Here is a 57671-nt window from a genome sequence, read left to right on the forward strand (position 1 = left end):
GAAATCATAGTTCAGCTCTACATCCAGCTCCCAGTCAGTAACCGGCGCGGGACCATCAACGGGTCGAGATGGCACGGCTTGAGCCGGAGCATCAACGGGTGATTGGCCCTCTGGCCCCAGAACAATGCCGTTCAGAGCGGGAATGAAATCCAAGGAAAGATCCGGCACTGCGATCGGCACACCCAGAGGGTCCGCGCCAACCGGTGAGGCATTGGTGGAGGGCAGCTCTTCCGGTTCTTCCGTGCGCCATGGCTTTACGTCCACCATTTGCTCAACGAGAACGTCTTCAAAGCCGGATATGGCGTGGTCGTAGCGGATGGATGTTGTTGCAAGGTCTTCCCTCAGCTTGAGATACCCGAGGAAGTGCCATGTAATTTCGTTGATGGATTGCGACAGCATCTGGGTTGCCTTGACTGTTGGTCTTCAAAGAAGACCTGCGCGGATAGTCTCCGCGCAGGCTTTGGTTCAAGGGGCAGATCAAGATGCCATGTCGTCTTCGCCAATGACGTTGACCGTGGAGGAACCGCCCACCACAGACACCTCGATGGAGTTGGCCTGAACATTGGCCCCCATGACGATTGTCTGATTGAAGGCAGAGGCCACACCCATGGCATCGGCCGTGGCGGAGGTTGCAGCGGCGATGGACATGTCGTCACCGGCAGAGAAGTCGAACAGATCTTCTGCATCCAGAATGCCGTCACCGGCCATCGCAACACCGCCATCAACAGAGACCATCTGGTCCATGTCCGTGCTGTTTGCCGAGATGACGCTTGGGTTCTCGATGTAGTCCTGATCGGCCAGGCTGTTGGTCTGCTCAGCTGTGAAGACGGTGTCAGTGCCGTCTTTGTAGCTGTTCAAACCCGGAAGCTGTCCGCCGGACGGGGTCACGGACAGATCCAGACTATCGTCGTCGCCCACAAACAACGCCGTGTCGTTGCCGCCAACAAAGTCAACGCTGGCCGCGTTGGCTTGAGTGTTGCCGCCGGAAAGCAGGGTCTGGTTGAAAGCAGAGACTTGAGCCGACGCATCCGCTGAGGCCAGAGCCTTTGCGGAGACACTGTAATCGTCGCCCACGGTGCCGCCCGCGTTGAACTGGCTGGCGCCATCGTCATGGATGCCGTGCTGCGCAGTGGCTTCGCCGCCATTGGCCGTGACTTTTTGAGCCACGTCGCTGCCGCTGGCGTTGGTCACCACCGCATCGACGATCTCATCACCATCATCGGCACCATTGGCCTGATCCAAGGTAATTAGCGTGTCCGCATTGCCTGCCATGAAGCCAGAGGCCAGCGCCGCTGCCCCACCGGTTGCATCTTCACCGATGCTCACGGAGTTTGCGTTGGAGGCCGTCACTTCAACAGCTGCATTGTTGATCTGAACGTTTGAGCCCGACCGGATCAGCTGATTGAAAGCTGAGGCCTGAGCAACGGCATCTGCACTTGCACTGGTTGACCCAGAGACAGAGGCGTCATCGCCCGTCGCATTCGGCCCACCCATGGACAACATCTGGCTGGAACCATCGCCAACGAGACCGGACCCAGCGCTGGCGCTGCCGCCTTCACTGGCAACGTTCTGGACCAGACTACCGTCATTGGTGACCCTTGCGCTTTCGACGTAGTCATAGTCGCTGTCCAGCAGGTTGGCCTGCTCGACTTCAACGGTGGTCTCCGCAGACAGCGCCACTCTCGGGCCAACAATCGGGCCAGCGACGGAAGAAGGCAGGCTGCCATCACTGTCCTCGCCCGTGGAAAGCGAAACTGCGTCGCCGCCCACGACACTGGTCGCTGCCGTGTTCTGCTGGCCATTGCTTGCCACATTGATGGACTGCCCGAAAGCCGCCGAGCCACCGCTGGCATCCGCTGACGCATCAGAGGCCCCTGCGATGGTGGAGTCATCGCCCACAGTATCGCCGCCAAGACGAGCCCCATCTGGTGCCGTGTAGTACTGGTCGATGCCGTCTCCGCTGGAAGCGGCGCCGCCGGTGCTGTCCACGTCCTGATAAACGGCACCGTCATTGGTAACCGTTGCCCAAGTCACCTCATCCGTGTCGGATTCAAGCAGGTTCTGTTGGGTAAGCGTTACTTCAGCATCCGAGTCAGCACCAATGAAACGCGGGGCCTGCGCCCATGTATCCTGAGAGGCACTGTTCTCCCCAGCAGTTGCCGCGCTGTCGTCACCGCCAACGATGTCAACTGAGGCCTGGTTCAACTGAACATTTGAGCCAGTGCTGATGGACTGGTTGAAGGCCGACGCAACTGCAGTTGCATCCGCGCTTGCCGAGGCACTGCCGGAGATCGCGCTGTCGCCGTTGACATCCTGTGCCCCCAAGCTGCCGCCATTGATCTGGCTGATGCCATCTTCACTTGTGGCCGAACCGCCCACAGAAGAGATGGTTTGGGACAAGGTGCCAGCATTCACAACCTGAGCATCGTTGATGTCGTCATTGTCCGTGCTGTCATTCATCTGCTCAATGCTGACAACCGGATCGATCTTTGGCGTGATGCCGCGCAAGGTTGGCATGTCAACACTCGCACCATCATTGCCTGCGGAGGCTGACACGCTATTGCCACCGGTGATAGTAGCGTCTGCCTGGTTGGCTTGTGTGTTGCCACCGGTTGCGATGACCTGATTGAACGCACTGGCCGCCGCAGATGCATCAGCACTTGCGGAGGTTTTACCGACAATGCTGGCATCATCCATCACCTCAGCGTCGCCGCCGATCTGGCTGCTTGCCTCAACCTGCTGAATGCCATTTCCGGCAGTTGCAGTGCCACCAGTGGAAGCAACGCTCTGTTCAACGATGCCGCCTTCCTGATTTTCAACCAGAGGCGACGCGATGAAATCATCGTCCTCGGCAATGTTGAGCTGCCCGATGTTCTGCTCGGCCTCAATTACGGTCAGACCATCTGGAGCACCGCCATTCACTGCACCCACGGATGCACCGCTTTCCCCTGCTTCAGCAGAAATCACATGCCCGCCAACGGTGGACGCGGAAGCCTCGTTGATCTGCCGATTGCCGCCTGTCGCCAAAGCCTGATTGAACGCCGTCGCCGTTCCGGATGCATCCGCACCCGCTTCTGAGCTTCCAACGATGGAGGCATCATCGCCAACGCTGCTGAAGTCGCCGATGGTGCCGGCTGATTGCGACACGCCATCCAGCGCTGTAGATGTTCCACCCGTGACCGTCACTGTCTGCTCAAGGTTGGTCACCGGCTCGTCGGTGGTGCCGTCGAACGGATTGTTTACAACCGTCGCATCCGTGATCTCATCTTCGTCTGCCAGGTAGTTTGCGCTTTCAATGGCCTGATCGGCCCCCACCGCAAATGAGTCCGAAGACCATGCCACATCGCCAACCTGCGCCGCATTCTCGCCTGCGGTTGCCTTGGCGGTGCTGCCGCCAACCATTTTAACGGCGGCGTCATTCAGCTGAAGATTGCCGCCAGTTGTGAGCGCCTGCGTGAATGCAGAAGCCCCGCCGATTGCATCTGCGGACGCGGATGTGTGGCCGCTGATGCTGGTGTCGCCTTCTGTTGTGCCATTGCCTACACCAGATCCGGAGGCAATGCCATTTCCAGCGTTGGCAATGCCGCCATTCACGGTCACACCTTGCGTGACAATGCCTTCACTCGGGATGCCGCCATCAAGGTTGTCACCATCATTGAGAACCGTCGCAGATGAGATCTCATCTGAGTCTTCCGCCATGTTTTCTTGGGCAATGCCCGCGGCCTGGGTGGAGCCAACAAATGGGGCCATCAACGCACCGCTGTCAGCAGCAATGGTGGCGCCATTTTCTTCCGCACTTGCGGCAGCGCGGCTTCCGGCAACCGAAGAAATCGCCGCAGAGTTCGCCTGCTGGTTTGCGCCACTGTCAATGTCCTGCGTGTAGGACATGGCAACGCCTTGGGCATCTGCAGAAGCCGATGCGGAGCCACCGATGCTGGCGTCGCCACCTACACCAGACGCCCCCACAAGGCCGCCAACATCAACCCCATCACCGGCAGAGGCGGTGCCACCATCAACGTCAACCGATTGGGTGAGCTGACTTGCGTTGGTCACGCTGGGTGTTTCCACCAGGTCTGCATCGTCGTTCAGCTCATTCAGCTGCTCAACGGCTGAGAACGAGGTTGCGAAAACATTTTCAGCGCTGCTGATGGAAGAAAGCTGCGCCGCCCCGTCAGTTCCCGCGCCTGCGCCGCCGCCTTGAGCAACGTTCACATCTGCGCCCGTGACGGAAAGATCAGCCGCGTTGATCTGGGTGTTTTCCCCGGTCGCAAGCGCCTGATTGGCTGATGTGGCAACGCCTTGTGCGTCCGCGCTGGCATCGGCGCTGCCTTCTATGGACAGATCGTCGCCAACACTGCCCGCTGCGCCAACTGCACCCCCGCCAACGCTGTTGATGCCATCACCTGCGGTGGCAACACCGCCGTCAACGGTCACCGTTTGAGTGGGATTGCGCGACACATTGCTTTCGCTCAGCACCGTCGCGTTAAGAATCTCATCCGCATCATCTGCGGTGTTTGCCTGCTCCAGGCTCACCGCACTCAGCGTTTCCAGCTGAGAATCTGACGCCTGACCGCTGTTGAAGGACGCGCCCTCACCGCCAGACGCAGATACATCGTAGTCACCGCCCGTGACCGCAGCCGAAAAGGCGTTCTGCTGAACGTTGTTGCCCATCTCGATGCTTTGGACAAACATGTCCGCCCGGCCCGCAGCATCTGCGGAGGCTCCGGCCTCACCCGAGATCGAAAGATCATCGCCGACGTCTCCGGCGTCATTTACGTCGGTAATCCCGTTTCCAGCTGCTGCCGAGCCGCCATTCACGCTGACGGTTTGCCATGGGTCTGCCGCGTTGGACAGCTCAGGGGCTTCAACCAGATCGAAATCGGAAAGCTCGTTGGTCTGATACGCGGCCAATCCGGCATCATTGCCCGGATTATCGGTAGGAATGGGCGTTTGCCCATCAACGTCGTTGATGGCGTCTTCAATCACGTTTTTCAGGTCATCAATATCAACTGACATGCCTTGGCTCCAATAGAGCGGTCTGGCGGGCGTTTCGAAGCGACGATCTTCTACGTCATCGGGTCGAACGGTCCAGCACCGCGTGTTTCCTGCAGCGTTTGTGCAGTCGCCCTTTTTCGGGAACAGACCAGAGACAGCCCAAGCGCCGTTCAGGCAAAGCAACAGCCTTCCTGAAACCGATGGTTTTCAGGTCAGCGACGCTTTACTGTCTCGATCCCTTGATCCTGTTGTTGTCCTGCCCCCACATCTTCTAATCGTAAAGATGACCTCGGCTAAAAGGACAAGAGAACGCCAAGGCGGGCACACTAAACAAAACGAACACCCGGTGCGGCAAACAGTGTAAAATCACCCGTTATTTTTTAACCTTGTGTTTTTACTGGATGAACTGCGCAGAATAGGCCTGTTTTGACCATGGATATCGAACAATCTATATATTCAATTTGAATATTTACATCATTTCTCGCAGTGCTCGTTGCGCAAAACATCCATTGCAAAATTGAAACATACATGACTACTCCAGAAAGCTGCTGTTATCTGGAGGCTAATCGTTGTTATGTGCCAATCGCATGTAAAATCAGCTTTACTGGTAAATTTTCACTCGATATCTACTAGGTTGACTGGGAAATAAAGCATTACAAGCACACATCAACATTGGTTCACCGCCCATTACTTAGGTGATTTGCAATGCACCTCACCCAAAAGACATGGAGGCAAGTTCTGCAAAATGCCCTAGACTCATAAAATGAGTGAGTGGGAGGATGCCAAAAATGCCCGAGGACGAGCCACTTCAGCCCGATTTTGACGCCCTGCAGCGCATAGCCCAAGAAAAGGCTGGAGAGCGAAACCTCATTTTCGCGCTTATTGGCAACATGAGTTATTGCTGGTCAAACAACGAAAGCATGTTCATTTACATGCTGCAGTATCTCATGCGCACCGATGAAATCACCGCGACCATCGTTTTCGGCACCTTGAACACGACCCGCGCCCGCTTGGATCTGGTTGAACGGCTGGCAGAGGCCAAGCTGACTGATCCGGAGGTGACGCGGCAGCTGCGCCGCATCATTCGGTTGTTTAATGAAAGCACCCGCCTGCGTAACGAGTTCAACCACTCGGTGTTCAAGACAGATGCTGAAGGGGCCATTACGCACACGCACTCCATGCGCATTCAGCGCAAGAACGGTCAGTTGCACTTGGGAGAGGTTAAACCTGTTGATCAACCAAGGATTGCATCCATGGGAGCCTCAATCAAGAAAATGGTCAAATTGAACAGAGAAATCTGGGCGTTCCTGCCAACGCTGAAGGCAGCTATGCAAGCTTGATGCACACCTATTACGTGTAGCCCATGATAAATCATGGGTTGCGTGGGCAGGGCATCATCGTGCTTACATATAGAGCCCTCAACACCTTGATTTATATAGATAGGCCATTGCGGGAGGTTGTCTTGATCAAGGCCCGCCTGGACGGGCAAAAGACGATCGCAGCAGCGTCGCATCCTTCAGGGTCCATGTGTAACACGTCTCTCCGACGTCCCTGAGATGCGGCGCTCTGCACTTTCAACTTGTCGCGCGTTAAAGGGCTTCCCAGCGTCCAGTCCCAAGGAAGGTCAGAACCTGCTCCTCATAGGGGCGGATGTGAATGTGGTGCTCTTCCAGCCAGGCATCGTTGTAATAGGTATTGGCGTAGCGCTCCCCGCCATCGCACATGAGCGAGACAATCGAGCCCTCGTCCCCACGGGCCAGCATTTCCGCCGCCAATTGACAAACGCCGTAGAAGTTTGTGCCAGTTGACCCGCCGGGGCGCCGCCCAAGTGTTTTTTCAAGCGCACGCATGGCCCCGATGGAAGCCGCGTCCGGGACTTGCCGCATTTCGTCAATCACCGTTGGCACAAAGGATTTTTCGCAGCGCGGACGGCCAATGCCCTCAATGCGAGAGCCGCAGGTCAGCGTCAGGTCATTTCGTTCCTTTGCGTAGCAGTCATAAAACACAGAGTTTTCAGGATCCACCACCAACAGTTTGGTGTCTTCACAGCGATAGCGAATGTAGCGGCCAATGGTGGCCGAGGTGCCGCCTGTGCCGGGGCACATCACCACCCATTTTGGCACCGGGAAACGCTCGCTGGACATCTGCTCAAAAATGCTCTCGGCAATATTGTTGCTGCCGCGCCAGTCGGTTGCCCGCTCCGCATAAGTGAACTGATCAACAAAATGCCCACCGGTGTCATCGGCGAGCTGCTGAGAGACCGCCCCAATGGTGGTCGGGTCTTCCACCAAATGGCAGGTCCCTCCGTAAAACTCGATGGCTGCAATCTTTTGTTGAGAGGTCGTGGCGGGCATCACCGCGATAAACTCTAAGCCCAGCAGTTTGGCGAAATAGGCCTCGGACACGGCTGTGGAGCCGGAAGAAGCCTCAATGACAGGCTTGCCTTCACGGATCCAGCCGTTACAAATCGCGTGAAGAAACAAGGACCGCGCCAAACGGTGCTTCAGGCTGCCGGTTGGGTGCGTCGACTCATCTTTCAGATAGAGATCAACGCGTGTCAGGGCCGGAGCATCGACCCGAAAGAGATGCGTATCCGCGGAGCGATTGTAATCCGCTTGAATGAGTTGAACAGCTTGCTTGCGCCAGGACGTCATTTTGGAAGGCTCTGTATGCAGGGCGGCAGACCGTTGGCTCCGCTCTTGTGGTTGTCATGAGGCAACTATAAGAGACCAAACCACCCGGGCGCCAGCCAGAACCTGCATATGGTTAGGGAGAACTCACTTCCATTCTCCCCTCCCCTCGCTTCTCGACATACCTTGAGATCAATGGCGCGGCGGCGGCGCGTCCACTTCTTCCAAGAGCACACCATACCCCCACAATGTGCGCAGCAACGCCAGCACCTTGTCCCGTTCCTTCTGATCCAGAGAAACACCGTTGCGCTTGTAGTGGCGAAGCTTCAACTGCCGGTCACCCAAAAGGTCAACATCAACAATCTGAATGTCCGGATCGATGACCGCCACATCGTAGTTTTGCGCCAGCTTTTCGCGCACTTCCCCATAGCCCCGCTCATTATGGATCGACGAGACTGTCACATGGGAATCCTTGGCATAATCAGAAATGGCAAACATGCGGAAGTCGCGGATCACCTTGGGGCTCAGATACTGCTGAATGAAAGACTCATCGCGGTAGTTGGCCCAAGCATCCTTGATGGCCCCCTTCCAGTCTTTCTTACCGGCAATCTCCGGCAACCATGCCCGGTCCTCCTCCGTCGGATCAAGGCAAATCCGCTTGATGTCCTCCATCATGGCGTACCCCAAAGCGTAGGGGTTGAACCCGGAATACCTTGGATCATCAAAGCTGGGCTGGAACAGCACGTTGGAGTGATTGTGCAAAATCTCCAACATGGCACCATCTGAGAGCAACCCGCGCTGTTGCAAGGTGTTGACGATGTGATAGTGCACGAAACAGGCGCAGCCCTCGTTCATCACTTTGGTCTGGCGCTGCGGGTAAAAGTATTGGGCAATGTTGCGGACGATACGCAGGATCTCTCGCTGCCAGATTTGCAGGATCGGGCTGTACTGCTCCAGAAAATAGAGGATATTCTCTTCCGGCAAACGCAAGGTGTGTTTGCGTTCTTCCGCTTCCTTTTGCGCCTCGGACTTTTGGCCCTCAGGTCCCGAATAAACGGTTTGCCAAAGGTAGTTCACGGTGCGCTCTTCGTAATCCCGGCGCTCCTTTTCCTTCTCTTGCTCGGCCTTCAGGGAAAGTTTCTGCGGCCGGCGATAGCGGAAGACGCCATTGTTCATCAACGCATGGGCCGCATCCAGAATGCGCTCCACCTCGTGAACGCCGTGGCGTTCTTCGCACTTGGCAATGTACCCCTTGGCAAAGTTCAGATAATCAAGAATGCCTTCAGCATCGGTCCATTGCCGGAACAGGTGATTGTTCTTGAAGAAATGATTGTGACCAAACGCAGCATGGGCCATGACCAGCGTTTGCTGGGCCATGGTGTTCTCTTCCATGTTGTAGCTGATGCAGGGGTCGGAGTTGATCACGATTTCATAGGCCAACCCGCGCAGGCCCTTTCGGTAACTCACCTCGTCGTTAACGAAGTGTTTACCAAACGACCAGTGCTGATACATCAGCGGCATGCCGATGGAAGAATACGCATCCAACATCTGCTCGGAGGAGATGATCTCCACCTGGTTGGCGTAAACATTCAGCTCAAGGTCCTTTACCGCCACTTCCTCGATGGCGTCATAGGTGCGTTGCAACACCTCGAAGTTCCAATCCGCCGTAGTGAAGAGCGGCTCGGCCTTGGTGGTCTTCACTGCTGTCATCAGGCCGCTCCACTCATTTTCTTGGCAAACAACTGACGGAACACCGGATAAATATCCGAGGGGCTGGCGATCCGCTTCATGGCGAAGTTCGCCCAATCTTCCTTCACGCGTCGATACCCGCGCCAAAGTTCCATGCCGTTCTCTTCGCCCTGGAACAACTTTAGCTCGGCCTCATCCAAAATTTCGATGTAAGCGAAATACTGACACCGCTTCATCACTTCTGCGTTCAACAGCTCCACACAGGTGTCCGTGTCGCCGGCAAAGTTCTCACCGTCCGACGCCTGCGCGGCATAAATGTTCCATTCCGACGGTGGGTAGCGCGCGTCAATGACCTCCAGCATTTCCTTTAAGGCCGTGCTGACCACGGTACCGCCGGTTTCGCGGGAATAGAAGAATGCTTCCTCATCCACCTCCTGCGCATTATGGGTGTGGCGAATGAAGACCACGTCGATCTTGTTGTAGCGCCGCTTCAAGAACAGATGCAGAAGCACGAAGAACCGCTTTGCCAGATCCTTTTCCCGCTCCCCCATGGAAGCAGAGGTGTCCATGAGGCAGAACATGACCGCGTTGGCATTGGGCTGTGGTTGCTGCTGAAAATAATTGTACCGCACATCAAGTGGATCGATATAGGCGATCACCTTTTGCCGCCGCAATGTCTCCTCCAGCTCCTTGTGCAGCCGGATCAAATCCTTTTTCTGCTTGGAAGTTGGCGTGGAGACCGCTTCCAGCTTGAAAATCTGTTCCTGCAGCTCCCGGACTTCCTTCTGGTTCGGGCGGCGCAAGGCCAGCCGTCGCCCAAGGGAGTTGCGCATGGTACGGCCAACATTAATGTTCGTTGGAGACCCGGAAACCGAATAACCGGCCCGGCGCGGTTTGAAGGTCTGAACCTCTTTCAAACTGTGTTTGATTAGGTCAGGCAGCTCAAGATCTTCAAAGAAGATGTCCAGAAACTCTTCGCGAGACAGGGCGAATACAAAATCGTCCTCCCCTTCCCCGCTGTCACTGCCTTCCTTGCCGCTGCCACCGCCCCCTTGTTCCGGCTTGGCAATCCGGTCACCAGAGCGGTATTCCTTGTTTCCGTTGAAGACGTAGTCCCGGTGGCCTGCGTCCCTGGCCCGACGAAACACCGGTTCGGTGATGCCCTCGGCAGGTACAGAAATGCGTTCGCCCTGATCCACATCCGAGATGCCGCGTTCACGCACTGAGGCGTCGACCGCTTTCTTGATGTGTTTGCGAACTCGCCGTAAAAACCGTCGCCGATTACCCAGGCTCTTGTCCTTCGGGTTCAGGCGCCGGTCGATAAAATTGGCCATTAGCTACCTTCTGCTGCTCTGACTCCGACCCTGCGCTGCATCGCGCCCATGCGGCTCGGGCCATGCTTCGTTTCAAACTCAACGACGCATGACCGGCCCGGAACCGCTCAGGTTTGCGGAGTGTTACCCCGCCTTGTTGACGCGCATGTACCATTCCACCAGACGCTGAACCTGGCGCCGGGTATAACCGCGCTCAATCATCCTAGAGACAAACTCGTGGTGCTTGGCATCTGTCTCGCGGTCTTTCTTGGAGCCAAAGCTGATCACTGGCAGCAGGTCTTCCACCTGACCGAACATGCGCTTTTCAATAACGCGGCGCAGCTTCTTGTAGTTCTGCCAATCCGGGTTCTTGCCGCTGTTTTCCGCGCGGGCCCGCAGCACAAACTTGACGACTTCGTTTCGGAAATCCTTCGGGTTTGCAATGCCAGCAGGCTTCTCGATCTTGGAAAGCTCTTGCTCCAAAATCTCACGGTTGAACATCTGCCCGGTGTCCGGATCCTTGTAGTCCTGATCTTCAATCCAGGCGTCAGCATAGGCAATGTAACGATCAAACAGGTTCTGACCGTAGTCCTTGTAGGATTCCAGATAGGCCTTCTGGATCTCGTGGCCGATGAACTCCGCATAACGCGGTGCCAACTCGGACTTGATGAAGTCCAGATACTGCTGCTCTGTATCCTCCGGGAACTGCTCCCGTTTCACCGCCTGCTCCAGAACATACATCAGGTGCACGGGGTCCGCGGCAACTTCCAAGGTGTCGTGGTTAAAGGTTTCAGAAAGCACCTTGAAGGCAAAGCGGGTTGAAATGCCGTTCATGCCTTCGTCAACACCGGCTGCATCCCGATATTCCTGAACCGACTTGGCCTTTGGGTCGATGTCTTTCAGGTTTTCGCCGTCATAGACGCACATCTTGGAGTAAAGCGTTGAATTCTCATGCTCATTCAAGCGGCTGAGAACGGAGAAGCGCGAGAGCAACTTCAAGGTTTCCGGGGCACACTGCTCTTCTCCAAGTGTACTTCCCGTCAAGAGCTTCTCGTAGATCTCGGTTTCTTCGGTAACCCGCAGACAATACGGCACCTTCACCACGCTGATGCGGTCAAGGAACGCTTCATTGTTCTTGTTGTTCTTGAACTGCTGCCACTCGGATTCATTGGAGTGGGCAACGATCAAGCCCTGGAATGGGAACGCGCCAATGTTTTCCGTACCGGTGTAGTTGCCTTCCTGTGTTGCGGTTAGCAGCGGGTGCAGCACCTTGATCGGCGCTTTAAACATCTCAACAAACTCGAGAAGCCCTTGAGTTGTCCGGTTCAAGCCCCCCGAATAGCTGTAGGCATCCGGATCATTCTGGCTCAGATGCTCGAGTTTTCTGATGTCGAGTTTCCCCACCAGCGCGGAAACGTCCTGGTTGTTTTCATCACCCGGCTCTGTTTTCGCAACACAAATCTGACGTAGCTTCGACGGGTACAACTTTACGATCTTGAAGCGGGAAATATCGCCTTCGAATTCATCGAGTCGCTTTGTGGCCCAGGGCGAAATCAGCCCTGTGAGAAGGCGCTTTGGAATATTGTATTTGTCTTCAAGCAGATCGCCAGTTGTTTCGCGGTCGAACAAGCCAAGGGGAGATTCAAAGACCGGGCTGATCTGTTCGCCAGCTTTCAAGACATAAATAGGTTCTTGCTCAACGAGGTTTTTCAGAATTTCCGCCAGGCTGGACTTACCGCCCCCCACAGGCCCGAGCAAGTAGAGGATCTGCTTGCGCTCTTCCAATCCTTGAGAGGCGTGTCTGAAGAAACCCACGATCCGCTCGATGGTCTCTTCCATCCCGAAAAGGTCTTTAAAGGCGGGGTAGCGCTTGATTGTACGGTTCAGAAAAATACGACCGAGACGCTGATCGAGGCTTGTGTCGATGACTTCTGGCTCCCCAATAGCAGAAATCATGCGCTCCGCAATCGTCGCTCGCATGGAAGGATCATCACGACAGCCGAGAATGTAGTCTTGCAGCGACATCTCCTCGACTTTGGTCCGATCGTAGATTTCAGAGTATAGAGAGAACACATCCATCGGGGGAATCCTTTCGTTGTGTCAGCCTCCAAATTCTTGAAAACTTTGCTTACATATAATGTGGGCGCATACGCTAGATTAGCAACTCAATAGATATTGAACGCAGATTATTTTGGGTCAGCTGAACTTACTGCTTTGTTACACTCTTAATTTCGCCGGTGATTACTCCCGGGCGTGGTAAAACAAAACTTCATCCGGCGCGCTGCTTTCAACAATTCATCAAAACCTATCGAAAGCCGAGTCGGGGTACCTTTCAAGTAAACAGCCTCTACGTCATCTTCACAAGATGAACCTTCGGCCATCTGGACACTTGGCAGCTGCCAAGTTGCATTCTTGCCATGCTTTGTTCGAATAGACGCGCCACAATGATGTAGCTATGGTCGTCAAAACTTCGAAACTGTCTGGGTAGCCAATGCGCACATCACAACCAACATTGGTGGAGATTTCCACGCCAGGCGGTCAGATCGTCGCTCACGATTGGCCGGGCTCATCACCTCCCGTTCTCCTGCTTCATGCAACTGGCCTGCACGCTCATTGCTGGGACTACATCATTCGCCGTTTGCCGGATGTTCGTTTTCTGGCGGTAGACGCGCGCGGTCACGGTAGGAGCCAGCAGGTCAACGGCCCAATGCTGTGGGATGAATTGGGCGAGGATGTGGTAGCTGTCCTAGATGCCGTTGATTTTAAGGGCGGCTTTGGTGTTGGCCATTCCATGGGCGGGGCCCTATTAGCTTATGCAGCAAGCCAGCGTCCGACACTTTTTCAGCGCATGCTGTTGCTGGACCCGGTGCTGTGGCCACCCTCTGCCAGTGCAGGAAACCCGCATGAGATGAACCCGGAGGATCACCCGGTTGCGGGGCGCAGGTCTAAGTGGCGCGACCCCGATGAAATGCTCTTGAAGTTCCGAGGCAAACCGCCGTATTCCAGCTGGAACAGGGAAGTGTTGAAAGACTACTGCCAGCACGGACTGATCGAAAACGGGCAAGATGGCAGCTGCCAACTGGCGTGCAATCCGGCGCGTGAAGCCGAGGTTTATGTCAACGCCTGCGGAACCGAGACCTATAACGGTCTTGCCGACATCAGCTGTGAGACCACCATTGTCAGAGCCCGCGACAAGAACGGGCAAGACGGCCCGCTTTCATTTGGCTTCTCGCCAACCTGGCCAAACTTGGCAACTGCCATCCCCAAAGCCCGCGACATCAAGCTTACGGAGGCCTCGCATTTCTTCCCTCAAGAACAACCAGACTCCATTATCACCATGATCACGCAGATGATCGCCGGTGACCCATTACACTGGACCGATTCCGAAGGCCTCTATGGATAAGGCCAACTTGGCAGCTGCCAAGTCCCGTGCTGCAGCCATCAACCCGGGCATATGCGTTTACATTTTGGTAAGATTTAAGAGGGGAAGGGGCGCGGCCTTGCACGCTCCAAACATGGTCAGGGCCAGACTTGGCACTTGCCAAGTCCTTTAAACTCCATAGTTGACTTAGGGGCAGCTACTCGCTTCCCTTACATGGAAAGTTAGCAGGGGAGGGGACATGGGCAGACGGGTTGCAGTCATTGGCGCCGGGCCATCGGGTCTTGCAGCCATGAAGAACTTCAAGGACTTCGGCTTCAACGTGGTGGGTTTTGAACGGGGCAGGGGCGTGGGCGGTAACTGGCGGTTCGATGACGAAGCCGGTCATTCCAGCGTGTTTGAACACACCCATATCATAAGCTCCAAAACGCTGTCTCAATATGAGGACTATCCCTTTCCCGATTGGGTCGCGGATTATCCCTCCCATCAGGTGCTGCGAAATTATTTTGAGGGATACGCCGCCACTTTTGGCCTCATGCCGCTCATTCGGTTTCAAACGGAAATTGAACAGCTGGAGCCGGACAGGGGAGGGGGCTGGCGATTGCGCTGGATGGATCATGGAAAAGCGGCCCATGGCGAAGACAGTTTCGATGCCGTTTGCGTTTGCAATGGCCATCACCACACGCCCCGATATCCGGATTACCCAGGGGAGTTCAATGGCGAGTTCTTGCACTCTCATGAGTTCAAGCGTGCCGAACGCTTCCGGGGCAAGCGCATTCTTGTGATCGGCGGCGGCAACTCCGCTTGCGATGTGGCGGTAGAAACCGCCCGTGTCTCCGCCCGCACCGTGATCAGCTGGCGTCGCGGGTATCATCTATTTCCGAAATTTCTGTTTGGGCAGCCCATTGATGTTTTGATGAAGCGGTTCGTTCATGGGCCATTTTGGCTGCAAAAGAAAACGCTCGCTTACCTGTTGTGGTTGGTTCAAGGCAGCAACCGGAAGATCGGCCTGCAAGACCCTGATCACGAAATTCTTGCCACCCACCCAACGGTGAACTCGGATCTTTACAGCGCAATCCGCCACGGCGATGTTCAGCCAAAAGGCGACATCGATCGGTTCCATGGTGCTACGGTGCACTTCAAGGATGGGTCGCAAGAAGACTTCGACACCATCATCGCCTGCACCGGATACAAGATCCAACATGCTTTCATCGATCCCTCTCTCTTTGACTTTTCAAAGGGCACCCCACGGCTTTACATGAAGATGATCCCCGAAGACGCCCCGGGGCTTTACTTCATGGGTCTGTTTCAGCCGCTTGGGTGCATCTGGCCCGGGGCCGAGTTGCAATCGAAACTGGCCGCCCGCCACTTCGCCGGCTTGTGGTCGCCAAAGGCTCCCCTTTCAGACCTCATTGATCAAGAAATCGCCAACCCGGATGTGAAGCAACTCAAGTCCGCGCGGCACACCATAACGGTTCATGATGGGAACTTCCGCAAGCGGTTGAAGAAGGAACTGGCGCGCAGCACTCCCGCGTCGGCACACAAGCCAGATCAGGATGCCGCGTGAAGACGGGCTTTGAATGTTTGTCGTCGCCGATTGGAACAAGCGCCTCCCTGTTTTGACCAAAGAACCTACCTATCTCCTAAAGGGAAGATCGCAAACGGGTGCGCGCACCCCTAATCATCGAGGAGTTGGGAATGAGTTTTGGGCATTGGAGGTTCATCACCAAACATCGGGCCATAAAGTCCGTTTGGGCTGGCGCTTTAGCTGTGGTCGCGGGGTTTGCCTTGTCGGCTGTGGCTGGAACAGCGCAGGCGCAAACCCGCATTGCACCTGAAACCGTCACCAGCGGACTGGACCATCCATGGAGTGTCGCGGACCTTCCGGGCGGCGGCTTTTTGGTGACCGAGCGCGACGGCGCACTCAAACATGTCACGGCGGAAGGCGAGCAAAGCGTTGTGTCTGGAACGCCGAAGGTTTTTGCAAGCGGGCAGGGCGGTTTGCTCGATGTGGTTCTCAGTCCCAACTTTGCGTCAGATGGCCAGATCTTCCTCAGCTTTTCCGAACCAACCTCAGGGGGCGCGGGCACATCGGTGTACCGTGCAACGCTTGAACGTTCAGGCGATGGGTTTCAACTGAGAGATGGACGGGTCATCTTTTCGGGCAACAACATCTACAGGGGAGGGCGCCATTTTGGATCGCGTCTTGTGTTTGCGCCAGACGGAACCTTGTTCATGACCCTTGGAGACAGAGGCGACCGGCCAAGTGCGCAAAACACCCAGAACCATGCCGGGTCAGTCCTGCGTCTGACCATAGATGGCGCGCCAGCACCGGACAATCCCTTTCTCGGTGACAGCAGCTATCAGCCGGAGATGTGGTCCATCGGCCATCGTAATCCCCAAAGTGCGGCCCTCCATCCCGAAACCGGCGTCCTTTGGACGGTAGAACATGGCGCCCGTGGGGGGGATGAAATCAACATTCCCGAAGCGGGGAAGAACTATGGTTGGCCGGTGATTTCCTACGGCCGCCACTACACGGGAGGCCGCATCGGCGAAGGCACAACGAAAACGGGCATGGAGCAACCGATTTATTTCTGGGATCCTTCCATCGCCCCGTCCGGCATGGCGTTCGTGACCAGTAACAAGTATCCGGACTGGAACGGTAACCTTTTGGTTGGTGCCTTGCGTGGTCGTCACCTCTCCAATTTGTCATTGGACGGCACAACGGTTACCGGCGAAAGCAGGCTCCTTGCTGAACTGGGAGAGCGCATCCGCGATGTCAGGCAGGCGGATGACGGCTTCATCTATGTGCTCACGGACAGCAGTGATGGCCAGTTGATCCGCTTGCTGCCGCAGTAGGACCCAATCCGTGCTCCGGGGGTGTTGTTTCCCATCTCCGGGGCAGGGGCCGCGAGTTTCTGGCCCGCCTCTTTTCACCGCCTGCGCATTCAACCGTAAGAGAAGAAACACCAACGCCATCACCCCTGAGCCAGCCCGAACAGCGAGCGATGCAAAGCCAGCTTTCCGTCAACCGCGCGGTCGATACAAGCCAGGAAGTAACCCGCAGGCCGCGCCAGTTGGTCCGGGTCGCGCAGGGCCTTTTCCGCCGTTGTCACAAGCACCGCCGCCGCCACATGTTGGCCCACGCGGGAACACGCACCGCGCCATCCCGCTTCCGACAAACCAACCAGCAAGCGCAACTCGCTCGTCCGGCCCATCAAATCCCCCCAGGAGCGGAAGGCTCCGCCCAGAATATCCTGAGTTTCTCGGGTCGCCGTGTTGATCAAACCAATAGAAACTTCAGAAAGAAGTGGTGAAGTTCCGTCCGCATTAGGCGGCACAGATGGCTTTGCCTTGGGCGGTTCAGCACTTGAGCGCGTTCGATCTGTGGCACCAGACTTGCGTGAAGGCTCCTTTTCAGGAGCTTTATCAAAGCCGTAGGCTTTTCTTGATTTTAAGTCATCGACGTGAGGAGATGGCCGCTCATTACTTTTTTTAGAGTTTTGACGGGTTGTAATATTATATGGGGTGACATCAGTGTCAGGTGCGCCCGACATTTCTTCAAAAGAAGTTTCACTTTCAGCGGCTGTAGCCTCTCCTTCTGCCGCAGCTTCATTCGTGCCGAATGCGGCAACAATGGCTTCGTAAAGCTGGGAGAGCCTGTCTGCCTTGAGGTTGTTAGGGATCGCACTTGCGAGAATGACTGAAAGCTCCGCCTCATGCTCTTCAAGGCGCAGGCCCTCAAGGGCCGCAACCGCCAGAAGGTCGGCAATGGCGCGGGACAGGCGGGTTACATTGCGCTTGGCCTCCTGCTTGGCCTTCAGCTCAGCGCTGAACGCATCCGCAATGCCTTGCAGTTCCTTGATGCGCTGCCGGGCCGGGGAGAAGTCCAGGCCAAAGCCGCGATCGATATCGCCGCTCACTTCGTTACGGTAGATGAAGCGGCGTCCGGTCGGGCTGTCGCGGTAGGCCAGAATGCCCGCTTCCACGAGTTTCTTCAGGGACCGTGCCACCGTGCGGGTCGAACGCCCCACATAATCCGCCAGTTTCTCGTTGGAGATGGCCACCAGCGGGCGACGGTCCTGTTTCCAGTCGTCTGCCTTGGTCAGCCCGAGCAAGATATCGAGAATGTGATAGGTCGTGCCTTCAATACCGAGCGCAGGCGCAGCCTTTTTCAGGGTAATCGCCACTTCAGCCTTCGTGGTTGCCACGATGTCATTGGCCATGGCAAGCCGCTGACTTTCCACCATGGCTGGGGTCAGCCGGCGGAAGGTCGCCACCGAGATCTGATTTTGCATAGTGCCACCGTTCACCAAAGCCATTGGCCTCAGTGTTCCTCACGGAATTCCATTCCGCCTTTGGGGATTAACGGGTACAACTGCGCATCAGGCCGCAAAAAGGCATTTCAGGCCCACTTGGCAGGCTTGATTCGGAACGCATCTCGAAGTAACGTGAAAATGCAAATGAGGGTTACGACGGGCGTCTAGCTTGTTGTACCGTTGAATTCCGGTCTTGCTGATTGCCGTCAGCAAGGCCGTTTTTCATTGGGAGCGCTTACCTCATGAGGCATCCTCCGTCTGTTTCCGTGCTTCAAACTCTTCAAGCAGCTCCGGCAGCCGCTCTTTCAGGAACGCTGCCAAGTCTGGCTGTTTGCGGGTGTCTACCTGAAAGCTCAAGGTCGCGCCCTTTGCTTTCATCAGAACCCGCTTGTTGCCGAGCCATGCCTTTTCCGAGGATGCCGTTGCCGCGGCAGCCTTGGCGTCAGCGACGCTCACAACAGCAGGGGAGGGAGCCTGGTTCACAAGCTGCCCCACCTCTTCAAAAATCATCATGAAGCGCTCATCGCTGGAGGAGCGCTTGTACTCTTCGCTCTCCATCAGCACTTCAATAGGCCCATTCACACCGGCAGGCAGGGCGCCCTCGTGAAAGTGAGAGGCCAGTTCTTCCCAGCGCGGGCGGCCAATACGCGGTGCAGGGCCAACCTTGCGCACGAATTCCTGCGGCAACTGGCCCATCAGGCGCAACAGCTTGGACACCGTTGTGGCGTCCTTCCCGATGGCCTTGGAGATGATGGTTTGCGGGTAGTCCGCCGCCAGCCGCGAGGCAAACAGCGCTGTCTCGATAAAGGACAGGTTCTTGCGCTCATGGTTTTCCTGACCTTGCGCAATCAGCAGTTCTTCATCGCTCAGAGGCTTGATGATCCCGCGCACCGGGCGGCCAAGCTCATGACAAGCCCGCCAACGGCGATGCCCGAAGGCAATCTGATAGCGGCCTTCGCTGGTCGGGTGCGGACGGGCCAGAATGGGCACCTGCTGTCCATTGGCCTCGATGGATTGTTTGAGCGCCTCGAAATCGGCGTCCACTTCCACCACCATCCGGTCCGCCACGAAGGAAGGCTCCAGCAGCTCCGTGTCCAGTTCACGGGCCATGTCGCCTTCTTCCAGCAACTTGCGCAGCTCTTCATTTTCCTTCTCCACATTGGAAAAGGTGTTGCGCATGGACTTGATGGCACCGGCAGAAACGCGCTTGGACGACCCAAGCCCGGCTTGGGCAGGGGCGGGATCCTTGACCAGTTCGGACGGATCCACACCGCCAAACATGGCGCGCATCTTCTTGGATCGGTCGCTGGCTTTGTTCATGAGCGTCCCCAAACCTGCTTAATCAATTGATAAATCTCGGTGTTTACCGCGTCGACAGACTCCAGCGCGCGGTTTAAGGTGTCTCGGGTCACCATGCCCCGCTCCACCTCATAAAGGCTCTTCTTCTCAAGACCTGCATTGGCGATGGCGGTGGTTTCCACCACAGCAGCGGCCAGCACATCCTCGCCAAACAGCCCGCGCAACAGTGCCGCCACATTCACCTGTGGCAGGTCGTGCGGGGTGTGGCGCGTCAACAGATAGCGCACGAAATCGTGGTGCAGGGAGCCACCCGCCTCTTCAATCACCGCCAGCAGCTCGGAGGTCATGGAAAGGAACTGGTTCATGGATGACACATCCAGCATGGCCGGGTGCACGGTAACCACCAGCCCGGTCGCCGCATAAAGCGCGCCCAAGGTGAGGTAGCCCAGCTGCGGCGGCGCATCGATAAGCACCACATCGTAATCATCTTCCACCTCTTGCAACACGGTTGCCATGCGGCGGAAGAACATTCCGTCGCCGCGGGAAAGCCCCTGCGCGATGGCTTGAGGCGTTTCGTGCTCATATTCCATCAACTCGAGGTTACCGGGGACAAGATGAAGGCCATCGAAGTAGGTTTCGCGGATAACTTCGCGCAGCGAGACCCGCTCCTCGTCATCATAACGGATGGCTGCATAAAGGGTCTGGTTGTCGTCTACATCGAACTCTGGCTGGTAGCCGAACATGGCCGAAAGGGAGGCCTGCGGGTCAAGGTCAATGGCCAGCACACGCAGGCCTTGAAGGGCCAGATATTGGCTCAAATGCACGGTTGTTGTGGTCTTGGCGGACCCGCCTTTGAAGTTCGCCACGGCGATGACTTGCATCTTCTCGTGTTCGCGCCGGCGCGGGTCGAATTTCAGGGCGTCCGCGGGCCGTTTGTCCGCCAGATACTTGCGCAGATCGTTGATCTGTTCGAGGGTATAAATGCGCCGCCCGTTTTCCAGCCGATCGGGGATAACTCCCTCGCCGTTGAGCGAAAGCTGGCGCAAGCTGGATTCGGCAACGCCCAAAAGGTTGGCCACGTCACGGGAAGAGAAGGTTTTCAGCTTCTTCTTTGCTTCAGGCGGGTACATTTTCTCGCGCAGGGATTGCAGCTGGCGTGACAGCAGCGCAGAATGGCGCGAGATCTTCTCCGCAGACGTTTCGTCGTGTTCAGCATTGAGCAGCATGTTGCCTGTTTCCTCGTATGACGGTTTTAAAGGGCCCGAATAGAAAAATCCGTCACAGCGCATAGTTTTCTTTTTTAATGGCGTCGTCAATGGCTTTATAGTTAACGCAAATTAACCATTGTGGCCAACACGTTATCCCGGCGAGTTATTTCCACTGAAATGACCATGCACACCTGTCCGGAGCCCGGTTTCACACCGCTTCCCTTCACCAAAATCCGCAGTTTTCTGCCATTTGCAGCTGTAGTCGCCTCAGGATGCAGTCCTCCCCTGTTTTGGTCGTTTCGCGGTTGGTTTCCTGTGCATTTTCAGCAATGCGCCTCTGTTTCTGGCCAGAAAACCGGCCTCCCTGTGATGAATCGCAACGCTATTTTTGACGGCAACCTTGCGAATCTCCGTGCAGGTTCAAGCCTTCCCGGTCCAAGGCTCAGCGAAAATTACATCCCCGTTCTGGGGAGTGTTGGCGGGTGCAATACTCACGTAGTCTGCGCAGATCATTGGCTTCCAAGTTCAGTGCTTGCGTAGGGGAGGGCACCAATGGTCAAGCTGCTTGTGGTCCAGACAGGACTGCATCACGAAAGCGCGAATGCGCATCCGGAAAGACGGGCCATCGCGGCGTTGTTTCAGGGTTTTGATCTGTGTTTTTTGACGGATGGTCCGGTGGGTGCGCCCCCCGTGGCGCCGTTAGGGCCGGAGGTGCGCGGTCTTGCGCCCGGCCATCGCCTCGACCAAATGCTCGAGAATGTGGCACCGGGGCTGAAGGCGCGCTGTCGCCGGCTTGCTAAAAACCCCTTTGGTCGCTCCTCTCAACCAGATTTTTCCAGCATCTTCGAGCCATTTGCAAAAGCTTTGGCGACCCATGGCCTGACGGCCCAGGATCATGTTCTGGTGCCTGATTGCCACCCGGGTCTCCTTCACGGGTTGACCCAGTTCTATGACCGTTTTGGTGCTTCCGATTTGCCCCGTTTGCACCTGCGGTTTCGGGACTGGCGTCAACCCGGCCTCTATCTCTCCCGGTTTCAAGCGACCGAGCGGCTGTCGCCCCTCGTATGGCAAGGCCATGCCGCCCTCTACACGGAAACTGAGGAGCATCTGTTTTACCTGAAGGCCACGTTGAACCTGCCCATGCGCGATGTGCTCGTGCTGCCCCGGCGCATCTCACCGTTCGATCCGCCGGTTCCTTATCAGCCAGCGCTGCCCGGCACGGCCCCCTTGGTCATCGGTGTGCTGGACCCGCCCTCAGCCTCCAGCGGCGGGCCACGGCTGGCTTCAATCCTGTCCAACATCGCCCGGCTTACACTGGAACGTCGCGGGCCCCAGTCTTTCCATTTCCTCCTTGCCGCCAGCAGTGCCGACCGCACCACGGGCGTTTACAAGGGGCTGGCGCGGGAAGGCCGGTTTGGAGACAAGGTAACCGTTGAGTTCCTGCCCGCGCCGCTTCCCTGCCGCGCTTATGCCGAAGCTATGGCCCGCACCGACGCCCTGCTGCTTCCTTATGAGGATGGCAGCCATGAGATCAACGCCGCTGGCCGGGTGCTTGATGCAGTTTTTGCTGGCCGCCCGCTGGTGCATACCTCAGACATGGCCCCGCAACGCTTCTTGAGCACGAAGAACGCGATCGCCGCCTTGTCTGATCGGGACTTCGCCAAGGCCCTGCTTGCGCTGTGGAGCCACTACAGCACGTTTCGGGCCGGGGCCGAACAAACCCGCATATTGGCTGCGCAAAGTCTGCATCCCGCGGCCCTGCACAAGGGGTTTCGCTCTGCTGCAGCACTGGCGGCAGCCCCTGCCACCCCCATGCGCCCGGCTGTTGCGGTCTCCAGCCGTCCATTGAGCGGCGGCGTGGGTTTCATCGGCCTTGGATAGCGCCCCAAGGCCTTGTATCGGCTGGAATAGGCCGGGCGGCGGGCAGAAAAAGGCTGCTGTGCCCCCCCCCCCCCATTCACCCCGCCTTTACGCAGCGCGGGTAGTCTGTTACGCCAGTTGCAAAACCAATTGGTGCACCAGTAACCCGCGAGGTTCTCATGAACGAAACCATCACCGCCATGGGCGGCTATGAAGCCTTGGCTTTGAATGTGATCAAAGCGATTGTCTTCCTCATTCTCGGCTATTTCTTCGCCGGCTTTGCCAGCCGTATCGTGCGCGACCGGCTTGGCAAGGTGGAGCGTCTCGACCAGACCCTCGCCGTGTTCTTCTCATCGCTGGTCCGTTGGGGTGTGCTGGCGGTTGTGGTCATCGCCGTTTTGCAGCTGGTAGGTTTTCAGGCAACCAGCCTCGTTGCCGTTTTGGGTGCGGCGTCTCTTGCCATCGGCCTTGCGCTTCAGGGCACCTTGAGCGATGTGGCTTCCGGGGTGATGCTCATCATCTTCCGGCCCTACCGTCTGGGCGACTATGTGGAAGTGGGCGGCACCGCCGGAACCGTGAAAGAAATCAACCTGTTCGTCACCGAGTTGGCAACGCCGGACAACGTGCAGATCATCATGCCTAACTCCAAGGCCCGGAGTTCGGTCATCACCAACTACTCCGCCCATCCAACCCGGCGCGTCGACATCACCTTTGGCGTGGATTACAGCGATGATGCCGACAAGGCCATCGAGCTGATCACCGCAATTGCGACCTCTGACGAGCGTGTCCTGAAAGATCCGGAGCCATGGGTCCGTGTCGTGAACCTTGGCGAGTCTTCGGTAGACATCACCGCCCGCCTTTGGTGCAACAGCGCAGACTATTGGGATCTGAAGTTCCACATGACCAAAGCGGTAAAGGAAGCCTTTGACAAGGATGGCATTTCCATTCCCTATCCGCACCGCGTTGAGGTGGTCAAGAAAGCCTCTTGAAGGCCTAGAAGCACATAAGGGGCCCCGGCCCCTTCCAGCTTATATCGGGCTACAGTGTCACGTCGCCCTGCTCAAGGGAGCCAAAGCCCTCCTGCAGCGGGCGGCTCATGCGCACATAGGCCACGCCGCGCTTGTCAAAGGGGTCGCTGTCCACCCTCATGCCAAATCGCTCATAAAACGGGATCGCGGTTTGCCGCGCATCGCACCAGAACTCGCTGGCCCCTAGGGCCTCAACCTGTTCAATGGTGTAAAGAACAAGCGTGCTGCCAATCCCGTGGCCCTGATATTCGGTCAGAACGGCGAATTTGCGCAGCCGCGCACCACCTTCGTTCAGGAAGATGGACGCCACCCCAACCAGCCAGCTCTTGTAGTAGGCACCAAAATGCAAGCCAGTATCATCTTCCGACACCCGCGCCGCGTCCATGGGAAGGTCCGGCCACAACACCCTGTGGCGGATGGGAAGCGCCACGTCGGCGGTAATGCGGTTGATGACGATATCGTCGCGCATGCCCAGTGTTTTCATGTGTTCTTATCGTTTTAGGGCGGTCAACTCGCCACCAGTTGCTCAAAAAGCTGCCCTTGAAACCCATAGAGCCCCCAGTTCAACTGCGGTTCGGTTTCAATGGCGCCCGGCTGTGCGCTGCGCACCATGCCGAGTGAACGCCTACGGCTCAAACCGCGCTCACGCAACAGGCGCAGGGCAACCATGCCCGATCTCCCCATGCCACCCCGGCAATGCAACAGCACCGAGCCTCCATGACACAGACAATCATGTATGCGCGCACTCACCTCGGCCCAAAACTGTGTCATCACCGGGGAGGGCACATCAAAATCCCGAATGGGGAACTGTACCCACTCAATACCACGGTCTTCCAGCATCAGGCTCATGGGCGCACTGCGGGCGTCCAGCGCTTCGGAAGGCTCGGTCAACGACACCAGCATCTGCGGATACCAGTTGGTGATCACATCAAGGTCATCGGAAAGGGGATTACGCAGTCCCGGTTGCGGGGCAATACCAATCCGGCTCCCGTTTGGAAGTGGAATGCTTGCGATTTTATAGGCTTCCGTCATGAAAGAACCCGCCTTCGTGTCACAGTGCTTGCCCTTGTCTGGGCCGTCAGCTCTTTCTTCGGAGAACTGATCTCAACTTTTACAGCTTACCTTTGGTCAGCTACCGGCAATTCTGTTGCCGTTTTGTCTAGCAAGACCACGGTTTCATAAAAGTTTCGCGACACATCCTAGTATATTAGGGAACTCTTTCAAACGTGGGAACCCCCGGAAACCTTCGCCATAAACATAAAAGAATTTAATCAATTGAAGAATTATTCAGAACGCGTCAGTATTTAAACTGCTTTTGTTTCAGCATGAAACAGCCATTAAACAAGAGTTTACGCAGATAAAAAATGCCCGCCGTCACACCCGGCAGCACTCCATACCCAAGCACGCTTCATGGATCGGGATTCGCCAGCCCCGCTCTCAGTGTCGTTTTGATGGGAAGTGCCTGAGGGCTTTCAAGAGCGCGGCACCAGAGCTACCCGGCCGCGCCCTTGAGCAGTAAAGCTCACTTTGCCTTTTGCTTTTTCATCTGGCGGATTGTCTTGCTCAGCCGCTTGTTCTTGGACTTGCGCTGCGCCAGCACTTCTGAGTTCGACCGCTCTTCCTGCACCAGCTTCTGCCAGCGGTCATAGCGTTCCTGCTCGATCACCCCACCTTCAATGGCTGGGCGAACCGCGCATCCCGGTTCACTCTTGTGCTGACAATCGCTGAACCGGCACTGCCCCACCAGCTCCTCAATGTCGGAAAACACTTCGGAAAGGCCTTCCTGCACATCGGCAAGCTGAATTTCACGCATTCCCGGCGTGTCCATCAGGCAAAAGCCTGCGGGCAGAATGTGCAGCTGGCGGTGGGTGGTGGTGTGCCGCCCCTTGCTGTCGTCCTCACGAATATCCCGCGTGGCCGCAATCTCATGCCCCGAAATGGCATTGACCAAGGTTGACTTGCCCACACCGGAGGAGCCGAGAAACGCCAGCGTCTGTCCAGGTTTCAGCCAGTCGCCCAGCTTTTCCAGCACATCCGGCCCCCGTGCATCCAAAAGCACCACCGGCGATCCAAGCAAGCGGGCTTCGTCCACGAAGGTCTGCGGCGCGTCACACAGGTCCGCCTTTGTCAGCACCAGCACGGCTTGTGCGTCCGAGTCTGTTGCCAAGGCCACAAACCGTTCAAGCCGCGCCCGGTTGAAGTCTTGGTTGCATGAAGTCACAACAAAAACCGTGTCCACATTGGCCGCAATCAGCTGAATGTCCCAGCCTCTGCCCGGTGCCTTGCGCTTGAACAGGCTCTTGCGTTCCAGAATGCGGCTGTGGGGCGGATAGGCCTTGTTCAACATGAGCCAGTCGCCAACGGCCACGTTGGGCACCACCGGCAAATGCTCTTCAATGCCTTCGCCCTTCACATCCACGCCGCTGCGATGAACGGCGGTCACACGCACGGGCGGAGACGTTTCCATCTCTTCCACGCTGGTTTGCTGAGCGAAAAACGGCTGCCAGCCAAGGGTTGCAAGCAGTGTCATGGGTTTGAAGGCCTTGAGGAACGGAGCCTTGGGCACATAAGCAGAATAATCCCGTGTCATGGGGTGTTTGTCCGAGAGGTAAGCATAAGGCACGGCCTCATGCAAAAACATGTCATTATGGGAGAAATCACAGGTCTTTCCGCACGACGGGCACTCTGCGCGACGCGGTTACAGGAAATGACTTGTTTTGGGAGCGCCTTCGCCTCCCCACCTTATCGGGACATAAACTCTCCAAGTGTCTTGCCGCCAGTTAACCGCGCAAGGGGGAAGCTGTCAATCTCCTCAACTTCCCCAATGACCGGCGCGCCGCCCTTGCCCCGGTGATGGGGTAGGGGCGCGCGCCACGGTTGCAACGTGTACCTGCCGCCCATTGTCGACAAAATGGTGCAAAATGTAGCGGGAAAAGACAAGGATCTGGAAGGATACGACAATGACTCCCGCACCTTAACCGATTAAATTTAGCGCTGTGCTCAAGAAAGTTGGGAGGATCACATCATGATGCCCCCAGCGTTCTATTGGTTTTTACGTAGTTGCCACAGGGCGGGTCACAGACTAAGCGCTGCGCATACAAACTACCTGAAAAGCAAGGGGGGTAGTGTTTTTCCGAAATAAACGAAAACCGCACGGAAGTTCTATGGATTGCATTTCATCAGCGTGTAACAGTCAGCTCTCTATTGCCATCTGAGAGATCAACAACTTTCATAACTGATGAAGAACACTCAATTGACACTGCGCGCTCTTCTGGTGCCACCTAAGGCCGTCAGGGCGCGTAATTATTGAGATCCAACAGGTACTTCCAAGTGCCACATTCCTGGACGGGCGGACCATAGATTTCGAAGAGTGAACGTGCATCGAGCGCATATATGAGGTTGAATTATGATTATTGGAGCTCCTAAGGAGGTCCTTGAGGGTGAGCTGCGCGTCGCGTTGACACCGGAAAGCGCCAAGCAGCTTCAGAAGCTGGGCTATGAGGTTGCCGTGGAAAGCGGTGCCGGCAAGGCGGCCAGCTTCTCGGACGCAGACTACGAAGCAGCCGGGGTGAAAGTTCTCCCGGATGCCAAGACCCTTTGGGAAACAGCGGACATCGTCAGCAAGGTACGCCCGCCTGAGGAGGCAGAGCTGGAACTGGCACGTGAAGGCCAGATCCTGATCTCCTTCTTCTGGCCAGCGCAGAACGAAGAGCTGATGAAGAAGTTCGCTGACAAGAAGGTCACCGTTCTTGCAATGGACATGGTGCCGCGCATCTCCCGCGCGCAGAAAATGGACGCTCTGTCCTCCATGGCCAACATTGCCGGTTACCGCGCTGTCATCGAAGCAGGTAACAACTTCGGCCGTTTCTTCACCGGTCAGATCACCGCTGCGGGCAAGGTGCCACCAGCAAAGGTTCTGATCATCGGCGCAGGCGTTGCCGGTCTTGCGGCCATTGGGGCCTCCACCTCTCTGGGTGCCATCACCTATGCGTTCGACGTTCGCCCCGAAGTGGCTGAGCAGGTTGAATCCATGGGTGCCGAGTTCGTGTATCTGGACTTTGAAGAGGAACAGCAGGACGGCGCGTCTTCAGGCGGATACGCTTCCGTGTCCTCTCCAGAATTCCGTGCCGCACAGCTGGCCAAGTTCCGCGAACTGGCACCGGAAGTTGACATCGTCATCACCACCGCGCTCATTCCGGGCCGCGATGCGCCAAAGCTCTGGCTGGAAGACATGGTTGCGTCCATGAAGCCGGGCTCCGTGATCGTCGACCTTGCGGCGGAAAAGGGCGGCAACTGTGATCTCACCAAGATGGATGAGAAGGTTGTCAGCGAAAACGGCGTCACCGTCATTGGTTACACCGACTTCCCAAGCCGCATGGCAACCCAGTCTTCCGCGCTTTACGCCACCAACATCCGTCACATGATGGACGACCTCACCCCTGAAAAGGACGGTCAGCCAAATGTGAATATGGAAGATGACGTCATTCGTGGTGCCACCGTCACCCATGAAGGCGAAATCACCTTCCCGCCTCCGCCGCCGAAAGTGAAGGCAATCGCCGCGCAGAAGAAGCCGGAGGTGAAGGAACTCACACCAGAAGAAAAGCGCGCAGCCGAAGTTGCCGAGTTCAAGAAGAAGACCCGTCAGCAGGTTTCCCTTCTTGCAGGTGGTGGTGCCCTGATGCTTCTCGTGGGCCTTGTGGCGCCTGCCAGCTTCATGCAGCACTTCATCGTTTTTGTTCTGGCGTGTTTCGTCGGCTTCCAGGTCATCTGGGGCGTGGCGCACTCCCTTCATACGCCTTTGATGGCCATCACCAACGCCATTTCCTCGATCATCATTCTCGGCGCGTTGCTGCAGATTGGCTCGGGTTCATGGCTGGTCATTGTTCTTGCCGCCCTGTCAGTGTTCATGGCCGGCATCAACATCTTCGGCGGCTTCCTCGTCACCCGGCGCATGCTCGCCATGTTCCAGAAGTCTTAAGGGGGAGCTGAACAATGGAATACGGTTTCACCACTGCTGCTTACGTTGTAGCAGCCGTTCTCTTCATCCTGTCTCTGGGCGGCCTGTCCAATCAGGAAAGCGCAAAACGCGCTGTCTGGTACGGCATCGTCGGCATGGCACTGGCTGTCATTGCAACCCTAGTCGGTCCCGGTGCGGGCCTCTGGGTTCTTTCAGTCGTGCTCATCATTGCAGGCGGCATCATCGGTTACTTCGTCGCCATGCGCGTTCAGATGACCGAAATGCCACAGCTTGTGGCAGCCATGCACTCCCTCGTGGGTCTGGCTGCGGTTCTGGTCGGCTTCAATGCGGACTTTGAACTGTCCCGCGTTTTGGCCATGGACGAAACAGCCCGTCAAAGCCTTGAAGGTTTTGCAGCTGTTCTGGCACACAAGACCCCGGTCGAAGTCAGCATTTTGCGTGTTGAAGTCTTCCTTGGCGTCTTCATTGGTGCGGTCACCTTCACCGGCTCTGTGGTTGCCTTCGGCAAGCTTGCTGGCAAGGTCACTTCCGCAGCAACCAAGTTGCCCGGCGGCCACATGCTCAACGCAGCAGCAGCACTGGGCTCCATCATCCTCGGCGTCATGTACTTCAACGACGTATGGGGTGTTTGGGCGCTGTTCCTGATGACGCTGCTGGCGCTGTTCATCGGCTACCACCTGATCATGGGCATCGGCGGCGCAGACATGCCGGTTGTTGTGTCCATGCTGAACTCCTACTCAGGTTGGGCAGCCGCTGCGATCGGCTTTTCTCTGGGCAACGACCTTCTCATTGTTGTGGGTGCGCTCGTCGGTTCTTCCGGTGCGATCCTCTCCTACATCATGTGTAAGGCCATGAACCGTCACTTCGTCTCCGTTATTCTTGGTGGCTTCGGCGGCACTTCCGGGCCTGCACAGGAAATCGAAGGCGAGATGGTTCCGGCAGAGGCAGACTATGTCGCCGAAACCTTGAATGATGCCGACAGCGTCATCATCGTTCCGGGCTACGGCATGGCAGTGGCACAGGCTCAGCAGACGGTTTCCGAGCTCACCAAACGCTTGCGCGCCAAGGGCAAGAACGTCCGCTTTGCGATCCACCCGGTTGCGGGCCGTCTGCCCGGTCACATGAACGTTCTTCTTGCGGAAGCCAAAGTGCCTTACGACATCGTCATGGAAATGGACGAGATCAACGAGGACTTCCCGGACACGGATGTTGTCATCATCATTGGTGCAAACGACATCGTGAACCCGGCCGCACAAGACGATCCGAACTCGCCAATCGCTGGCATGCCAGTTCTGGAAGTTTGGAAGGCAAAGAACGTCTTCATCTCCAAGCGCGGTCAGGGCACCGGTTACTCAGGTATCGAAAACCCACTGTTCTTCAAGGAGAACTCCCGGATGTACTATGGCGACGCCAAGGCCTCCATGGACAAGCTCCTGCAGTTGGTAGATTGATAACCATAACAAACGAACCCCGCTTGTGCCTCACAAGCGGGGTGGTTAAAATTGTATATATTCATTTTATACAACCTGAGGCAGCGCCGTGTCCAAACCAGTTTTCGAAAATGTCTTTACCTTTGAAGGTCGGCGAAACCGCCTGAGTTATTTCCTTTTCACTTTGGCTCTTGTTGGCATGTTGGTCATTGCCACCATCCTCGCCTCTACCGCTACGACTTTAGGCGCCTCCCGCTCCATGTCACTCTTGCTGGGTGTTTTGGGGATACCTTTCTCCGCACTCTTTGTGGTCATGAGCCTCGCCGCCTTTTTTCAGCGGTGCCACGACATTGGTTGGAGCGGCAAGCCCCTGCTCATCATCTTCATTGTGTTAGGCGCAGGCTCGGCGCTCTTGGGGCCGATCTTGGGAATCGTCGCGGGACTGGCAAGCTCCGGGGTTTCGCTGGCGCTTCTTCTGATGCCTGGCACGGATGGACCGAATAAGTATGGCCCGGATCCGAGAAAAGCGCCGCTCCAAGAGGGCGTTTCCGTCCCCAATTGATTGCGCAGATGGGGACACTCCGGTGTCCCCATGGCATCACCCAAGACCCCCAGCGCCCCGCTGCACTTTGATGCCACCCCCACTGACGTCATTCGGGGTCATCCCGCACTGCGTATCCCACGCCTCTGACGTCATTCTGGGTCATCCCGCACTGCGCTCCCCATCCCCCAGCGTCATCCCGCACTTCCCCCACCCCACTAGCGTCATCCCGCACTTGATGCGGGATCCAGTAGAGCCTCTCACAAACCGCTGGTGCACGCAGCCCTGGATACCGGATCAGCGCCTCGCTGCGCTCGCCTTGTCCGGTATGACAGCAAAAGGGGAGGCGGTGAGCGCGGAAACTCTCATGAGAACCGCAGTGAAATTAGGTCACGATGCAAAGATGGCGATCCTTGCACACAAAACCTCTCGACGCTCGCACTGCACCCCCACCCTCTCAGCGCGTACCAATCCACCAGTGTCATCCAGCACTGCGCTTCCCACCTCACTAGCGTCATCCCGCACCGCACTTCCCCCACCCCTCGGCGTCATCCCGCACTTGATGCGGGATCCAGTAGAGCCTCTCACAACCCGCTGGTGCACACAGCCCTGGATACCGGATCAGCGCCTCGCTGCGCTCGCCTTGTCCGGTATGACAGCAAAAGGGGAGGCGGTGAGCGCGGAAACTCTCATGAGAACCGCAGTGAAATTAGGTCACGATGCCACGACGGCGATACTTGCACACAAAACCTCTCGACGCTCGCACTGCACCCCCACCCTCTCAGCGCGTACCAATCCACCAGTGTCATCCAGCACTGCGCTTCCCACCTCACTAGCGTCATCCCGCACTTGATGCGGGATCCAGTAGAGCCTCTCACAACCCGCTGATGCACACAGCTCTGGATACCGGATCAGCACCTCGCTCCGCTCGCCTTGTCCGGTATGACGGCAAAAGGGGACGAACCGCTCTCAGACCCAAACACCCACCTCCGCCATCCCACACCGTGCACTCATCACCACCGTCATCCCGGCCCCCGAGCCGGGATCCAGCCGCCCGGCTTCCCCAAACGCACGCACCTCTGGATACCGGATCAGCGCCTCGCTGCGCTCGCCTTGTCCGGCATGACAGTGAGGGTAGGCGGTGAGCGCGGAAACTCTCATGAGAACCGCGGTGAAATTAGGTCACGATGCAAAGATGGCGATCCTTTCACACAAAACCTCTCGGCCCTTGCACCACGCTTCCCACCTCACCCGCGTCATCCCGCACTTGATGCGGGATCCACCACCGCAGCCGGCGCATTCGAAGCGGTTACCGCCCACCAGTCCAGCTTTGCCTGGGCAACAGGCCTAAGCCTTCAGGCCTTTCACCGCGATGCGATCGAAAATGTCCGCGATTGCAGCTTCCAACTTTGTGGGATCACGCTCAACGGCCGCATAGGTCCTCAAGCCCATCAACTGGGTTTGAAGGTAGGTGACCAAGTCGGTTTGCATCCCCTCCGGCTGGTAAATCTCCCCGGCCTTCAGTGCCTTCTCAACGTATTGGCCATAGACCACATTGAGCTTGTCGAGCAACGCTTTGGTGCAAGCGCGCAGCTCTTCATCATTGCTCAGCTCGTGTATCGACATGGACAGCATACAAAGCGGCGTCGGGTTGGACGTCTCCTCCATGCCGATCACCCCCCGAAAGAACGCGGTGAACCCGCCGAGAATCGTGTCGTTTTGCTGCATCCGGGCATGCAGATCCTGCGCAACCTCAGCTTCATAAGCTTCTAACGCCAGCTTGTACAAATTGCTCTTGCTGCCGAATGCGGCGTAGACGCTTGCCGGACGCATATCCAACCGCTGCTGAATATCTCTGGTTGAAGCGCTCAAAAAACCCTTCTCCCAAAAGAGCATCATCGCTTCGTTAAGTGCTTCTTTTTTATCGAACTTTGGGGGGTTTGCCATCACTACCTCTCGTACTTCCTAGAATATTGCTTGACAGCGCCCGGGGTTCAAGCCATTTTCAACTTGATCGATTGATCAGGATGAATAACCAAGTGGACATTGGCAATACCATGAACAAGATCACTACGAAGCTCACCCTGCTGATCATCGCCATGGCGGCGGTTTTATTCAGCCATGCAAACTCATTCGCCGAAGAAATTCCGGGGCGCAACTACGCCAAGATCGGCGACTATGAAATCGCCTATCGCGAGTGGGGCACCTCCGGCACGCCAATTATGGTCATTCACGGCATCCCGCTCAACACCGTGTTGTGGAGCAAGGTTGGCCCATTGCTGGCAGAGCAGGGCTACCATGTTTTCGCCCCCGGTCAGCTTGGCTTGAGCCACACCAAAGGCCCGTTTGACGCCGACTACTCCCTCAAAGGCCAGGCGGAACTCATGACCCGGTTTGCAGAGGAAGTCATTGGCAAGCCATACATTCTTTATGGGCATGATCTGGGCGGCGGCGTTGCGCAAATCATGGTCACCGATGCAGACCTGAAGCAGCGCAATGAGGTTTCCAAGATCATCATTGGCAACGCAGCCGTTCTCGACATGTGGCCGGTTCCAGAAGCCATTGCGGCAATCGAAGCGGCCAAGAGCGCTGATGCCAAAGCCATCTTCACCCCAGAAAAAGTGGGCGAAATGGTCACCGCCTTCGCCTCCGCCGGCCTGATGGAGCCAAGCAAGACCCTCTCCCCTGAAATTCGGGCGGACCTTCTGGCAAACTATGCGGAAAACGACGAAACCCGCCAGCACTTCATCAACTATCTCAAGGCCATGGACAACAAGTGGACAGTTGAAGCCTCTCCCAAGATGGTCATGTGGAACCGTCCAGCAATGCTGCTTTGGGGCGTTAACGACAAGTTCCAGCCGCCCTATACCTCTGGCGTCGCCTTGGCGCGCATCATGCCCCACGCCCGTTGGGAGTACCTGCAAGGCGCTCACTTCTATCCCCTCGAAGTCCCACAGGAAGTTGTGAATGCCGTCGTTGCATTCGACCAGCAGTAACCGCGCCCTTGCGATGGAGACCTCTTAGATGTCACAGATGTTTACCCCTGCCGAGCTAGAAAAGCTCGCCATGTCGGGCCACCAGCGTATGCTCGCTGCGGCAAATTCCGGCTCCAATGAAGAGCTGCGCCAGGAGTTCGACCACGTGGTCGGCCTCTACACCGACCTTCACCGGCTCTTCAATGGATGGATGACGTCCATCATCACCTTCACCAGCAACACGTTCGGCCATGACAGCGCCAAGGCGATCGTGGCTGTTGAGGACCTTTTTGGCAATTACGCCGACACCTCTTTTTCCCTTGCCTCCATTCGCAGCCTGGTTCGCGATGCGGCAGCGCGGTTTCAGGAAAGGCTGGACCTAGGCGATCTTGATGGGGCAATTGAGTTCTATCTGGAAGTCGAAAAGGGGGCCAAAGACCTTCACGACTTCTATCGGGACTACTGCGGCTCCCTTCTGACAAATGTATACCGCAATCATGGCGTCGATGCCCTGCAAGACTGCCTTGAGTACAGCTGCGAGAAGGATTGGCTGGATTGGTATGCAGGCGTTAACAAACTGCCGCCCAAGGAGCGCATCATTGCCACGCTGGAGTTTTACGCAATTGCCAACTTTGGCAAACTGCGCATCACCGAGGAAGGCGACTGGATCCACGCCGTTCAGGACCCCTGCGGAAGCTGTGGCCGCCAGCAGCGCGGCGGGCGCTATGAAGAGCCGTGGAACCTTGCCATCGTGGAAGAAAAGCATCCCTTGTCCTATGGGCAGGGCGGCAACACGGTCTACCGGGCGCACGTGGCCATGATGCACCACATCATGCCTATCAAGCTGCATGGCGGCCCATGGCCCCACAAGCAATGCCCACGCAGCAAGTTTGGCACCTGCCACATCCGCATTCACAAGGAAAATCCATATCAACCCGTAGCCAACGAAGACATTCATTGGTCTGACTAGGTCCTTTCCAGAGGGAAGGGGGAGACCCCTTCCTTCTGCTGTTAAAGAGCATTGCCATGAAAGAAGCACTTGTTGCCCGCGCGGTGTACAATCGAAACAGTGACATCAAGCTGGTCGAGTTCATCCGCACGCTGCCTGAAGATAAGATTGCAAAGCCGCGGGGCGGCTGCATTGCAGGCCACGTTCAAGCCGACATTTCCCTGAAAGACCTTCTGGGCCACATGGCCCTTGGCGGCGTCTTCCTGTATCAACTGCTGCACAGCAAAGGCATTCAAGCAGATTATGATCAAGCCCTGTTAAAGATGCCGGTGCGTTCCATGCGTCCAAGCCCCACCATGTCATTGGACGGTATTATCGACCTTTTGCAGTCCTTTGATCACGCTTTGGTCAAGTTTGCCGAAACCATTGACCTGTCCAGTTTGGATGTCACCGACTTCAAGCCCTACAACGAGGCCCGCGGCCCCGGAGCACTGGGCTACGGCGCCATGACATGGCTGGAACACACCTACTCCCATCAAATCCACCATCGCGGTCAGATTTCGCAAATCCTCAGCGAGCTGGGCGTGGGCTATGACCTGTCTCAGTTCCGGATTTACGCGTTCGAGAGTTGAGTGCTGAAAGAGCCAACGCAGAAGGCCCCGCACTGGGGCCTTTTTGGTGGGGGAGGGGTTGAGCTACGACACGCGGCTCTAAACCACAGCGGATGGGGGGTCCCACACATCCCTCCGTCATCCCGCACCGCGCCTACCATGCGCCCCCAGCGTCATCCCGACCCCCGAGCCGGGATCCAGTCAGTCATCCCGCACTGCGCCTCCCACCTCCCAATCGTCATCCCGCACTTGATGCGGGATCCAGTAGAGCCTCTCACAACCCGCTGGTGCACACAGCTCTGGATACCGGATCAGCGCCTCGCTGCGCTCGCCTTGTCCGGTATGACAGGGAAGGTATGCGGTGAACTCGGTAGGTCTCATGCGCATCGCGCATTTACGGTCACGATGCCACACCCACCGTCATCCCGCACCGCGCGTCCCACCCACCACCGTCATCCCGGCCCCCGAGCCGGGATCCACCAGCCCGACCCGCGCACTCGAAGCGGTTACTGCCCTCAGCTTCTACTCGAACTCCGAGTAGGACAGCTCGCCCGCTTGGCTGGGGGAGACGCCGAAGTAGCGCTTAAACTCCCGGCTGAACTGGGCCGCGCTGTCATAGCCCACCTTGAGCCCGGCCTGTCCTGCGCTTTCCCCATGGCGCACAATGAGCGACTTGGCCTTGGTCAGGCGCACTTTCTTGATGTATTGCAGCGGCGCGTCAGACACCGTTCTCTTGAACGCCCGGTGGAAGGACGACACGCTCATGCCCGCAAGGCTGGCCAGGTCCTCAACCTGTATCTTTTCCGGGTAGTTGGCATTGATGTAGTCCACCGCCTTGGCCAGCCGATTGCTCACCGTCTCCCGTGTGGCAAACGCCCGCAAGGTGGAACCGGCCTCCGTGTACAGCATCCAATAGAGCAGCTCTCGCACCAGTGAAGGGCCCAAAATGCTGCTGTGGCGTTCATCGCCAAGCGCCTCGCATAAACGGCGCAGGCTGGCGGCAATCTCTGGCGTCATGGGGAATGTGGTGACGCCCAGGTCTTCCCGGCTTGCGCTCGCCGAGGGCGCGGAAAGTTCGTCCAACTCATCCAGCAGCGCTCGCAGCTGAGGCATGTCCAGCTCAATGTGCATGCCGCGAATGGGCTCTTGCGGTGAACACAGCGCCTCGCAGGCAATGGGGTAGGGGGTTGAAACAAGCAGCCCATGGTCCGGGCCATATTCAAACCGTTTGCCGCCAAACACCCCCGCCTTGCGCCCGGAAATCATGAAGGTCAGGCCCACATGGTACATCATGGGCGTTTCCGGATGAACGCGGGACATTCTGAAGATGGAAACCCCTTGAACGGGCGCGCACAGAACGCCATCTCCACCAAGTTGTTCGAATACTTTGTAAGGTTCTTGCATCTGTTCGGCCATGGTGTGTTGCGTTTCCTCCGGTTTGCCATGTTGCCTTCAGCCCTACAACAAAAATATGCCGCAAGGCAGAATCATGCAAATCATCTGCAGGATCCTGTATCGCAAATTCCGGCAGCGGCTCTTAAGTTTCGCTCACATGATCACGGGCCACAAAGGAAAAATCCAAGGATAGCCGCGCAGTTGCGCCGTCAGTCCAGCTTTCCAGCACACAGGGAGCCGGGACACTTCCTGCCGAGCCCTGCACAAATGTGATAACTCGCGCCCGCCCTTCAGCAATAGCGGGTGCCCGACACCCATCGGCCTTTGCTCTCATGAAATGAGCAAAGCGCCGGATACAACAGCAGCCTCTGGAACCTTTCTTCCAGAGCACTGTGTCAACAGAGCAAACAAATGGAGTGCTCCATGCAATTCACCTATGCAAACCCAACCCGCATCGAATTCGGTCAGGGCAAGATTGCAAGCATCAAGGACGCCATTCCTGCAGATCAGAAAGTTCTGGTCATCTACGGCGGCGGTTCCATCAAGCGCAACGGCGTCTACGATCAGGTCAAGGAAGCGCTTTCCGGCCACACATGGGTGGAGTTCTCAGGCGTTGAGCCAAACCCCCGGGCTGAAACGCTGGACAAGGCAGTGGCTCTTTGCAAGGAGCAGGGCATCGACTTCATCCTCGCAGTGGGCGGCGGATCCGTCATCGACGGCTCCAAGTATGTGGCCGCTGCGGCCAAGTATGACGGCGCTGGCTGGGACATCATGGAGCGCAAGCACACCGTCACCGAAGCACTGCCGCTCGGCGCGATCCTGACCCTGCCTGCAACCGGTTCCGAGTCCAACCAGGGCGCGGTCATCACCCGCGGCGAAACCCAGGACAAGCTGGCGTTCATGTCTCCGGCGGTGCAGCCGAAGTTCGCGGTCATGGACCCGGACGTGATGAAGACCCTGCCGGAAAATCAGGTGGTCAACGGCCTTGTGGATGCATGGGTTCACATCTGTGAGCAGTACCTCACCAAGCCCCACCCGGCCAAGGTTCAGGACGGTTATGCCGAAACGCTCCTGCGGACGCTGCTGTCGCTGGCCAACGACTTTGACAAGCGCGACAGCGACGAATGGCGCGCCAACCTGATGTGGACCGCCAATCAGGCCCTCAACGGCCTCATCGGCACCGGTGTGCCCCATGACTGGGCGACCCACATGATCGGCCACGAGCTTACAGCGCTCTACGGCGTGGACCATGGCCGTTCGCTTGCCATCATCCAGCCATGGCTTCTGCGCAACCAGATGGAATTCAAGCAGGCCAAGCTTGAGCAGATGGGCCGCAACGTCTTCGCGTTGGAAGAGGGCGACGATCTGGCGGAACGCACCGTTCAGGCCATTGAAAAGTTCTACCACTCTTTGAACGTCAAGACCCAGCTGGAAGAGTACACCGGCACCCGCGAAGAAGCGGTCAACGCCGTTGTGGAGCAGCTGGAGCGCCACCAGATGGTGCAGCTGGGCGAGAACCAGTCCATCACCCTGGACCGCTCCCGCGAGATCCTGGAAAAGGCCGTTGCCTAAGCGCTTGTTTTAAAAGCACCACATCACCCCAATCTGGCCCGCGCCAGGTTGGGGTTTTCTCTCCCGCCACCAACCAACCCGGCCTGCACTTGGCACCCTGCGCTTTTCACCTCTCAGCGTCATCCCGCACGGCGCGTCCCATCCCCCGGCGTCAGGCCGCACTTGATGCGGGATCCAGTAGAGCCTCTCACAACCCGCTGGTGCACAAAGCCCTGGATACCGGATCAGCGCCTCGCTACGCTCGCCTTGTCCGGTATGACAGTGAGGGTATGCGGTGAGCGCGGAAAGTCTCATGCACACTGCAGTGAATTAAGGTCACGATGCAAAGGCGACGATCTTTGCACACGCATAGTTGTCATCCCGCACCGCGCGTCCCATCTTCTCCAGCGTCATCCCGCACTTGATGCGGGATCCAGTTGAGCCTCTCCCAGTTCCGGAATTACGCCTTTGAAAGTTGAGTGCTGAAAGAACCAACGCAGAAGGCCCTGCACTGGGGCCTTTTTTTGTGGGGGCGGGTAAGCCACGGAATGCGGCTCTAGACCGCCGGAGCGGGCGGACGCCCCGAAAAAGCGAAGTGCTCAGCACCGCAAACGAAACGAGCAAAAGCCCCCCCCGCACCGGAGCGCTCCACACCAACGTCATCCCGCACTGCGCCTACCATACCCACCAGCGTCATCCCGCACTGCGCCTGCCATCCCCCAAGCGTCATCCCGCACTTGATGCGGGATCCAGTAGAGCCTCTCACAACCCGCTGGTGCACACAGCCCTGGATACCGGATCAGCGCCTCGCTACGCTCGCCTTGTCCGGCATGACAGTTAGGGTATGCGGTGAGCGCGGAAAATCTCATGAGCACCGCGCATTTACGGTCACGATGCAAAGACGACGATCTTTGCACACCAATCGCACTGCGCTTTTCACCCCTCAGCGTCATCCCGCACGGCGCGTCCCACCCCCCCAGCGTCATCCCGCACTTGATGCGGGATCCACCAGCCCAGCCTCCCCAAACGAACGCTCCTCTGGATACCGGATCAGCACCTCGCTGCGCTCGCCTTGTCCGGCATGACGGCAAAAGGGGAGGAACGGCTCTCAAACCTCAACACATATGGGTGTGATCCCACACCGCACTTCACTCCCCCCACCAGCGTCATCTCGCACCGCGCTTCCCAGCCCCACTAGCGTCATCCCGCACCGCGCCTACCATACCCACCACCGTCATCCCGCACTCGATGCGGGATCCAGTAGAGCGTCCCAGTTCCGGATTTACGCCTTTGAAAGCTGAGTGCTGAAAGCGTCAACGCAGAAGGCCCCGCGCTGGGGCCATTTTTGTGGGGGCGGGCAAGCCACGGAATACGGCTCTAGACCGCCGGAGCGGACGGACGCCCCGAAAAAGCGATGTGCCTAGTGCAGCAAACGGAACGAGCAAAAGCCCCCCGCACCAGAGCGCTTCCCAGCCCCACTAGCGTCATCCCGCACCGCGCCTACCATACCCACCACCGTCATCCCGCACTCGATGCGGGATCCAGTAGAGCCTGCCCCGCTTCCGGAATTACGCCTTTGAAAGCTGAGTGCTGAAAGCGTCAACGCAGAGGGCCCTGCACTGGGGCCATTTTTGTGGGGGGCAGGTAAGCCACCAAACGCGGTTCTAAACCGCCGGATCGGGCGGACGCCCCGGAAAAAGCGATGTGCTCAGCACCGCAAACAGAACGAGCAAGAGCCCCCCGCACCGGAGCGCTCCACACCAACGTCAATCCTCATAGGGAAAGCCTCTGAGGCCCAGATGGTCCTTGAATTTGTTTCTTATCCACCAAGAATAGCCGTCATCAGATGAAGTGTGGCTCCAGTAGAAAAAACCCGCTTCCTCCAACCGACGACGCACACCTTGAGCTTCCTGAGTTTCATCGTCACTTGAGGTATAATCGTAGGCCTCCATATCTTTTAAACGTTTGCTGCGCTTTGTTTCACTAGTTCTGAACAACTTCGTATCACTCGTCCCGAAGGTGATCGGATTGTCACTCACCTTTGGAAAGACTACCGCCGAGATATCAGCCCCTGCGAGCGAAAGGCCCCGGATCTCTTTTGCCCAGGTGAAGGAACCCGAAAATGGTTTCGCCGGGTCTAAACCCCGCGGATCAATTCTCGCGCCATCAAGAATGGCCCCAGTTAAATCGGCTTTATAGAAGTCAGCAAAGTTAAGCAGGCACCTGCTCATGCGCACAGCTTTGAGTTTAGCGTTGTCAAACCTGCAATCCTGCAAATCGCTTCCGTCGAGCAGCGCCCCTTCGAATTTTCCACCCGTAAAGTTCACGCCGGATAGGTTGGTTTCGCGCAGGTCCAGCCGATACTTTTTCTCCCACTCAATCTTCACTTGTTCATCTGTTCGCCGGCCAATCACGTCAATGGCCGCTTGAATGTCCGTTCTCGGCTTTGGCCAAGTCTCCAAAATAGAACGTGCCTCAAGTTTTCCTGCAGGCGCGTTTTCTCGGATGTAGGCCGTCAGGATTTCCATGATCTGGATATGGTCGCGGAGGCTGTCTTGCGCGATCCGTTCCAACGCATAAATGGCGCCAATGCGAACCTCCAGATTGGGCAGGGTTTCTGAAAAGACCTTCCATTCGCCTTCATGCACTACCTCTTGCGTTTTACGAAGGCTAAGGGGCTTGCCCTGCCATTCAATCTCGGTGCGCTCGATTTCAATATCCCCGTTTCGGCCAACATATTTGATCGACCGCCCAATGCGGTCCACGGTGCGCTCTGCGCCCAACCCGGCCACAGCCTTGTTGATCTGGTCTGTGATGTGGCTTTGCTCCGCCGTGTCGGCTTGCTTTTGCGCCACAACCGCGCGCCAGACCACGAAGGGCGCACCAACAATGGCAGCGACAACAAGGCCAATGTTGCGAATGGCTTCGTGGTTTTCTCTGAAGCCCAAAACGGCCTGTAGAAACCCAATGATGGCAACTATCGCAGACAATATGAGAAGAGCGCCCAACAGCACGAAAACGAATCCGAGAAGGGTGCCTACAAAACGATTGCGGTCCGGCTCGAATGTGAACTGGAACCCCAGCCAGCTCAGAAGGTTATGCTTCGTTTTCTTTTCTGTCATGCCCGGTCCAAATCGTCATGGCGCGCCCGGCCGGACAAGGCGGCAGCAAGCGCAAAATGCCCGTTAAAAATGTTTTGTTTGAAACACTGCAACCGTTGCCGGTTGCTCCGCCATTTTTATGCGAGCTGCAAGGCAGCGCAAGCAAGCCGTCTCGCCATCAACAGCACAAACGGCCCAAATCAAGGGTTCGCTGTCCGCGTGCCGGGGGTTTTGCGGGTGAAATGCGCAGCAACAGGCGTTCCTGCAAAGGAATTAATCTGTCGCCCGCTCCCTAAAGCAGTGTTTTCTTGTGGCTTGTGCGCAAAGGGCACAGGCGTTGCGCGTCCTTTAGCCTGCTCAAGAAACAAGCCAAACAACCGCAAGAAACACTTGAGGCTTTACGCCTCACAGCTCTAGAAATACCAGTGCGCTTGTCCGCCTGCGCAAATTCTTGCGCAACGTGACGCAGTTCTTTTCCAAACGAATCATTGGCTTCTACTTTGGTTTCAGTCAAATGAGCGTGTCGAAAGGGCGCTAAAGCCCCCATTTCGCGTATTCCAAAACAGCACAAGCTTCTTTGGCAATCGTCGGTCGGCTGCCCGTCACCCATGAGCGATCGGCTCGTGGCCGTGGCAGTGCCCGAGAAGCAAATGATACAGAAGGCTGCAGGTCGGCATGAACAAATACACCTCAACAGATGGCGCCACCACCACGCCACAGGTTCAAAGCGGGCTGATGATTGGCATCGGCATTTCCGCAATGTTCGCCCTTTGGAATTTCGGGCAGGGGTTCTTTCACGCCTATTTCCCGCTGCATCTGGAAGCGCTGTCTTTCACGCCGGTTCAGATCGCCTTCATTGTGGCCTTGCCAAACCTCTTGCGCATCATCGCGAGCCCGGTTCTCACCGGCCTGGCCGACCGCGCCGGGCGTCGCCGCCATTCCATTGCCCTGTGTTGCATCGGCTATGCCGCCGCGTTCGTCGGCATCATCATGGCCGATGTTTACCTCATGGCCGTTGCCCTGATGGTGCTGGTGTCGCTGTTCAACGCGCCGGTGCAACCGCTTATGGACGCCTACGCCTATGAGGCCGTGCGCACGCGCAACCTGTCATATGGCCCCATGCGCGCTGTGGGCTCGGCTTTCTATGTGCTTTCCACGCTGGTCGGTGGTTTTCTGGTGGCGCTTTATGCCCCCACAGACCTGATGTGGCTTTTGGTACTCGGCACCTTGCTCACCGGGTTGATTGCGCCGGTGCTGCCGGGCATGCCCTCTGAAAAACCCCAGCACGGCAAGCGGGAGTCCCTTTGGAAGGCGCATGAGCTGCGCCGCGTGGAGCTTCACCTTGCGCTGCTGGCCACCGGGCTTGTGCTGGGAGCCTTTGGTGCGTTCTTCTCCTTTGCCAGCATTTTCTGGCTGAATGCGGGCATCGAGCCCAGCATGGTGGGCGTGTTGTGGGCGGCTGGCACCATGGCCGAGATCGGCGTTTTCGTGTTTGGGGCGTGGTTCCTGCGCACCCTTGGCGCACGCAACATGATGCTCATTGGTGCGGCGGCCGGGGTGCTGCGCTGGTTCCTGTTTCCTTACGCCACCGATCTCTGGATGGCTTTGGGCCTGCAAACCTTGCACGCGCTGAACTATGGCATGCTTTATCTGGGTCTCATGAGCTACGTCGCCTCCGTTGTGTCTTCCGAACGTCTTGGCACCGCGCAAGGCATGACACAGACCTATTTCGGCGTCTGCGTGGCCGGTGCGGGCATCGCCAGCGGTGTGCTGTTTGAACTCTCCCCGGTCTGGACGTTCTGGGCCATGGGCATCCTCTGCGCCATCGGTCTCACCATCCTGCTGGTCATGGGCCGCAACTGGGGCAACGCTCGGGTTTAGCCGTTCCAGCGGCCTCGAGCCCCACCCAGCCCCAGCGCCAGTCAGCCTTAGCCACTCACGGCGTTGGCGCTGCTCTACCTCTGTCGCTGTCGGCGCTGTCTGGCCGCTCGGGTTTTCAAGCACACCTGCTTTCGATGTGCTCACCATACCCGCCGCCCACATCCGGGGGGATAAGTTAAACTTGTCCCCTCAAGCGGGTTTCGTGCTAAGCGCCCTCGTTGACGCTCGTGCGGCGGGTCTCTCGGAAAAATCCTAGGGCTTTGCGCCGGGCGTCCGTCGCCAACGCACAATCTACGCGTTTCATTCAAAATCATTCAAATCCGCGCAACCCAACGCAACCCCACATCCGCACCGCCTCAACCTGTGCCCATCACGCGGCTACCGTCGGGCAGGTTAATTTACCTTGCCCGCAAACACACACTTCACATGAAAGATTTTATGCTCTATATTTCATGTGAAAGGAGGGCGTCATGACCCCATCATTACAGGCAGCAGCCGTTCGGCCTTCGCGCTCGGAGGTTCTGAGCAAGGCCGTATTGCGGGCAAGTGAGCGCCTCGGCATGACCGCCGAGGGACTGGGCAAAGCCATTGGCGTCAGCCCGGCCTCCATCTCGCGCATCAAGAGCGCGCAAAAGCTCATTCCCGAGGGCTCGAAAGAGTTTGAACTCGCCGCCCTGATCGTGCGCGTCTTCCGTTCTCTGGACGCCATCTCAGGCGGTGACCCAAACGTGGTTCGGGAATGGATGCGCAATGAAAACAACGCTTTAGGCGGAAAGCCGATCGAGAAGGTGCAGACCGTCAGCGGCTTGGTAGAGGTTCTTGGCTATCTGGATGCGCGCCGTGCAATCCTCTGATCTGAAGCCTTATTCAAAATCCGTCTGGCGTCTGGTGGAATCCCAGCATCAATTCGCCACCATGAAGCTGGTGGACACCGTCGAGGAGCAAGAACTTCTGGAAGACATTCTGGAGGAGACCAAACCGACAGTCCCTCAAGAGTGTCAGCACCTGCACTATTTGCTTTCCACGCCGTTCCGCTATGGCAGCCCATACCCACATGGCTCGCGGTTCCGCCGGGCAGGGCGGACCTTGGGTGTCTATTACGCAGCCGAACACATTGAAACCGCCCTCGCGGAGCTGGTGTTCTACCGCCTTTTGTTTTTTCAAGAGAGTCCGGCCACACCTTACCCTGACAATGCCGCAGAATTTACAGGATTTGCTGTCACGGTAGAGACTCAGGTCGCCGTTGATTTGACGGTGCCGCCGTTCTCCGCCGAAAGAGCCAAGTGGTTGGATTTAATGAGTTATGACGCCTGTCAGTCCCTTGCCGACACTGCCCGCGAGCACGGTGCGGAGCTGATCCGCTACCAGTCGGTTCGCGATCCGGAGGCCCGCGCCAACGTGGCCGTTCTCACCTGCAACGCCTTTGCAGATCCCGGCCCAACCCAGGCTCAATCGTGGCGCATTCGCATCCAGCAGGGCGGTGCTCAGGCGGTCTGCGATGGTCCACGCAAGCGCATGGATTTCCCAATCCAGTTGTTTGCAAACGACCCGCGCATCGCCCGCAAGATTGAAGAGGCTCAAAGCTGATGACCAAAACTCAAATTGTATTCGTCATACTTACGCTGATCGGTGTTGGTTGTGTTGTGGCCTTTCAAATGATCGGCAGCACCGTCGACGAAAACGGGCTTCTCCGTGAGCCATTTTTCCTCATCCCCATGGGCTATCTGTTCCTTGCCGCTGGCCTTGGCGGCTTGGTGATCATGGCATTGAAGCGCGGCCTGCGCCGGCTCACCAAATGAGCTAACCCGCTGGAACCACAGTGCCTTGCGCTATTGCACAGACCTTCTCGGCCCCATCGGCCAGCACGAAGATTGCACAGGAGCACACGGCTTGGCGTTTGCCGGAGGCCTCTACCTTTGCCCGGGCAATCAGCGTCTCGCCAACCGCCGGGCGTACATAGTTGATCTTGTATTCAGAGGTCAGCGCGTTGCCGCCAAGGGCGATGCCGCCCGCAAAAGTGATTGCATTGTCAGCAAGATAGCTCAGCACACCGCCATGAACAAAGTCATGCTGCTGTTTCAATTCATCCCGAATTGCCAACGTGATTTCAGCAGTTGTTGGTGTTGCTCCTGTCAGCTCCGCTCCAATGAACTTCGAAAATCGCTGCGCTTCAAAAACGCCCTTGGCAAAAGCCAGAATGTCCATTTGCTTCCCTCCCTGTTTCTGGAAGGAAGGCTAGCGAGTGCCACAGCACCCGTAAATTGAACCGTTAGACCTAATAGGCTTTGCTATCCGGCTTCGCCTTCAAGCCACAGGACTGCTTTTTCCGCAAGAGTTTCAGCATGTTCTGCCACATCAAGCGGCAGCACACCGGGCTCTTCAGTTGGGTTCTCAAGCGTGGCAAGCTGGCTTTCCAGCAGCGCGGGCGGCATGAAGTGCCCTTCGCGCGTTTCCATGCGCTGCTGCAACAGGTCCCGAGAGCCGTAAAGGAAAATGAACTTGAGATCAGCACCAGATGCACTGCGCAATCGATCACGATAGCTCTTCTTTAGAGCGGAGCACGCGGCAACCGCACCATGGTCGGGCGCAGCAAGAGCATGGCCCACCTGATCCAGCCAGGGCCAGCGGTCTTCATCGGTCAGCGGAATGCCTTCAGCCATCTTGCGTTTGTTGTCATCGGAATGCAGCGCATCGCCTTCGATATACGGCAACCCGAGCCGGTCCGCCAAAGCACGACCGACTGTGGACTTGCCACATCCGCTAACACCCATCACGACAATACGCATGGAAATCCTGTTCCTTCTCACCATTCGGAACGCGGTGTACCACACTGTGCCACAAAGAAAAGCATGGCCAATAGGGGAGGCGCGGAAATTCTGGGCGTTTAAAACAAAAAAGAGGACTGGCGCGCCACACACCAGTCCTCCTCGGGTTCAGTGATATGGCCTCACTGTGAATTGAGTAGAGCTTCCACTTCTGCCGCTGTAGGTGCGGCAGGGGCAGCGCCGATCTTGGTGGTTGCAAGCGCGCCGCAGGCCGCAGCGTAGCGGACGGCCTCACCAAATGGCAAGCCGGTATGCAGGGCGTGTGCAAGACCGCCATTGAAGCAGTCACCAGCAGCCACGCTGTCGATGCTCTCAACCTTGAACGGCTTGATGAAGCCGGTCTCACCATAACCGCTGTAGTACACCCCGTTGGCACCCAGCTTCACGATGGCGGCAGATATGCCTTTTGCATGCAACTTTTCGGCAGCCTGTTGTGCCTCAGCTTCGTTGGTTGGCAGAACACCGGTCAGGATATGAGTTTCGGTCTCATTGGGCGTAACCACATCAACGTTTTCAAGGAAACCCGCAGGCAGCCCATGGGCAGGTGCAGGAGCCGGATCAAAGATCACCGTTCCCCCTGCTGCCCGGCACAAGGCCGCCGCTTCAAGGCAAGTCTCAACCGGCACTTCCAGCTGAATCATCAGGATCTTGGCTTCTTCAATCACCGACCTGGTGCGCGCCACATCAGATGAATCCACGGCCATGTTGGCACCGCCGATCACCGTGATGCAGTTTTCCGCATTCGCATCAACGCCAATCACGGCAATCCCGGTAGCCGTGTTCTCATCCACCATGACATCCGTCAGAGGCACGCCAAATTCCCGCAGGTTATCAAGTGCAAGCTGGCCAAAACTGTCCTTGCCAACCCGGCCAATCAGCGTGGTGTCGCTGCCCAGTTTGCGTGCTGCCACGGCCTGGTTACAGCCCTTGCCGCCAAGGCTGGTGGTATAGCTTTGCCCATGCAGGGTCTCGCCCGGCTTTGGCAGACGCTCTGAACGCGTGATGATGTCGACATTGATGGAGCCTAGAACCGCGATGGACATGGCTTTCCTACTTCCTTACCGATTGACGGATGACGAGTTCTGGCACGAGCTGAATGACAGGGGGCATGTCCACCTTGTTGTCCAGGTGGTCGATCAGCGTTCTGGCAGCTTCCAGACCCAGCTCGAAACTCGGTTGCTTGATTGTTGTCAGTGTTGGCGTCATGTAGCCAGCATATTCAATATCATCGTATCCCATAACAGAAATGTCCTCAGGGATACGCAGGCCTCGCTCCTGTATCGCATGGTAAGCGCCAATGGCCATGAGATCGTTGAACGCGAAAATGGCTTCTGGCATCTGACCACGCTCCAGGATCTGGGACATGGCTTTGTAGCCCCCAGAAACGGTGAGGGGCCCAGAAGCACTCCATTCGGCGTTCACTGGCAAATCAGCTGCAGACATGGCCTCAAGATAGCCGCGATGACGGTCGATGGAGCGTGGATGGCCTTCCGGGCCCTTCAGGCAGCCTATTTTTTTCAGGCCGCAGGACAGCAGGTGGTTGGTGGCCAGACGACCGCCAAGAACAGAGTCATCCTGCAACGTGCAGGCATGTTCCTGCGGCGCTGAATCCAACACCACCTTTGGCAGGCCCTTCACTTTTTGCAGGGCCTCATTGAACTTTTCTTCGGAGCGATTTGTCATGACCACCAGCGCATCAATGCGCTTTTGAACAAGTGTGGTCAGGTTATCGAGCTGCCGGTCAATCTCATTGCCCGAGTTGCACAGGATCAGGCTGAAGTTGTTTTGATAGCACCCTTCCTCAACCCCGCGAACAACCTCTGCAAAGAAAGGGTTCGTACTGGAGGAAACCAGCATGCCCAGATTGTTGGTCCGGTTCATTTTCAGGGCACGGGCGAGAGTACTTGGGTGGAAGCCGAGCTGGTCGATCGCCCGCTCTACCCGTCGGGTTGTCGATGGGGACACGTACCGTGTCTTATTGATAACGTGAGAAACTGTCGAAGGTGACACGCCAGCTGTTTGAGCTACATCTTTGATACTGACCATCTTTCCCCACGCCTCGTCTGGTGGACCCGGCACGGTGCGCCGGGTCCGAATCTATCACAGCACTAGCTGATGTATTACTTGGTTACCAGCTTCAGTGGAACAGGAGTGTAAGCTTCTACGCTTTCACCCTTGAGGATCTGGTCTGCAGTGATGATGCCGATGGCACCGATCATGCCAGCCTGCTGTGCAACGGTCGCCAGCATGGAGCCATCGTTTACCGCTGCAACGCCGTCGTTGGTGCCGTCAAAGCCGACCACGATGATGTCGCGACCAGATGCTTCAATTGCCTTTGCTGCACCCAGAGCCATTTCATCGTTGTGTGCGAACACAGCGTTGATCTCTGGCTGTGCCTGAAGGATGTTTTCCATCACGTTCAGACCCTTGGTACGGTCAAAATCAGCTGGCTGGCTGGCAACAACTTCGATGCCTTCCACTGCTGCAACTGCCTTGTTGAAGCCTTCACCACGGTCACGAGCAGCTGACGTACCTGGTACGCCTTCCAGCTCTACAACCTTACCGGAACCGCCAAGCTTTTCAGCGATCAGCTTACCGGCCATTTCGCCGCCCAGAACGTTGTCGGATGCAACGTGAGAGACAACTTCACCACGGGACGCGCCACGGTCCAGGGTAACAACCGGAATTTCCTTGCGGTTTGCAGCGCGGATGGAGCTGGAAACTGCGTCAGAGTCGGTTGGGTTGATGAGAAGGATCTTGATGTCCTTGTTCAGAACGTCTTCAACGTTGGCAAGTTCTTTGGCTGGATCGTTCTGGCTGTCGAGAACAAGCAGTTCGTAACCCATTTCCTGAGCCTTGGCTTCAGCACCGTCCTTGAGGGTGACGAAGAAAGGATTGTTCAGGGTGGAGACAACCAGTGCCATGGTGTCAGCTGCCATTGAATGAGCGGTGGAGCCCAACAGCATTGCTGTACCGACGGCGATTCCAAGTAGTTTCTTCATTTCAATCTCCCGATGAAGTGGCCTACGTGACCTAACCATTTGCCTTGCCACGGCTGTCAACAACAACCGCGAGAAGGATCACAGCGCCCTTGGCGATCATCTGGTAGTAAGATGATACATCCATGATGTTCAGGGCGTTGTTCAGCACGCCGATAATCAGCGCACCGATGATGGTGCCAATAATTCGACCACGGCCGCCCATGAGGCTGGTTCCTCCCAGAACGACTGCGGCGATGGCATCCAACTCGTAACCCAGACCTGCTGTAGGCTGAGCTGACTCCAAGCGAGCGGTCAGAATGATTCCCGCCAGAGCTGCCAGCGTGCCACTGATAGCGTAGACGGTAATTTTGACAGCTCTTACATTTACGCCGGACAAACGTGCTACGTTTTCGTTGCCGCCAATAGCGTAAACATACCTACCCAACTTGGTGTGTGTAAGAATAAACCAACAGATGATTAACACGACCGCTGCGACGACCACAGGGTTAGGCAAACCAAAGGTATAGCCCGCACCGAACTGATAAAAGCTCTCTGCAACGTCGAAGCTGCCGGTCGAGATTGGGCGACCCTCAGTATAAACCAGGGTTGCACCGCGGATCATGGTCATACCAACAAGTGTGGCAATGAAAGGCTGCACCCCGGCATAAGCGATGATGACGCCACTGGTTGCGCCAAGCGCCGCGCCCACCAGCAATGTGGCAAACAAGGCCAGCACCAAGGGGGTGTCCATGCCGATCAGACTGGCGCAGATGGCGCCCGCAAAGGCAAGGATTGAGCCCACTGACAGATCAATACCAGCCGTGATGATTACAAAGGTCATGCCCATCGCAATCACGGCGTTGATTGAGGTCTGACGCAGGATGTTCAGCATGTTGTCAACGCCAAGGAAGTTGGCATTGATCACCGAAACGATTGCCATCAATAGCAGAAGGCCAATCAGCGATTTGTTGTCGCTTGCGAATTGTTTAACGTTCATGGTTCCTACCCGTTTTCTGCGCGCTTACTGGCCCGCTACAGCGCAGCGCATGATGCTTTCCTGGTCGGCTTCGTCCCGAGAGAATTCACCGGTCAGCTTTCCGCTGGAAAGCACCAGAATCCGATCTGAAATGCCCAAAAGCTCAGGCATATCGGAGGAAATCAGGAGTATGCACAGACCCTCGGCCTTGAGCGTGTTGATGAGTGAGTAAATTTCCCGTTTGGCGCCGACGTCGACACCGCGGGTTGGCTCATCAAGGATCAGGATGCGCGGTCCGGGGATCAGCGATTTGGCGATGGAGACCTTCTGCTGGTTACCACCGGACAGGTTCTGCACCAGACTTGCGCCACCTTGTGTCTTGATGCTGAACGCCTTGATGAACTCGTCAATGGTGATCTCTTCAGACTTGCGGTTCACCATGCCCATGCCATTGGTGAACTTGGCAATGCCGGTCAGCGACATGTTGGAGCCGACCGGATGCATCTGAATGAGGCCTTCGGACTTCCGGTCCTCAGTCACATAGCCAATGTGATTGGCAATGCCCTGACGTGGGTTGGAGATCGTCACTGCTTTCCCATCAATCTTGATGGTGCCACTTGTGACGTGGTTGGCTCCGAATATGGCCTTGGCCAATTCGGTCCGGCCGGCGCCCACCAGTCCGGAAAAGCCAACCACTTCACCCGCCCTTGCGCTAAAGGAAACTTCGTGGAAGCCTTTTGCTGAAAGTTTTTCGACCTCGAGCCGAATGTCACCGGGCTTTGCCGGAACGAACGGATACTGGTCGGAAAGTTCGCGGCCCACCATGTGCCGGATCAGATCATTTTCGGTGATCTCGGCGGTTGGACCGGTGTGGACCATCTGACCATCGCGCAGGATGGCGATGTCCTCACAAATTTCAAAGATCTCTGCCAGACGGTGAGAGATGAAGACGAGGCCTTTGCCCTGCGCCTTCAGGTCAGCCACGACCTCAAACAGGATCTTGGCTTCAATATCGGTCAAGGCGTCCGTCGGCTCATCCATGATGATGACTTCCGCGTTGAGCGACAGGGCCCGTGCGATCTCAACCATTTGCTGCTGAGCAATGCTGAGGGAACCCAGGGGCGCGGCAGGGTCGATGTTCTGCTTGAGCGCCTCAAGCCACTTCTTGGACTCGGACTTAACGTAGTCCCACTGGATCTTTCCAAGCTTCGTTGGCTCGCGCCCAAGGAAAATGTTTTCAGCAACGCTGAGGCCTGGCAGGAGGTTTAGCTCCTGGTGGATCACTGCGATGCCATCATCAATGGCCTGACGGGCACTGGTGTAGTTTACCGTTTCACCCTTGTAGGTGATGGTGCCAGCATCTCGTGCATAAATGCCTGCAATGATTTTCATCAGGGTTGACTTGCCCGCACCGTTCTCGCCGGCGAGGCCAACAGCCCGGCCGGGATGGATCTCAAGACCAACGGACTTGAGAACATGAACCGCGCCAAAGGACTTCTTGATGTCTTTAAGTTCTAATAGGGCCGACACTTCCGCTTACCCTCCCAAGCTGCAAGTTTGGTCGTTACGACTTAAAACGAAACGCCAGCGTAGAAAATGACGTTTGCGTAAGGAGTACACTCCCCAGTGCGCACAACGGCCTTACAACTTGCTGTTTCTTTCTTGAAATCATCATGGGAAGTAGTGGCGACGGCAATGTCGGTGCCTTGCGCATCCGCAATGCGCGCTATGAACGCCATGACTTCCGCGTGGTAGTCGGGCTGCTGCTCGACCATTTCTTTCGCGATCAGAACACGTTCGATCTGAAGCTCACCACCAATGGTCTCGGCCACATCAAGCATGCCAGGCAAGTGACGACGGACCGCAAGATCGATCCGCTCGGTACCTGCTGGAATTGGCAGGCCTGCATCACCCACGCAGATGCCATCGCCATGGCCCATGCGGGAAATGATGTCGGAAATAGGTGCGTTTTGAAGAACGCTTTTTCTCATGAGGGCCGCTCCCAAACAGATCATGAATCGTGTCGTTGGGGGCATTAAAACCTCAGACAAACGTTTGCGCAATCGTTTTCCTACTTATATATCACTGTATGGGAGAAATTCTGACCTTAGGGAATCTTTATGACCACTGAATTACAGCGGGTCAATATCTAGGTGTTTTGTTGAGCCAGACGCTACCTCTGAAATTTCAGGGAACAGGATTTTTCGAGTGAGTTCCGCTAGTTAATATCTCACGAGCCAATACCTCGACTTGGGCCACCACAGTAAAACTCAAGTGCGAGATTACGCGCACTGAGTGCAATCCCACCTCACTGCTGCAACTTTGAACAGGTCTAATATATTTCAAATAATTTTCATCTGTTGTGGGCAGTTCACCTGTTTTGAGTGAATCAGGATCACATCAAAGGCCCAAGCCTGCACTCAACGCTACGTGGAAACGCGCAGAGGCCTCAAATTCGCCTCTTGCACATCCGCTACACATCCGAGATGCTGATGGCGGTTCTGTTGAGCTATCTCCATAGCCAACCCAACACCAGCCTGAGGAGCGGACATGTTCGACATACCCGGCCGAAACCGCAATGCTCCTTACAGCAAGGCACATGATTGGTGGCCGCCGCCTGCACGCACAGCCCTTTTCTAAGAACAACCCGACCTTAAACCTCTCATGGGAGAGAACCATGGAACTTGTGTGTGTAGACAAGGACCTGGGTGCCGTGCGTCTGCGCGATCATCTGGGAACTGACTTGAGCTACCCTTTTATCTGGCTGCGCGACAATTGCCCAAGTGCCTACCACCCTGACACAAAAGAGCGGACATTCGACTTGTTGTCAGTGGAAATGGACAGGGAACCGGAAGCCGTCCGCACTGATGGCGACACATTGATTGTGGAGTGGCCTGACCACACCAGCCAATTCTCAATGAACTGGCTTAGTGAGCACCGGCCGGGTGTGCCTGTGGCGGACCCAGCGGACCTGCCAGCGGTGCCTTGGCGCGGGGATTTGGGCAGCAGCAATATTCCACGTGCAAAGGCTCAGGACGTGCTCCACGATGACGGCGCTTTGAAAGATTGGCTTGAAGCAACCCGCCGCTATGGACTTTCCATTGTGGAAGGGCTGGAGGATGATCCGGAGGCGGGAATGGCGGTTGCACGCCGCGTCGGCTTCTTGCGCGAGACAAATTTCGGCACAACCTTTCAGGTCAAGTCCAAACCCAACCCGAACAATCTGGCTTACACCGCTGATGCGCTGCCACTGCACACAGACCTGCCCAATCAGGAACTGCCACCAGGTTTTCAGTTTCTGCATTGCCTTGCAAATGCGGCTGAAGGCGGTGGCTCCATCTTTGCGGATGGGGTGGCGATCTCTGAAGACTTGTGCCGGGAGGACCCAGAAGCGTTTCACCTGCTTTCGACTGTCTCGATCCCGTTTCGCTTTCACGATGAGGCCTATGACATCCGCCGCCGGCAGTTCGTGATCACGACGCGGGAAGACGGGCAGGTGAGTGAGGTCTGCTACAACGCGCATATAGCGGGGACTTTTGATTTGCCTGCGGAGCAGATGCGTGGCTACTACCGCGCCTACCGGGCTTTCATGGCAAAGACCCGTGACCCGCGCTATGTGCTCAGCCTGACGCTTTCAGGCGGTCAGATGGTTGTGTTTGACAATCGCCGGGTTCTGCATGGCCGTGAGGCGTTTGATCCGAACACAGGACGCCGCCACCTGCACGGGTGCTACGTGGACCGCGGCGAGTTTGAGAGCCGTCTTCGCGTGCTTGCCCGCCGTTAATACCACCGGGAGGTTTCGGCCCTGCCGGGCCGGAACAGCTACCTTGGGCCGACGCCTTCAAATAGGGTGGTCAGTACGATCTGAAGCGCTTGTTCATCGGTCACCTTGCCGCCTGCGCGCAGCTCCCACGCCGTGAACAGCAATGCATCGACGGTTGATCCGATCCATTCGGGCGGCAGATCAGGGCGCAAAACGCCCTCGGCCTGCGCCTCGACAATGAACTGAACCATCTCCTTGTCGCGCTCCGCGAGCTCCTGAGCGCTGAGAACCTTGGGCGCTAGTTCATCCCAATGCACGCCAACAAAACGAAAGTGCTCCGCCTTGGGCAGGAGCGCCGTAACCAGTGCGACGATGGCCTCTCGACCGCGCTGCCCGGTTGCCTCCAAAGCGGCGATCTCTGCCGCCAGCACCTCCAGAGAGTCAATGAACACAGCCAGTATCAACGCATCACGCGTGGCAAAATGCCGATAAAGCGTGGCCCGCCCAACCCCTGCGAACTTTGCAACCTCACTTAAAGACGCGCCTGGATTCTTGAGCAACAATTGCCGCCCCGCGCTAATGAGGGCATTTCTGGATTGTACGATGCGTTTGTCCTGCTGCGTCATTGGAGCCTATCAAGCGAGAGAATTTTATGAGACATACTTGTATCATATATTGATATTATGATACACACCTGTCTCGAAAATGAGAACCCCTGAGGACAACTCGCTTCTTCACTGTCTACATCAATTCATGAGCAGTTTTGCTCGACTACCGTTCCGCAGGGGCAAGAATCGGGTTCTAGGAGAAACAAATGGCAAAGCGTCTATTGTGGCTGCTTGCGGCTTTCGTGGTGTTGGGTGGCGTCTTGGCATTTCTTTCAATGCAGGAAGACGAACCGGAAGTAGCTGAGGACGAAACTCAGGAGGAAACAAGGCCACTTGTGAGCGTGGTGCCCGCCAACATCGCCCGGCATCAGGGATATGTTTCCGTGTTCGCGGAAGTGGACCCGCGCTGGTCCATTGACCTGAAGGCGCGCGTTTCAGGCACGGTGCGCAGCGTCTCAATGCAGGCTCTTGCGGGCAAGCGTGTGACCAAGGGCACGCAGATGGTGCGCCTTGAACAAGCCCCCTACAACGCCGAGCTTGCCAATGCACAATACGAGTTGGCCAACGCAGAGTTCACATTGCGCCAAAAGCGCAACAAGAGCCGCATTGCCGAAAACGACTGGCGCGCCAGCCGTCCCAATGAAAACCCACCGGAAATGGCCATCCACCTTCCTGAGGTGCAAGTGGCTGAAAGCGCCGTGGAAGCAGCAAAGCGCCGCGTTGCTTCGGCGCAATATGATGTGGACTCCACAACGATTACCGCTCCGTTTGATGGCATCATCACCAGCCGTTCTGTAAGCATCGGCCAAAGCGTATCGGCAGGGGACACCCTGTTCACGCTTCTGGATGACAGCCAACTCGACATCCATGTTTCTCTGGACGCGCGCCAATGGGCGCTGCTTGACAAACGTTGGAGCGACAGCCGTGCCCACATTCTGGATGAGAGCGGTGCGTTCATCGGAACAGCGACTGTGCAGAGCGGCGGCGGGTTTCTGGATCGGGAAAGCCGCCGGTATCAACTGTTTCTGGAAGTGGACGGCACCGAAAACCAAGGGGCCTTGCCGGGCCAGTTTGTAACCGTCGCTCTGCCGGGACAAGCGATCGACAACACCCTGGAAATACCGGAGAGCGCGCTAACCCCAAATGGCTTTGTCTGGTATGCCGACGAAAACGACCTCTTGCGCCGGTTCGAAGCCCGCGCGCTGTTCCGCAACGACGGCCACGTGGTGGTACGCCCACCTGAAACTCTGGTGGAAGAGGGCGCCCTGCGTGTTCTGGTCATGCCAATGGCTGCCTACCTGCCGGGCCAGAAGGTCAAGCCTGTTCTTGAGGAGCGCTAACCCATGACCGCGCTGACAAACTGGTTTATTCGCAACCCGGTTGCCGCCAACCTGCTCATGGTGTTCCTGCTCGTGGTGGGGGTGACCTCCCTCATGACCATGCGCATCGAGGGATTTCCCAAGATCCCTGCGGACACGGTGGTGGTAACGACCACGCTGCCAAACGCCTATACCGAGCAGGTTGACCAGCAGATAACTCGCAAGATCGAGAAAGCCATAGAAGGCTTGCAGGGCGTTAAGAACATCCGCTCGGTCTCTGAACCGGGCTTTTCCAGAATTAGCATTCAAAAAGTGAATGGCTACAAGCTGCAAGAACTGTTGGATGACGTGCGCCTGAAGGTGGATGGCATTTATGACCTGCCCAAGGATGCCCGCCGCCCGATCATCGAAACCAACAATTTCGATGTGCCCGCGCTCTATGTCTCCATCCACGGCGAGACGGATCTCAAAACGTTGCAAAGCCTGGCGCGTTCGTTGCGCCTGCGCCTGCTCGCGGGCGAGGAGATTTCACGCGTCAACGACTGGGGGCTTCAAGGGCAAGAAATTGCTGTTGAGCTGAAACCCGGCACGCTCGAACGGCTGGATCTGACCATCTCAGAAGTGATGACAAAGATTCAGGAAAGCTCGCTCTATTTTCAGGGCGGCACGCTGCGCCGGGAAGGGGGATACATTTCCCTGCGCGCAGATAGCCAAGCCTACACTGTAGAGGACTATCGGCAGATCCCGCTCATCGAATGGGCGGATGGCTCCACCACCTACCTCGGCGACGTTGCCACAATCACAGACGGCTTTGAAGAGGTGGACTTTCAAACCCGCTTCAATGGCCTTCAGTCCGTTGGCATGGAAGTGCTCATCGGACGCAAGGACAACCTGCTTAACGTCTCGGCGGAAGCAAATGAAATCATTGAGGACTTCAACCGAACACTGCCGGAGGGGGTGACCGCGGAGATCTGGGGCGATTCCAGCACTTACATATCTGACCGGTTGCGACTTCTCAGCTCAAGTGCCGTGCAGGGCCTGTTTCTGGTGGCTTTACTCTTGGCGATCTTCCTCAATGTAAAGCTCGCCTTCTGGGTGGCCATGGGCATTCCCATTTCCATGGCAGGCGCGCTGGCGGTTTCCACGACAGGCTGGATCGACTATTCGCTCAATGACATCACCACCTTCGGCTTCATCATTGTGCTCGGCATTCTGGTGGACGATGCCGTAGTGGTGGGTGAAAGCGTTCACGAACAGCGACGCCGTTTTGCTGACCCCATCAAAGGCACGGAAATCGGCGTTGAGCGGGTGTCGATTGCCACCGTTTTCGGTGTCTTGACCACTGTTGCGGCGTTCGCGCCCATGCTGCTTATCGACAACCCCTTGGGCAAGGTGCTCGCCAGCTTTGCAGGTGTGGTGATCCTTGCGCTGCTTTTCTCCCTTCTGGAGAGCAAGCTGATCCTGCCAGCCCACCTTGCGCATATCTCCATTCACGGCGAAGCCAAGAAGTCTCTGCCCGCGCGCCTTTGGGGACGTGTGCAGCGATTTTTCCGCTCCGGTCTGTTCGGGTTCCGCGACAAGATCTACGCACCGGTTCTCAAGGTCGCTCTGGCAAATCGGTACGCCGTGCTTGTGCTGTTCTTTGCCGTTGCTACCTTTGTCTTCGGCTTGATGGCAACCGGGCAGATCAAGTCCACCTTCTTCCCCAATGTACCGGGGCAGATTGTTTCAGTGAGCATGGAGATGGACTCCCGCGCACCGGTGCAGCTGACACGCAAGAACGTGGAGATCATCGAACAAGCAGCGCTGGAACTGAACGAAGAGTTTGCACAACGCGTTCCGCAGAACAAACAACCCATTGAGCACCTTTTCACTTACATGAGCGGGGCTGCAAACGCCTCCCTGTACATGGAGCTTATTCCTTCCGAACAGCGCCCAGACCTAACCACCCGCGACATCATGGAGGCTTGGGAACAGCGGGTTGGCCAGTTGGAGGGCATCTCTGAAATCTCGTTCTCCGGTTTTGAAGAGTTCAGCGGCGGCTTTGAAATTCGCTTGCTTGGCGAA

The 57671-nt window shown here is 56.9% G+C and carries 45 protein-coding genes (2 of these 45 only partly in view); 20 read left to right on the forward strand and 25 right to left on the reverse strand.

All coding sequences use genetic code 11. From position 1 onward, the window contains the following. On the reverse strand, positions 1 to 399 hold the start of the coding sequence (locus Q3Y58_RS07575) for a hypothetical protein (protein WP_319621775.1). The gene continues 1533 nt to the left of window position 1, outside the view; the window shows 399 of its 1932 coding nt (coding positions 1-399); its start codon is at positions 397 to 399; its stop codon lies beyond the left edge, outside the window. 78 nt (positions 400 to 477) lie between these two features. Next, a complete protein-coding gene (locus tag Q3Y58_RS07580; protein WP_319621776.1) occupies positions 478 to 5016 on the reverse strand; it encodes a beta strand repeat-containing protein in 4539 nt (1512 codons plus the stop codon). A gap of 767 nt (positions 5017 to 5783) precedes the next feature. Here Q3Y58_RS07580 and Q3Y58_RS07585 point away from each other — a divergent pair. Then, a complete protein-coding gene (locus Q3Y58_RS07585; RefSeq protein WP_319621777.1) occupies positions 5784 to 6335 on the forward strand; it encodes a hypothetical protein in 552 nt (183 codons plus the stop codon). A gap of 249 nt (positions 6336 to 6584) precedes the next feature. Here Q3Y58_RS07585 and Q3Y58_RS07590 read toward each other — a convergent pair whose 3' ends face one another. From Q3Y58_RS07590 to Q3Y58_RS07605, 4 genes are all read right to left on the reverse strand, one after another. Continuing rightward, positions 6585 to 7649, reverse strand: coding sequence for a PLP-dependent cysteine synthase family protein (locus Q3Y58_RS07590; RefSeq protein ID WP_319621778.1), 1065 nt, complete (start codon positions 7647 to 7649; stop codon positions 6585 to 6587). Between the two features lie 168 nt (positions 7650 to 7817). Next, positions 7818 to 9335 carry a SpoVR family protein gene (locus Q3Y58_RS07595; RefSeq protein WP_274219028.1) on the reverse strand — a complete coding sequence of 506 codons (1518 nt, stop codon included), beginning with the start codon at positions 9333 to 9335 and terminating at the stop codon, positions 7818 to 7820. Continuing rightward, on the reverse strand, positions 9335 to 10648 hold the full coding sequence (locus Q3Y58_RS07600) for a YeaH/YhbH family protein (RefSeq protein ID WP_274219027.1): 1314 nt from the start codon (positions 10646 to 10648) through the stop codon (positions 9335 to 9337). The genes Q3Y58_RS07595 and Q3Y58_RS07600 overlap by 1 nt, the downstream gene beginning before the upstream one ends. A 123-nt stretch (positions 10649 to 10771) precedes the next feature. After that, positions 10772 to 12706: a PrkA family serine protein kinase gene (locus Q3Y58_RS07605; protein WP_274219026.1), complete on the reverse strand. Its 1935-nt coding sequence runs from the start codon at positions 12704 to 12706 to the stop codon at positions 10772 to 10774. Positions 12707 to 13118: 412 nt separating this feature from the next. On the opposite strand from Q3Y58_RS07605, the gene Q3Y58_RS07610 reads away from it, so the two are divergent. From Q3Y58_RS07610 to Q3Y58_RS07620, 3 genes are all read left to right on the forward strand, one after another. Continuing rightward, positions 13119 to 14030 (forward strand): alpha/beta fold hydrolase, encoded by a 912-nt coding sequence (locus tag Q3Y58_RS07610; protein WP_319621779.1) that lies wholly within the window; start codon positions 13119 to 13121, stop codon positions 14028 to 14030. A 217-nt stretch (positions 14031 to 14247) separates the two neighbouring features. Further along, positions 14248 to 15573 carry a flavin-containing monooxygenase gene (locus Q3Y58_RS07615; protein WP_319621780.1) on the forward strand — a complete coding sequence of 442 codons (1326 nt, stop codon included), beginning with the start codon at positions 14248 to 14250 and terminating at the stop codon, positions 15571 to 15573. 131 nt (positions 15574 to 15704) lie between these two features. Further along, positions 15705 to 16865: a PQQ-dependent sugar dehydrogenase gene (locus Q3Y58_RS07620; protein WP_319621781.1), complete on the forward strand. Its 1161-nt coding sequence runs from the start codon at positions 15705 to 15707 to the stop codon at positions 16863 to 16865. A 119-nt stretch (positions 16866 to 16984) separates the two neighbouring features. Here Q3Y58_RS07620 and repC read toward each other — a convergent pair whose 3' ends face one another. From repC to repA, 3 genes are all read right to left on the reverse strand, one after another. After that, positions 16985 to 18304 (reverse strand): plasmid replication protein RepC, encoded by a 1320-nt coding sequence (repC, locus tag Q3Y58_RS07625; protein ID WP_319621782.1) that lies wholly within the window; start codon positions 18302 to 18304, stop codon positions 16985 to 16987. A 261-nt stretch (positions 18305 to 18565) separates the two neighbouring features. Continuing rightward, the gene (gene repB, locus Q3Y58_RS07630) at positions 18566 to 19645 is read right to left on the reverse strand and encodes a plasmid partitioning protein RepB (protein WP_319621783.1); all 1080 of its coding nucleotides are present in this window, start codon (positions 19643 to 19645) and stop codon (positions 18566 to 18568) included. Then, a complete protein-coding gene (repA, locus tag Q3Y58_RS07635; protein WP_274219020.1) occupies positions 19642 to 20850 on the reverse strand; it encodes a plasmid partitioning protein RepA in 1209 nt (402 codons plus the stop codon). Before repA ends, repB begins: the two co-directional genes overlap by 4 nt. Positions 20851 to 21384: 534 nt before the next feature. On the opposite strand from repA, the gene Q3Y58_RS07640 reads away from it, so the two are divergent. Together Q3Y58_RS07640 and Q3Y58_RS07645 are read left to right on the forward strand one after the other, a co-directional pair. Continuing rightward, a complete protein-coding gene (locus Q3Y58_RS07640) occupies positions 21385 to 22713 on the forward strand; it encodes a hypothetical protein (protein ID WP_319621784.1) in 1329 nt (442 codons plus the stop codon). 158 nt (positions 22714 to 22871) lie between these two features. After that, a complete protein-coding gene (locus Q3Y58_RS07645) occupies positions 22872 to 23681 on the forward strand; it encodes a mechanosensitive ion channel family protein (RefSeq protein ID WP_319621785.1) in 810 nt (269 codons plus the stop codon). Between the two features lie 49 nt (positions 23682 to 23730). Here Q3Y58_RS07645 and Q3Y58_RS07650 read toward each other — a convergent pair whose 3' ends face one another. From Q3Y58_RS07650 to rsgA, 3 genes are all read right to left on the reverse strand, one after another. Further along, the gene (locus Q3Y58_RS07650) at positions 23731 to 24204 is read right to left on the reverse strand and encodes a GNAT family N-acetyltransferase (protein WP_319621786.1); all 474 of its coding nucleotides are present in this window, start codon (positions 24202 to 24204) and stop codon (positions 23731 to 23733) included. Positions 24205 to 24227: 23 nt separating this feature from the next. Beyond that, on the reverse strand, positions 24228 to 24752 hold the full coding sequence (locus tag Q3Y58_RS07655) for a protein-tyrosine phosphatase family protein (protein WP_274219016.1): 525 nt from the start codon (positions 24750 to 24752) through the stop codon (positions 24228 to 24230). Positions 24753 to 25242: 490 nt separating this feature from the next. Further along, the gene (gene rsgA, locus Q3Y58_RS07660; protein WP_319621787.1) at positions 25243 to 26310 is read right to left on the reverse strand and encodes a ribosome small subunit-dependent GTPase A; all 1068 of its coding nucleotides are present in this window, start codon (positions 26308 to 26310) and stop codon (positions 25243 to 25245) included. A gap of 816 nt (positions 26311 to 27126) precedes the next feature. On the opposite strand from rsgA, the gene Q3Y58_RS07665 reads away from it, so the two are divergent. The 3 genes from Q3Y58_RS07665 (at position 27127) to Q3Y58_RS07675 (ending at position 30690) form a co-directional block, all read left to right on the forward strand. Then, complete coding sequence (locus Q3Y58_RS07665; protein WP_274219014.1) at positions 27127 to 28698, forward strand: Re/Si-specific NAD(P)(+) transhydrogenase subunit alpha; 1572 nt, start codon at positions 27127 to 27129, stop codon at positions 28696 to 28698. 14 nt (positions 28699 to 28712) lie between these two features. Beyond that, the gene (locus Q3Y58_RS07670; RefSeq protein ID WP_274219013.1) at positions 28713 to 30149 is read left to right on the forward strand and encodes an NAD(P)(+) transhydrogenase (Re/Si-specific) subunit beta; all 1437 of its coding nucleotides are present in this window, start codon (positions 28713 to 28715) and stop codon (positions 30147 to 30149) included. Between the two features lie 88 nt (positions 30150 to 30237). Continuing rightward, positions 30238 to 30690 (forward strand): DUF805 domain-containing protein, encoded by a 453-nt coding sequence (locus tag Q3Y58_RS07675; RefSeq protein ID WP_319621788.1) that lies wholly within the window; start codon positions 30238 to 30240, stop codon positions 30688 to 30690. 948 nt (positions 30691 to 31638) lie between these two features. On the opposite strand, the gene Q3Y58_RS07680 is transcribed toward Q3Y58_RS07675, so the two are convergent. Both Q3Y58_RS07680 and Q3Y58_RS07685 read right to left on the reverse strand, forming a co-directional pair. Beyond that, positions 31639 to 31830: a hypothetical protein gene (locus Q3Y58_RS07680; RefSeq protein WP_319621789.1), complete on the reverse strand. Its 192-nt coding sequence runs from the start codon at positions 31828 to 31830 to the stop codon at positions 31639 to 31641. Between the two features lie 186 nt (positions 31831 to 32016). Next, the gene (locus Q3Y58_RS07685) at positions 32017 to 32616 is read right to left on the reverse strand and encodes a TetR/AcrR family transcriptional regulator (RefSeq protein ID WP_319621790.1); all 600 of its coding nucleotides are present in this window, start codon (positions 32614 to 32616) and stop codon (positions 32017 to 32019) included. 92 nt (positions 32617 to 32708) lie between these two features. Here Q3Y58_RS07685 and Q3Y58_RS07690 point away from each other — a divergent pair, with 92 nt between their 5' ends. The 3 genes from Q3Y58_RS07690 to Q3Y58_RS07700 are packed head-to-tail and all read left to right on the forward strand — an operon-like array spanning position 32709 to position 35225. Continuing rightward, positions 32709 to 33665 carry an alpha/beta fold hydrolase gene (locus Q3Y58_RS07690; protein WP_319621791.1) on the forward strand — a complete coding sequence of 319 codons (957 nt, stop codon included), beginning with the start codon at positions 32709 to 32711 and terminating at the stop codon, positions 33663 to 33665. Between the two features lie 28 nt (positions 33666 to 33693). Beyond that, positions 33694 to 34614 (forward strand): hypothetical protein, encoded by a 921-nt coding sequence (locus Q3Y58_RS07695; protein ID WP_274219008.1) that lies wholly within the window; start codon positions 33694 to 33696, stop codon positions 34612 to 34614. Between the two features lie 56 nt (positions 34615 to 34670). Continuing rightward, positions 34671 to 35225 carry a DinB family protein gene (locus Q3Y58_RS07700; protein ID WP_319621792.1) on the forward strand — a complete coding sequence of 185 codons (555 nt, stop codon included), beginning with the start codon at positions 34671 to 34673 and terminating at the stop codon, positions 35223 to 35225. A gap of 501 nt (positions 35226 to 35726) precedes the next feature. Here Q3Y58_RS07700 and Q3Y58_RS07705 read toward each other — a convergent pair. Beyond that, positions 35727 to 36620, reverse strand: coding sequence for an AraC family transcriptional regulator (locus Q3Y58_RS07705; RefSeq protein WP_319621793.1), 894 nt, complete (start codon positions 36618 to 36620; stop codon positions 35727 to 35729). 402 nt (positions 36621 to 37022) lie between these two features. Between Q3Y58_RS07705 and Q3Y58_RS07710 the strand changes: the two genes are divergently transcribed. Beyond that, positions 37023 to 38171: an iron-containing alcohol dehydrogenase gene (locus Q3Y58_RS07710; protein ID WP_319621794.1), complete on the forward strand. Its 1149-nt coding sequence runs from the start codon at positions 37023 to 37025 to the stop codon at positions 38169 to 38171. Positions 38172 to 39916: 1745 nt separating this feature from the next. Here the strand turns inward: Q3Y58_RS07710 and Q3Y58_RS07715 are convergent. Next, on the reverse strand, positions 39917 to 41272 hold the full coding sequence (locus Q3Y58_RS07715; RefSeq protein WP_319621795.1) for a pentapeptide repeat-containing protein: 1356 nt from the start codon (positions 41270 to 41272) through the stop codon (positions 39917 to 39919). Between the two features lie 654 nt (positions 41273 to 41926). Between Q3Y58_RS07715 and Q3Y58_RS07720 the strand changes: the two genes are divergently transcribed. The 4 genes from Q3Y58_RS07720 to Q3Y58_RS07735 all read left to right on the forward strand — a co-directional run bounded on the left by Q3Y58_RS07720 (position 41927) and on the right by Q3Y58_RS07735 (position 44931). Then, positions 41927 to 43132, forward strand: a complete 1206-nt coding sequence (locus Q3Y58_RS07720) for an MFS transporter (RefSeq protein ID WP_319621796.1) — start codon at positions 41927 to 41929, stop codon at positions 43130 to 43132. Between the two features lie 470 nt (positions 43133 to 43602). Further along, entirely contained in the window at positions 43603 to 43986 is a 384-nt protein-coding gene (locus Q3Y58_RS07725) for an MbcA/ParS/Xre antitoxin family protein (protein ID WP_274219002.1), read from the forward strand. Then, positions 43964 to 44719, forward strand: coding sequence for an RES family NAD+ phosphorylase (locus Q3Y58_RS07730; RefSeq protein WP_413697800.1), 756 nt, complete (start codon positions 43964 to 43966; stop codon positions 44717 to 44719). The genes Q3Y58_RS07725 and Q3Y58_RS07730 overlap by 23 nt, the downstream gene beginning before the upstream one ends. After that, complete coding sequence (locus tag Q3Y58_RS07735; RefSeq protein WP_274219000.1) at positions 44719 to 44931, forward strand: DUF3955 domain-containing protein; 213 nt, start codon at positions 44719 to 44721, stop codon at positions 44929 to 44931. The genes Q3Y58_RS07730 and Q3Y58_RS07735 overlap by 1 nt, the downstream gene beginning before the upstream one ends. Before the next feature lies 1 nt (position 44932). Here the strand turns inward: Q3Y58_RS07735 and Q3Y58_RS07740 are convergent, their stop codons facing one another. From Q3Y58_RS07740 to rbsD, 8 genes are all read right to left on the reverse strand, one after another. Beyond that, the gene (locus Q3Y58_RS07740) at positions 44933 to 45337 is read right to left on the reverse strand and encodes a PaaI family thioesterase (RefSeq protein WP_274218999.1); all 405 of its coding nucleotides are present in this window, start codon (positions 45335 to 45337) and stop codon (positions 44933 to 44935) included. Positions 45338 to 45420: 83 nt separating this feature from the next. Next, complete coding sequence (locus Q3Y58_RS07745) at positions 45421 to 45918, reverse strand: gluconokinase (protein WP_274218998.1); 498 nt, start codon at positions 45916 to 45918, stop codon at positions 45421 to 45423. 161 nt (positions 45919 to 46079) lie between these two features. Continuing rightward, entirely contained in the window at positions 46080 to 47000 is a 921-nt protein-coding gene (rbsK, locus tag Q3Y58_RS07750; RefSeq protein WP_319621798.1) for a ribokinase, read from the reverse strand. Between the two features lie 7 nt (positions 47001 to 47007). Beyond that, positions 47008 to 48003 (reverse strand): LacI family DNA-binding transcriptional regulator, encoded by a 996-nt coding sequence (locus Q3Y58_RS07755; protein ID WP_274218996.1) that lies wholly within the window; start codon positions 48001 to 48003, stop codon positions 47008 to 47010. A gap of 74 nt (positions 48004 to 48077) precedes the next feature. After that, positions 48078 to 48959: a ribose ABC transporter substrate-binding protein RbsB gene (gene rbsB / locus Q3Y58_RS07760; protein WP_319621799.1), complete on the reverse strand. Its 882-nt coding sequence runs from the start codon at positions 48957 to 48959 to the stop codon at positions 48078 to 48080. A 31-nt stretch (positions 48960 to 48990) separates the two neighbouring features. Beyond that, positions 48991 to 49935, reverse strand: coding sequence for a ribose ABC transporter permease (gene rbsC, locus Q3Y58_RS07765; protein ID WP_319621800.1), 945 nt, complete (start codon positions 49933 to 49935; stop codon positions 48991 to 48993). Between the two features lie 24 nt (positions 49936 to 49959). Further along, positions 49960 to 51444 (reverse strand): sugar ABC transporter ATP-binding protein, encoded by a 1485-nt coding sequence (locus Q3Y58_RS07770; protein WP_274218993.1) that lies wholly within the window; start codon positions 51442 to 51444, stop codon positions 49960 to 49962. A 41-nt stretch (positions 51445 to 51485) separates the two neighbouring features. After that, the gene (rbsD, locus tag Q3Y58_RS07775) at positions 51486 to 51905 is read right to left on the reverse strand and encodes a D-ribose pyranase (protein ID WP_274218992.1); all 420 of its coding nucleotides are present in this window, start codon (positions 51903 to 51905) and stop codon (positions 51486 to 51488) included. 686 nt (positions 51906 to 52591) lie between these two features. Here rbsD and Q3Y58_RS07780 point away from each other — a divergent pair. After that, a complete protein-coding gene (locus tag Q3Y58_RS07780; RefSeq protein WP_319621801.1) occupies positions 52592 to 53698 on the forward strand; it encodes a TauD/TfdA family dioxygenase in 1107 nt (368 codons plus the stop codon). A 38-nt stretch (positions 53699 to 53736) separates the two neighbouring features. Here the strand turns inward: Q3Y58_RS07780 and Q3Y58_RS07785 are convergent, their stop codons facing one another. Next, positions 53737 to 54237, reverse strand: a complete 501-nt coding sequence (locus Q3Y58_RS07785) for a TetR/AcrR family transcriptional regulator (protein WP_319621802.1) — start codon at positions 54235 to 54237, stop codon at positions 53737 to 53739. Between the two features lie 254 nt (positions 54238 to 54491). Between Q3Y58_RS07785 and Q3Y58_RS07790 the strand changes: the two genes are divergently transcribed. Then, complete coding sequence (locus Q3Y58_RS07790; RefSeq protein ID WP_319621803.1) at positions 54492 to 55625, forward strand: efflux RND transporter periplasmic adaptor subunit; 1134 nt, start codon at positions 54492 to 54494, stop codon at positions 55623 to 55625. Positions 55626 to 55628: 3 nt separating this feature from the next. Next, a protein-coding gene (locus Q3Y58_RS07795; protein WP_319621804.1) for an efflux RND transporter permease subunit crosses the window boundary here: on the forward strand, positions 55629 to 57671 show its 5' portion. The gene runs 1155 nt beyond the window's last position; 2043 of the gene's 3198 nt are visible here — the first part of the coding sequence; its start codon is at positions 55629 to 55631; its stop codon lies off the right edge, out of view.

Origin of the sequence: Nesiotobacter zosterae (assembly GCF_033843645.1) — a bacterium.
GTDB lineage: Bacteria > Pseudomonadota > Alphaproteobacteria > Rhizobiales > Stappiaceae > Pseudovibrio > Pseudovibrio zosterae.

Excerpts from the sequence above, each read along its gene's own strand:
- Q3Y58_RS07580 (WP_319621776.1), bottom strand. The coding sequence starts at position 5,016 with ATGTCAGTTGATATTGATGACCTGAAAAACGTGATTGAAGACGCCATC.
- Q3Y58_RS07585 (WP_319621777.1), top strand. The coding sequence starts at position 5,784 with ATGCCCGAGGACGAGCCACTTCAGCCCGATTTTGACGCCCTGCAGCGC.
- Q3Y58_RS07590 (WP_319621778.1), bottom strand. The coding sequence starts at position 7,649 with ATGACGTCCTGGCGCAAGCAAGCTGTTCAACTCATTCAAGCGGATTAC.
- Q3Y58_RS07595 (WP_274219028.1), bottom strand. The coding sequence starts at position 9,335 with ATGACAGCAGTGAAGACCACCAAGGCCGAGCCGCTCTTCACTACGGCG.
- Q3Y58_RS07600 (WP_274219027.1), bottom strand. The coding sequence starts at position 10,648 with ATGGCCAATTTTATCGACCGGCGCCTGAACCCGAAGGACAAGAGCCTG.
- Q3Y58_RS07605 (WP_274219026.1), bottom strand. The coding sequence starts at position 12,706 with ATGGATGTGTTCTCTCTATACTCTGAAATCTACGATCGGACCAAAGTC.
- Q3Y58_RS07610 (WP_319621779.1), top strand. The coding sequence starts at position 13,119 with ATGCGCACATCACAACCAACATTGGTGGAGATTTCCACGCCAGGCGGT.
- Q3Y58_RS07615 (WP_319621780.1), top strand. The coding sequence starts at position 14,248 with ATGGGCAGACGGGTTGCAGTCATTGGCGCCGGGCCATCGGGTCTTGCA.
- Q3Y58_RS07620 (WP_319621781.1), top strand. The coding sequence starts at position 15,705 with ATGAGTTTTGGGCATTGGAGGTTCATCACCAAACATCGGGCCATAAAG.
- repC (WP_319621782.1), bottom strand. The coding sequence starts at position 18,304 with ATGCAAAATCAGATCTCGGTGGCGACCTTCCGCCGGCTGACCCCAGCC.
- repB (WP_319621783.1), bottom strand. The coding sequence starts at position 19,645 with ATGAACAAAGCCAGCGACCGATCCAAGAAGATGCGCGCCATGTTTGGC.
- repA (WP_274219020.1), bottom strand. The coding sequence starts at position 20,850 with ATGCTGCTCAATGCTGAACACGACGAAACGTCTGCGGAGAAGATCTCG.
- Q3Y58_RS07640 (WP_319621784.1), top strand. The coding sequence starts at position 21,385 with ATGGTCAAGCTGCTTGTGGTCCAGACAGGACTGCATCACGAAAGCGCG.
- Q3Y58_RS07645 (WP_319621785.1), top strand. The coding sequence starts at position 22,872 with ATGAACGAAACCATCACCGCCATGGGCGGCTATGAAGCCTTGGCTTTG.
- Q3Y58_RS07650 (WP_319621786.1), bottom strand. The coding sequence starts at position 24,204 with ATGAAAACACTGGGCATGCGCGACGATATCGTCATCAACCGCATTACC.
- Q3Y58_RS07655 (WP_274219016.1), bottom strand. The coding sequence starts at position 24,752 with ATGACGGAAGCCTATAAAATCGCAAGCATTCCACTTCCAAACGGGAGC.
- rsgA (WP_319621787.1), bottom strand. The coding sequence starts at position 26,310 with ATGACACGGGATTATTCTGCTTATGTGCCCAAGGCTCCGTTCCTCAAG.
- Q3Y58_RS07665 (WP_274219014.1), top strand. The coding sequence starts at position 27,127 with ATGATTATTGGAGCTCCTAAGGAGGTCCTTGAGGGTGAGCTGCGCGTC.
- Q3Y58_RS07670 (WP_274219013.1), top strand. The coding sequence starts at position 28,713 with ATGGAATACGGTTTCACCACTGCTGCTTACGTTGTAGCAGCCGTTCTC.
- Q3Y58_RS07680 (WP_319621789.1), bottom strand. The coding sequence starts at position 31,830 with ATGAGAGTTTCCGCGCTCACCGCCTACCCTCACTGTCATGCCGGACAA.
- Q3Y58_RS07685 (WP_319621790.1), bottom strand. The coding sequence starts at position 32,616 with ATGGCAAACCCCCCAAAGTTCGATAAAAAAGAAGCACTTAACGAAGCG.
- Q3Y58_RS07695 (WP_274219008.1), top strand. The coding sequence starts at position 33,694 with ATGTCACAGATGTTTACCCCTGCCGAGCTAGAAAAGCTCGCCATGTCG.
- Q3Y58_RS07700 (WP_319621792.1), top strand. The coding sequence starts at position 34,671 with ATGAAAGAAGCACTTGTTGCCCGCGCGGTGTACAATCGAAACAGTGAC.
- Q3Y58_RS07705 (WP_319621793.1), bottom strand. The coding sequence starts at position 36,620 with ATGGCCGAACAGATGCAAGAACCTTACAAAGTATTCGAACAACTTGGT.
- Q3Y58_RS07710 (WP_319621794.1), top strand. The coding sequence starts at position 37,023 with ATGCAATTCACCTATGCAAACCCAACCCGCATCGAATTCGGTCAGGGC.
- Q3Y58_RS07715 (WP_319621795.1), bottom strand. The coding sequence starts at position 41,272 with ATGACAGAAAAGAAAACGAAGCATAACCTTCTGAGCTGGCTGGGGTTC.
- Q3Y58_RS07720 (WP_319621796.1), top strand. The coding sequence starts at position 41,927 with ATGAACAAATACACCTCAACAGATGGCGCCACCACCACGCCACAGGTT.
- Q3Y58_RS07725 (WP_274219002.1), top strand. The coding sequence starts at position 43,603 with ATGACCCCATCATTACAGGCAGCAGCCGTTCGGCCTTCGCGCTCGGAG.
- Q3Y58_RS07730 (WP_413697800.1), top strand. The coding sequence starts at position 43,964 with ATGCGCGCCGTGCAATCCTCTGATCTGAAGCCTTATTCAAAATCCGTC.
- Q3Y58_RS07735 (WP_274219000.1), top strand. The coding sequence starts at position 44,719 with ATGACCAAAACTCAAATTGTATTCGTCATACTTACGCTGATCGGTGTT.
- Q3Y58_RS07740 (WP_274218999.1), bottom strand. The coding sequence starts at position 45,337 with ATGGACATTCTGGCTTTTGCCAAGGGCGTTTTTGAAGCGCAGCGATTT.
- Q3Y58_RS07745 (WP_274218998.1), bottom strand. The coding sequence starts at position 45,918 with ATGCGTATTGTCGTGATGGGTGTTAGCGGATGTGGCAAGTCCACAGTC.
- rbsK (WP_319621798.1), bottom strand. The coding sequence starts at position 47,000 with ATGTCCATCGCGGTTCTAGGCTCCATCAATGTCGACATCATCACGCGT.
- Q3Y58_RS07755 (WP_274218996.1), bottom strand. The coding sequence starts at position 48,003 with ATGGTCAGTATCAAAGATGTAGCTCAAACAGCTGGCGTGTCACCTTCG.
- rbsB (WP_319621799.1), bottom strand. The coding sequence starts at position 48,959 with ATGAAGAAACTACTTGGAATCGCCGTCGGTACAGCAATGCTGTTGGGC.
- rbsC (WP_319621800.1), bottom strand. The coding sequence starts at position 49,935 with ATGAACGTTAAACAATTCGCAAGCGACAACAAATCGCTGATTGGCCTT.
- rbsD (WP_274218992.1), bottom strand. The coding sequence starts at position 51,905 with ATGAGAAAAAGCGTTCTTCAAAACGCACCTATTTCCGACATCATTTCC.
- Q3Y58_RS07780 (WP_319621801.1), top strand. The coding sequence starts at position 52,592 with ATGGAACTTGTGTGTGTAGACAAGGACCTGGGTGCCGTGCGTCTGCGC.
- Q3Y58_RS07790 (WP_319621803.1), top strand. The coding sequence starts at position 54,492 with ATGGCAAAGCGTCTATTGTGGCTGCTTGCGGCTTTCGTGGTGTTGGGT.